Source organism: Zhenhengia sp., from assembly GCF_046966505.1.
Classification (GTDB): domain Bacteria; phylum Bacillota; class Clostridia; order Lachnospirales; family Cellulosilyticaceae; genus Zhenhengia; species Zhenhengia yiwuensis.
This window is the reverse complement of record NZ_JBKVCH010000006.1, coordinates 115,344-173,014: the sequence shown is the minus strand read 5'-3', so window position 1 is coordinate 173,014 and position 57,671 is coordinate 115,344. Positions and strand designations below refer to the sequence as shown.

51 protein-coding genes and 1 other RNA gene (2 of these 52 cut by a window edge) are annotated in these 57,671 nt (G+C 35.2%); 13 read left to right on the top strand and 39 right to left on the bottom strand.

Annotated elements, in window-relative coordinates:
* Both bsh and ACLTBU_RS09010 read left to right on the top strand, forming a co-directional pair.
* On the top strand, positions 1–176 hold the end of the coding sequence (gene bsh / locus ACLTBU_RS09015; protein ID WP_177671622.1) for a choloylglycine hydrolase. 814 nt of this gene lie to the left of the window's left edge; only the last 176 of its 990 coding nucleotides appear in the window; its start codon lies beyond the left edge, outside the window; its stop codon occupies positions 174–176.
* 11 nt (positions 177–187) lie between these two features.
* Positions 188–1,459, top strand: a complete 1,272-nt coding sequence (locus tag ACLTBU_RS09010; RefSeq protein WP_412218608.1) for a conjugated bile salt MFS transporter — start codon at positions 188–190, stop codon at positions 1,457–1,459.
* Between the two features lie 132 nt (positions 1,460–1,591).
* Here the strand turns inward: ACLTBU_RS09010 and ACLTBU_RS09005 are convergent, their stop codons facing one another.
* The 10 genes from ACLTBU_RS09005 to recQ form a co-directional block, all read right to left on the bottom strand.
* Positions 1,592–2,947, bottom strand: a complete 1,356-nt coding sequence (locus tag ACLTBU_RS09005; protein ID WP_412218607.1) for an MATE family efflux transporter — start codon at positions 2,945–2,947, stop codon at positions 1,592–1,594.
* A gap of 208 nt (positions 2,948–3,155) precedes the next feature.
* Positions 3,156–4,190: a PTS sugar transporter subunit IIC gene (locus ACLTBU_RS09000; protein ID WP_412218605.1), complete on the bottom strand. Its 1,035-nt coding sequence runs from the start codon at positions 4,188–4,190 to the stop codon at positions 3,156–3,158.
* Positions 4,191–4,223: 33 nt separating this feature from the next.
* Positions 4,224–5,105 carry an L-serine ammonia-lyase, iron-sulfur-dependent, subunit alpha gene (sdaAA, locus tag ACLTBU_RS08995; RefSeq protein WP_412218603.1) on the bottom strand — a complete coding sequence of 294 codons (882 nt, stop codon included), beginning with the start codon at positions 5,103–5,105 and terminating at the stop codon, positions 4,224–4,226.
* Positions 5,092–5,784: an L-serine ammonia-lyase, iron-sulfur-dependent subunit beta gene (gene sdaAB / locus ACLTBU_RS08990; protein WP_249332599.1), complete on the bottom strand. Its 693-nt coding sequence runs from the start codon at positions 5,782–5,784 to the stop codon at positions 5,092–5,094. Before sdaAB ends, sdaAA begins: the two co-directional genes overlap by 14 nt.
* A 933-nt stretch (positions 5,785–6,717) precedes the next feature.
* The gene (locus ACLTBU_RS08985) at positions 6,718–7,749 is read right to left on the bottom strand and encodes an ATP-binding protein (protein ID WP_412218602.1); all 1,032 of its coding nucleotides are present in this window, start codon (positions 7,747–7,749) and stop codon (positions 6,718–6,720) included.
* A complete protein-coding gene (locus tag ACLTBU_RS08980) occupies positions 7,731–8,447 on the bottom strand; it encodes a helicase HerA domain-containing protein (protein WP_412218601.1) in 717 nt (238 codons plus the stop codon). Before ACLTBU_RS08980 ends, ACLTBU_RS08985 begins: the two co-directional genes overlap by 19 nt.
* A complete protein-coding gene (locus ACLTBU_RS08975) occupies positions 8,422–9,501 on the bottom strand; it encodes an SIR2 family protein (RefSeq protein ID WP_412218600.1) in 1,080 nt (359 codons plus the stop codon). The genes ACLTBU_RS08980 and ACLTBU_RS08975 overlap by 26 nt, the downstream gene beginning before the upstream one ends.
* A 165-nt stretch (positions 9,502–9,666) precedes the next feature.
* Positions 9,667–10,016: a transfer-messenger RNA gene (gene ssrA / locus ACLTBU_RS08970) on the bottom strand.
* 46 nt (positions 10,017–10,062) lie between these two features.
* A complete protein-coding gene (gene smpB / locus ACLTBU_RS08965) occupies positions 10,063–10,533 on the bottom strand; it encodes an SsrA-binding protein SmpB (protein ID WP_412181361.1) in 471 nt (156 codons plus the stop codon).
* Positions 10,534–10,629: 96 nt separating this feature from the next.
* Positions 10,630–12,846, bottom strand: coding sequence for a DNA helicase RecQ (gene recQ, locus ACLTBU_RS08960; protein ID WP_412218598.1), 2,217 nt, complete (start codon positions 12,844–12,846; stop codon positions 10,630–10,632).
* 331 nt (positions 12,847–13,177) lie between these two features.
* Between recQ and ACLTBU_RS08955 the strand changes: the two genes are divergently transcribed.
* A complete protein-coding gene (locus tag ACLTBU_RS08955) occupies positions 13,178–14,539 on the top strand; it encodes an MATE family efflux transporter (protein WP_412181449.1) in 1,362 nt (453 codons plus the stop codon).
* Positions 14,540–14,620: 81 nt separating this feature from the next.
* Here the strand turns inward: ACLTBU_RS08955 and ACLTBU_RS08950 are convergent, their stop codons facing one another.
* Genes ACLTBU_RS08950 through ACLTBU_RS08940 form a run of 3 tightly spaced genes read right to left on the bottom strand, consistent with a single transcriptional unit; the run spans position 14,621 to position 16,219 of the window.
* Positions 14,621–14,842 (bottom strand): hypothetical protein, encoded by a 222-nt coding sequence (locus tag ACLTBU_RS08950; protein WP_177671417.1) that lies wholly within the window; start codon positions 14,840–14,842, stop codon positions 14,621–14,623.
* Between the two features lie 53 nt (positions 14,843–14,895).
* Positions 14,896–15,654 carry a sirohydrochlorin cobaltochelatase gene (locus tag ACLTBU_RS08945; RefSeq protein WP_412218597.1) on the bottom strand — a complete coding sequence of 253 codons (759 nt, stop codon included), beginning with the start codon at positions 15,652–15,654 and terminating at the stop codon, positions 14,896–14,898.
* The gene (locus ACLTBU_RS08940) at positions 15,629–16,219 is read right to left on the bottom strand and encodes a bifunctional precorrin-2 dehydrogenase/sirohydrochlorin ferrochelatase (RefSeq protein ID WP_412218596.1); all 591 of its coding nucleotides are present in this window, start codon (positions 16,217–16,219) and stop codon (positions 15,629–15,631) included. Before ACLTBU_RS08940 ends, ACLTBU_RS08945 begins: the two co-directional genes overlap by 26 nt.
* Positions 16,220–16,400: 181 nt before the next feature.
* Between ACLTBU_RS08940 and ACLTBU_RS08935 the strand changes: the two genes are divergently transcribed.
* The 4 genes from ACLTBU_RS08935 to ACLTBU_RS08920 all read left to right on the top strand — a co-directional run bounded on the left by ACLTBU_RS08935 (position 16,401) and on the right by ACLTBU_RS08920 (position 19,192).
* Positions 16,401–16,874, top strand: coding sequence for an RNA polymerase sigma factor (locus ACLTBU_RS08935; RefSeq protein ID WP_249331504.1), 474 nt, complete (start codon positions 16,401–16,403; stop codon positions 16,872–16,874).
* 4 nt (positions 16,875–16,878) lie between these two features.
* Positions 16,879–17,823 carry an RsiV family protein gene (locus ACLTBU_RS08930; protein WP_412218595.1) on the top strand — a complete coding sequence of 315 codons (945 nt, stop codon included), beginning with the start codon at positions 16,879–16,881 and terminating at the stop codon, positions 17,821–17,823.
* A 106-nt stretch (positions 17,824–17,929) separates the two neighbouring features.
* Complete coding sequence (locus ACLTBU_RS08925) at positions 17,930–18,241, top strand: hypothetical protein (RefSeq protein ID WP_412218594.1); 312 nt, start codon at positions 17,930–17,932, stop codon at positions 18,239–18,241.
* 27 nt (positions 18,242–18,268) lie between these two features.
* Complete coding sequence (locus ACLTBU_RS08920) at positions 18,269–19,192, top strand: polysaccharide deacetylase family protein (protein ID WP_249331500.1); 924 nt, start codon at positions 18,269–18,271, stop codon at positions 19,190–19,192.
* 23 nt (positions 19,193–19,215) lie between these two features.
* Here ACLTBU_RS08920 and ACLTBU_RS08915 read toward each other — a convergent pair whose 3' ends face one another.
* From ACLTBU_RS08915 to ACLTBU_RS08895, 5 genes are all read right to left on the bottom strand, one after another.
* On the bottom strand, positions 19,216–20,610 hold the full coding sequence (locus ACLTBU_RS08915; protein ID WP_412218593.1) for a GDSL-type esterase/lipase family protein: 1,395 nt from the start codon (positions 20,608–20,610) through the stop codon (positions 19,216–19,218).
* Positions 20,611–20,637: 27 nt separating this feature from the next.
* On the bottom strand, positions 20,638–21,108 hold the full coding sequence (locus tag ACLTBU_RS08910; RefSeq protein ID WP_177671425.1) for a hypothetical protein: 471 nt from the start codon (positions 21,106–21,108) through the stop codon (positions 20,638–20,640).
* 89 nt (positions 21,109–21,197) lie between these two features.
* Positions 21,198–22,718, bottom strand: coding sequence for a response regulator (locus ACLTBU_RS08905; protein ID WP_412218592.1), 1,521 nt, complete (start codon positions 22,716–22,718; stop codon positions 21,198–21,200).
* A complete protein-coding gene (locus ACLTBU_RS08900) occupies positions 22,708–24,558 on the bottom strand; it encodes a sensor histidine kinase (protein WP_412218617.1) in 1,851 nt (616 codons plus the stop codon). The genes ACLTBU_RS08905 and ACLTBU_RS08900 overlap by 11 nt, the downstream gene beginning before the upstream one ends.
* A gap of 224 nt (positions 24,559–24,782) precedes the next feature.
* Positions 24,783–26,174: an extracellular solute-binding protein gene (locus ACLTBU_RS08895; RefSeq protein WP_177671428.1), complete on the bottom strand. Its 1,392-nt coding sequence runs from the start codon at positions 26,172–26,174 to the stop codon at positions 24,783–24,785.
* Between the two features lie 295 nt (positions 26,175–26,469).
* Between ACLTBU_RS08895 and ACLTBU_RS08890 the strand changes: the two genes are divergently transcribed.
* The 3 genes from ACLTBU_RS08890 (at position 26,470) to ACLTBU_RS08880 (ending at position 30,093) form a co-directional block, all read left to right on the top strand.
* Entirely contained in the window at positions 26,470–27,369 is a 900-nt protein-coding gene (locus ACLTBU_RS08890) for a carbohydrate ABC transporter permease (protein WP_177671429.1), read from the top strand.
* A gap of 10 nt (positions 27,370–27,379) precedes the next feature.
* Positions 27,380–28,723 (top strand): carbohydrate ABC transporter permease, encoded by a 1,344-nt coding sequence (locus ACLTBU_RS08885; protein ID WP_412218590.1) that lies wholly within the window; start codon positions 27,380–27,382, stop codon positions 28,721–28,723.
* A 110-nt stretch (positions 28,724–28,833) separates the two neighbouring features.
* On the top strand, positions 28,834–30,093 hold the full coding sequence (locus tag ACLTBU_RS08880; protein ID WP_412218588.1) for an RICIN domain-containing protein: 1,260 nt from the start codon (positions 28,834–28,836) through the stop codon (positions 30,091–30,093).
* A 168-nt stretch (positions 30,094–30,261) separates the two neighbouring features.
* Here the strand turns inward: ACLTBU_RS08880 and hemL are convergent, their stop codons facing one another.
* From hemL to ACLTBU_RS08815, 13 genes are all read right to left on the bottom strand, one after another.
* Positions 30,262–31,554 (bottom strand): glutamate-1-semialdehyde 2,1-aminomutase, encoded by a 1,293-nt coding sequence (gene hemL / locus ACLTBU_RS08875; RefSeq protein WP_412218586.1) that lies wholly within the window; start codon positions 31,552–31,554, stop codon positions 30,262–30,264.
* A 138-nt stretch (positions 31,555–31,692) separates the two neighbouring features.
* Entirely contained in the window at positions 31,693–32,649 is a 957-nt protein-coding gene (gene hemB, locus ACLTBU_RS08870; protein WP_412218615.1) for a porphobilinogen synthase, read from the bottom strand.
* Positions 32,650–32,680: 31 nt separating this feature from the next.
* Positions 32,681–34,174 (bottom strand): uroporphyrinogen-III C-methyltransferase, encoded by a 1,494-nt coding sequence (gene cobA / locus ACLTBU_RS08865; RefSeq protein WP_412218585.1) that lies wholly within the window; start codon positions 34,172–34,174, stop codon positions 32,681–32,683.
* Between the two features lie 13 nt (positions 34,175–34,187).
* On the bottom strand, positions 34,188–35,093 hold the full coding sequence (gene hemC / locus ACLTBU_RS08860; RefSeq protein ID WP_177671434.1) for a hydroxymethylbilane synthase: 906 nt from the start codon (positions 35,091–35,093) through the stop codon (positions 34,188–34,190).
* A 419-nt stretch (positions 35,094–35,512) separates the two neighbouring features.
* Entirely contained in the window at positions 35,513–36,745 is a 1,233-nt protein-coding gene (hemA, locus tag ACLTBU_RS08855; RefSeq protein ID WP_177671435.1) for a glutamyl-tRNA reductase, read from the bottom strand.
* A gap of 159 nt (positions 36,746–36,904) precedes the next feature.
* The gene (gene asrC, locus ACLTBU_RS08850) at positions 36,905–37,954 is read right to left on the bottom strand and encodes a sulfite reductase subunit C (protein ID WP_177671436.1); all 1,050 of its coding nucleotides are present in this window, start codon (positions 37,952–37,954) and stop codon (positions 36,905–36,907) included.
* Positions 37,955–37,965: 11 nt separating this feature from the next.
* A complete protein-coding gene (gene asrB / locus ACLTBU_RS08845) occupies positions 37,966–38,760 on the bottom strand; it encodes an anaerobic sulfite reductase subunit AsrB (RefSeq protein WP_177671437.1) in 795 nt (264 codons plus the stop codon).
* A complete protein-coding gene (asrA, locus tag ACLTBU_RS08840) occupies positions 38,753–39,787 on the bottom strand; it encodes an anaerobic sulfite reductase subunit AsrA (protein ID WP_177671541.1) in 1,035 nt (344 codons plus the stop codon). Before asrA ends, asrB begins: the two co-directional genes overlap by 8 nt.
* Before the next feature lie 193 nt (positions 39,788–39,980).
* Positions 39,981–40,874, bottom strand: a complete 894-nt coding sequence (locus ACLTBU_RS08835) for a LysR family transcriptional regulator (protein ID WP_177671438.1) — start codon at positions 40,872–40,874, stop codon at positions 39,981–39,983.
* 331 nt (positions 40,875–41,205) lie between these two features.
* Entirely contained in the window at positions 41,206–42,234 is a 1,029-nt protein-coding gene (mutY, locus tag ACLTBU_RS08830) for an A/G-specific adenine glycosylase (protein WP_412218583.1), read from the bottom strand.
* 45 nt (positions 42,235–42,279) lie between these two features.
* Complete coding sequence (locus ACLTBU_RS08825; protein ID WP_177671440.1) at positions 42,280–42,660, bottom strand: hypothetical protein; 381 nt, start codon at positions 42,658–42,660, stop codon at positions 42,280–42,282.
* A 601-nt stretch (positions 42,661–43,261) separates the two neighbouring features.
* Positions 43,262–44,071: an ECF transporter S component gene (locus ACLTBU_RS08820; protein WP_177671441.1), complete on the bottom strand. Its 810-nt coding sequence runs from the start codon at positions 44,069–44,071 to the stop codon at positions 43,262–43,264.
* Positions 44,072–44,085: 14 nt separating this feature from the next.
* Positions 44,086–44,922, bottom strand: coding sequence for a pyridoxamine kinase (locus tag ACLTBU_RS08815; RefSeq protein ID WP_412218582.1), 837 nt, complete (start codon positions 44,920–44,922; stop codon positions 44,086–44,088).
* Positions 44,923–45,059: 137 nt separating this feature from the next.
* Here ACLTBU_RS08815 and ACLTBU_RS08810 point away from each other — a divergent pair, with 137 nt between their 5' ends.
* Positions 45,060–46,466, top strand: coding sequence for a PLP-dependent aminotransferase family protein (locus ACLTBU_RS08810; protein ID WP_412218581.1), 1,407 nt, complete (start codon positions 45,060–45,062; stop codon positions 46,464–46,466).
* Between the two features lie 9 nt (positions 46,467–46,475).
* On the opposite strand, the gene trxA is transcribed toward ACLTBU_RS08810, so the two are convergent.
* The 8 genes from trxA to ACLTBU_RS08770 all read right to left on the bottom strand — a co-directional run bounded on the left by trxA (position 46,476) and on the right by ACLTBU_RS08770 (position 55,647).
* Entirely contained in the window at positions 46,476–46,787 is a 312-nt protein-coding gene (trxA, locus tag ACLTBU_RS08805; RefSeq protein ID WP_337528013.1) for a thioredoxin, read from the bottom strand.
* 95 nt (positions 46,788–46,882) lie between these two features.
* On the bottom strand, positions 46,883–49,366 hold the full coding sequence (locus ACLTBU_RS08800) for a transglutaminase domain-containing protein (protein ID WP_412218580.1): 2,484 nt from the start codon (positions 49,364–49,366) through the stop codon (positions 46,883–46,885).
* A gap of 17 nt (positions 49,367–49,383) precedes the next feature.
* A complete protein-coding gene (locus ACLTBU_RS08795) occupies positions 49,384–50,133 on the bottom strand; it encodes a copper homeostasis protein CutC (protein ID WP_412218578.1) in 750 nt (249 codons plus the stop codon).
* 16 nt (positions 50,134–50,149) lie between these two features.
* Positions 50,150–51,013 carry a YitT family protein gene (locus ACLTBU_RS08790; RefSeq protein WP_412218577.1) on the bottom strand — a complete coding sequence of 288 codons (864 nt, stop codon included), beginning with the start codon at positions 51,011–51,013 and terminating at the stop codon, positions 50,150–50,152.
* A 74-nt stretch (positions 51,014–51,087) separates the two neighbouring features.
* The gene (locus ACLTBU_RS08785; protein ID WP_412218576.1) at positions 51,088–51,921 is read right to left on the bottom strand and encodes a carbohydrate ABC transporter permease; all 834 of its coding nucleotides are present in this window, start codon (positions 51,919–51,921) and stop codon (positions 51,088–51,090) included.
* Positions 51,922–51,933: 12 nt separating this feature from the next.
* On the bottom strand, positions 51,934–52,818 hold the full coding sequence (locus ACLTBU_RS08780) for a carbohydrate ABC transporter permease (RefSeq protein ID WP_412218575.1): 885 nt from the start codon (positions 52,816–52,818) through the stop codon (positions 51,934–51,936).
* A 20-nt stretch (positions 52,819–52,838) separates the two neighbouring features.
* On the bottom strand, positions 52,839–54,155 hold the full coding sequence (locus ACLTBU_RS08775; protein WP_412218574.1) for an ABC transporter substrate-binding protein: 1,317 nt from the start codon (positions 54,153–54,155) through the stop codon (positions 52,839–52,841).
* Between the two features lie 169 nt (positions 54,156–54,324).
* A complete protein-coding gene (locus tag ACLTBU_RS08770; RefSeq protein WP_412218572.1) occupies positions 54,325–55,647 on the bottom strand; it encodes an alpha-L-fucosidase in 1,323 nt (440 codons plus the stop codon).
* 193 nt (positions 55,648–55,840) lie between these two features.
* On the opposite strand from ACLTBU_RS08770, the gene ACLTBU_RS08765 reads away from it, so the two are divergent.
* On the top strand, positions 55,841–57,583 hold the full coding sequence (locus ACLTBU_RS08765; protein ID WP_412218570.1) for a sensor histidine kinase: 1,743 nt from the start codon (positions 55,841–55,843) through the stop codon (positions 57,581–57,583).
* Positions 57,555–57,671, top strand: the 5' end (the start) of a protein-coding gene (locus ACLTBU_RS08760; RefSeq protein ID WP_412218569.1) for a response regulator transcription factor. The gene runs 1,401 nt beyond the window's last position; the window shows 117 of its 1,518 coding nt (coding positions 1–117); the start codon lies at positions 57,555–57,557; its stop codon lies beyond the right edge, outside the window. The genes ACLTBU_RS08765 and ACLTBU_RS08760 overlap by 29 nt, the downstream gene beginning before the upstream one ends.

Sequence of the window (57,671 nt, the reverse complement as noted above, 5' to 3'; positions counted from 1 at the left end):
AAAATGATATTACGCTTTATACTTCCTGTATGTCTCAGCAAAAAGGAATCTATTATTATACTACCTATAATAATAGTAGAATAAATGCCATTGATATGAATAAGGAAGACTTAGATGGAGATCAGGTTAAAGTCTTTCCATACTTAGATACTCAAGATATCAATTATCAAAACTAAGGAGTTTAACTATGGATCATAATCAGTCTAATATAGCATCACCAAATCGTAATATTAAAAAAGCTTACTTTATTGTATTTATATGTATGATTATGCAAGCAATCCCTTTTGGGGTTGCTCAAAATATACAACCGTTATTCATCCCTTATGTTACTAGTAAATTTGATTTTTCACTCGCTTCCTTCTCTTTAATCTTTACCTTTGGTGCCATTGCCTCTGCAATATGTTCACCTTTTTTAGGTAAGTTATATGGAAAAGTAAATATTAAATTTTTATTTTTAATAGGTGTTATCTTATCCTCTCTTGGATTTATGGGTTTTAGCTTTGCTCGTAAACTTTATCAATTTGATATTTTATCTGCTGTATCTCAAGTCGGATGTATTATGTTTTCAGGATTAGGTGTCCCTTTTATTATTAGCCATTGGTTCCCCAATAACGGTAAAGGTAAAGCCTTAGGTATTGCTTTTTCAGGTGGTTCTATTGGGAATGTATTCTTACAACCTATCACTTCTCACCTACTCGCTGCATCAGGTCCTAGTACGAGCTATATTATATTTGGTCTACTTTCATTAATTGTAGGTATTCCTTTAGTTATATTCTTCATTCGACTACCAAGAGATCAAGAAGTTATTAGCCCAAGTCATACCTCAAATGCTCAAGAAAATACTACGATTAAAGGCTATGAAGGCGCAGGTGCAGAAGCTGTTAGAAAAAATATATATTTTTGGCTATTTTCCATCGGATATGCTATTATTGCTATTCCAATCGCCGCATTAAGTACGCAATATGCCACTTATTTTAAAAGTGCCCTAAATCTACAACCTTCTTTAATAGGAATATTAGGCTCAACCTTTGCTCTATTCTGTTTACTTGGAAATGTAGTGGGAGGCACCCTATTTGATAAATTAGGCTCATTAAAAACAATGGCTATTTCTGCAATACTCATTATTATAGCTATTATATCTTTACTCTTGTCTGCTCATTTTCATTATATATCCTTTTTATTCTCGATCTCATATGGTTTAAATGTTTATTCCTATATGTCTGGACCTGCATTTATGTCTAGTGATGTGTTTGGGAGAAAAGAATCTAGTGTAACCCTTGGTACTATTAGCTTACTATTTGCTTTAGGCTTTGCATTTGGAAGTTCATTATTTGGACTTATTGTTGACCACTTTCAATTTACTGTTGCTTGGATTACCATGTTAATTTGTGTCGTAATAGGCTATGCCCTTTTACTGATTTCAATTATGAAATATAAAAAGCAAACTCTGCACACCTAAAACACCAAACCTAGTGTCCTCATTTCGAAGATTTAATATATTTACCGAACTAAAATAACCCACGAATTTTATTGCCTAAAATTCGTGGGTTATAATCATAAAGGTGAGTTATACCTTGTAATTGTCTCAGTATCAGTTTATAGCGGGCTCTTTAGCCATTTCCCGTTCTACTTTACGCATCTTAATAAAGTAGACAATTATAAGTGGTGTAAAGGCTGCAATCCATGCTGATGGGTCTGCTAAACAGATTCCTGTAAAGCCAATAAATGCTGGTAAAGTATAGGCAACCACTGCACGTGCCACTAACTCAAACACACCTGCCATCATAGGGATAAAGGACTGTCCCATAGCTTGAAGCGCATTTCGGTAAACAAAAATAAGTCCTAAAGGTATAAAGAATATACCCGCATAGTTTAAGACTTGGGTTGAATAGCTAATAACTTCTGAGCTAGGATTTTCAAGGAAAAATCCTACAAGATATTTTCCAAAAAGGAATAGCACACTGCTTGACAGTATACTTGTAGCAATAGATATACATGTTATGGTTCGAACCCCTTCTCGAATACGATGGTATAATCCTGCTCCTAGATTTTGTCCTACAAATGTAGCAGTCGATACCCCATAGGTTACTAAAGGTTGCATCACTAACTGAATGACTTTGGATGCTGCCGTATAAGCTGCCATTACACTTGATCCAAAAATATTAATGGCACTTTGAAGGGTCATAACCCCCATTGCTGTGATTGAAAACTGCAATGCCATAGGAAGGCCAATGTGAAAATGTGTACGGTAGTAACTTGCTGGCACTTTAAAATCTTCTTTTTTAAGTCTTAGAATTTGGAACTTCTTATAACTATAAACAATACATAGTACAGCAGCTAATCCTTGGGCAATATTGGTAGCATAAGCTGCCCCTGCTACTCCCATATTAAAGTTGATAATAAATACTAAGTCTAAAACTATATTCACTATAGAAGCTATAATAAGGAAATATAATGGTGTTTTACTATCCCCTAGTGCACGCAAAATCCCTGCAGACATATTATAAAACGCTTGAGTAAAAATCCCCGCATAGATAATCCCAATATATGTACTGGCATACTGAAATACATTCTCAGGTGTATTCATAAGCTTTAAAAGTGGTGTTTTTAAAATAAGCATCACCATTGTTACCACAAAGGTTACAATTACAGTCAAGGTAATATTACTCGCAATTGCTTTCCTAACACCTTTCTCATCTTTTGCTCCAAACCGTTGAGCAACCATAACAGAGAATCCACTGGTAAGCCCTAATAAAAAACCATTGACCAAAAAGAACATAGATCCTGTCGAGCCTACTGCTGCTAATGCCTCTTCTCCTAAAAATTTCCCTACGATAATGGTATCCACCATACTGTAAAGTTGCTGAAAGATATTTCCAATAAGTAATGGGATTGAAAACCATATAAATAACTTAAAAGGTTTTCCTTGTGTCATATCATTTGTCATATTCATACTCTCCTTACTTTTTTAAACCATCCTTCATTATAGCCCATTCCTTATCTTTTGGCGATATAAATATGCTTTAAATTTTTATGCGAATTTCTTATTAAGCATACCTATTTCATTTCTTTTATTCTAAAATAACGTTGCCAACAAAAAGGAACCTACAGTAAAAGTAAGTTCCTTTTTATGCCAAAACTTATTTGAATTATATTTAAACAGCTTGTGAATCTTCTTCACCTCTAATTTCAGCTGCTGTACGAATTTTATAGTTTTTAAAGATTTTGTAGCCTAGAAAACCACTAAAGATACTTACGATTATACAACCTGTAGCAGCAATTAAAACTTGAACAGGAGGGTTGTAAGCAAACATTACTGCAAATCCAGCGATAGGTGTTGCTGTACCAGGAGTCATATTTGTAAGTCCCATAATTGCAACAATAATACCACTTAGTGCACCACCCATGAAGTTAGTCACATAAACAGGAATAGGATTAGCACTAATTAAGTCTGCTTGTGTTAAAGGTTCGATAGCTACTGCAATTGTATCTTTTTTACTTCCAAACTTCATTTTTTTAAAGAATACGAAGTTTAAGAATGAAGAACCAAATACAGCAAGGGCACCAATTGCCATAGGTACACCTGTAAGGCCTAACATGGCTGTAAGTGCCATTGAACTTAGAGGGGCAGTAGCTACTACAGTGATGATCCCACCAAGGATAATACCCATAAGAATAGGACTAGCAGTAGTAGATGAAAGAAGCACTTGTCCGATATTTAATAAAGTTGCATCTACAATAGGTGACATGATTGTAGCAATTAAACGTGTTAATGGTGCTGCAATAACAATGATTACAATAAGGTCTAAACCAGCAGGGATTTTTTTCTCAAAGAACTTAATCACATATGAAATTAAGTAACCCGCAATGAAACCAGGTAGTATACCGAATCCAGAACAAGTTAAGCCTACTAACACAGCATATGCAGGTGAAACACCAAGCGCTAAAGGTACAAGAATACCAGCAGCTACACCACCTAAGCTACCATTAGCAGCACCTACACCTTGTAGGAAAGTAATATTGAGTACATCTCCAAAGAAAGCTGCATGAAAAGCCTCAACCAAGAAGCTAGCACAAGCCGCATTAGCAAGTGCACCCATTGCTTTCATACCATTTGGTGCTTTGTAACTAAAGAGTGTAAAGAGTCCAAGTACAAGAAGTAAAAGAATCGTTCCGATTAGAATTTGCATAATTTAAGCCTCCACAATGATGTCAAAAGGATTTTAGTTTGAGCCAAATACTTGATTTTTAAGTTTGATACCAGTAGGGGTAATAGCAATACCACCTAAAGCTGTTTCTCTTAATTCTGCAGGTAGAGAAGTACCGACTTTGTACATAGCAGAAAGTGCATCATCAAATGGAATTTTAGAGTCCACGCCAGCCATCACTAAGTCTACTGTAGCAAGCGCACTAATGGCACCAGAGATATTTCTCTTCGCACAAGGAATTTCTACAAGACCTGCTACCGGGTCGCACACAAGACCTAATACATTTTTGAAGATGATAGCAGCCGCATCTAAACTCATTTTAGGTGTCCCCCCCATCATTTCTACAACAGCAGCCACTGCCATAGCAGCACCAGAACCGCATTCTGCTTGGCAACCACCTTCAGCCCCCGAGAAAGTAGCATTCATACCAATAATCATCCCTACAGCGCTTGCAGCGAATAAGCACTGAATCAGCTCTTCATCTGTTTTGTGAAGCTGCTCACCTGCTGTTAGTACTACAGCTGGCAAGATACCACAAGAACCTGCTGTTGGGCAAGCTACTATTTTCCCCATAGAACCATTTACCTCCGCTGAGGAGAGTGCCATAGCCATAGCTTTTACTACACCATCACCCATCAGAGATTTGCCTGATTTTAAATACTGTTCTAAACGATAAGCATCTCCACCAATAAGCCCACTTAAAGAATAAACTTCTTTCTCACGGCCTAAAGTTGCACCTTCTCTCATAGCATCAAGTGTTAATTGCATGTGAGCAAATAAGTCTTCACGCGTTACACCTTTATCTTCAATTTCTCTTGCAATGGCATATTCACTAAGTGAAATATGATGTTCCTTACAGATTTCGATAAGTTCAAGTCCAGATTTAGCAATTCTCATTAGAGTCCCTCCCTGCTTGGTTAATAACAATAACACGATTAATTCCTTCAACTTGCTTGATGCTTTGTATGATGTGATCAGGTACAGCATGATCTACTTCAAAAGTCATGGTAGCACCCATTCCTTTTTGGCTTCTTACAAGCTTCATAAAGGCTATATTAATCTTTTCTTCATAGAATAAAGCAGATATTTTAGCTACTGTTCCCGGAATATCATCATGACAAGTAATAATTGTCGGATATTCGCCTGTAATTTGAACTTTGTTACCATTGATTTCGTTAATTTCAACTAGTCCGCCACCAATAGAAGAGCCCAATACTTCCCATTTTATACCTTCGTTATCAGTGATTAAAAATTTAACCGTATTAGGGTGAACTTGACCTAAATCAGCAGGAACGAAATCTACTTTAATCCCTTGAACCTCTGCTAGTGCTAGTGCATCTTTAAGGCGAGGATCGTCAGGGTTCATGCCTAATATCCCAGCAACAAGTGCTCTATCTGTACCGTGGCCTTTATAGGTTTCTCTAAAAGAACCATGTAAAAGGAAAGTAACTTCTTGAATAGGTTTATTAACTATTGTTTTTACGATCTTCCCAAGTCTAGCTGCTCCTGCTGTGTGTGAGGAGGAGGGACCAATCATAATTGGGCCTAAAACGTCGAAAACTCCAATATTCGCCATATAAAACATCCCTTCTTAGTGAATTATTTTAAATATAGGTGTGTTTGTTAATAATTAGATTATAAAGTAGGGGGTAGGGGTATGTACAGTTTTTACAACCATATTCCATAATTTACATATCACAAGTATACATACTATATAAACTAGCAGGGTTATTTTTGAATAAATTAAACATAATAGACAGATTATGATAGAAATCCGATAAATTTTTATCAGTATCATTGGAGGTTTTGTAAAAAATAAAGGCTAGAACCAAAATCCTAGCCCGAATAACTATTTACTTTAGAAAGTATTATGTTCATCCTATAAGAATATTAACTCAATTAATATCTATTCTAAATATCACCATATTTTTCCACAAAATCCTTATTGACTAAAAATAAGAGGCAAACTTATAGGCCACCTCTATGCAGCTCCCATAAAATTAGGAAGGTCATTAAGCCATATCCACTTAATGAATTTGTATTCCTATGAATAGTAATCTCATTAGCCCAACACAATCATATAGCAGTGCACTAGAGTTCTAATTTAAAATAGGATATTCATGTAGCTTTTATAGATAGTAAATACCAGCGTTGTATTGTTTATCAAATCCGTAGTACCTTAGTGAGCTAGCCATTATGTATGAAGGAAGGTTTCCACAGTAAAGTAATAAGTTTACCTTTTAAAGCCTTATCATAGAAAATTATCTACATAGATTTTTTCACACACCCGAATAAAACAAAAAATCTTGGATATGCAAAAATACATAATCCAAGCTTTTATAAAAAATCATCGTATATAAAGACTCTATTGAAATAATAACAATTGTGCCTCCTGACAATAGAGGTGAATCACATCTCCTAATATTCTCAATATCAGATAATTTCATCTCCATTTTTCGGTATCATTATTACTAAATTATTTTTTGAAATATCCTTGCCTTTATATTCTTCATCCTATTTGATTTTTACTTTGATTTATCATATTATTTATAGCACTATCAATATCATTTTCTGTTTCAGTATTGCTCCATTTGTCCCAAAAAGCAATTGTTCTACTATTAGGTTTATTATTAGGCATCTTAACTCTTATCCTAGTAGGTAACAATACTGCATCCCCCACTACTATAGCTTCTCCTGTATCAAGCAATGGTAAACTTTCAACTAATCCTCCCATACTATCAGGCATCAATTTTTTTACTACCATTTGGTCATCTGAATTAGTTAACCTCATAGAGATAAAATTATTACATTGGCTTAAAATCGTCTTATTAACATCCGAAGGCCTCTGACTTACCACACACAATGTGACTCCATATTTTCTTCCTTCTTTAGCTATCCTTTCAAAAATTTCTAAAGATTTTTTTTCTACGGAATCTGTATTTTCTTTTTTAGGTAAATATAAATGCGCCTCATCACAAATCATTAATATTGGATGTATTTTCTCCTTTTCTCCCCAAAACTGAATTTGAAAAATTATACGTGCTACTAATCCAACAATAATAGGTAGAATATCAGATGGTACTTCTGAAAAATCAATAATCTTTACACCTTTATTAATATTTTCTGCTATTCCTGTACCCATAAGCTTATATGCAAGTGCATTTAAATAACTCTGATGTTTATTTTCTTCATTAGCACTAAATAAAAATCCATATCTTTTATCTTCTATTTTTGCCTTCAATCTAGGAATAAATCTATCAAATTTCCCAAAATAAGGCCCCTGTTTCTCACCTCTTGCACCTGCAACCATCTGCTCATTCAACTCTTCAATTTTACTAATTATGTCTCTTATTTCAAAAGGTATAGGACTATCTATTGTAAAATTCTCTAGTATATCATTAGCACCTATCTCCCTTAAATATTCTCTCTTACATTCTGAAATTAATTTACTAAATACCATAGCTTGATTAGGCGCATTTTGATCTGACCTATCTAGAAATAATGTTAATAACTCTTCATAATTTAATAACCAATATGGCAAAAAATCGTTTCATTACAATCACTTAATAAATCACTAGGTCCTGCAATTTTAAACTGAGCACATTTATTTAAAGTTGCATATTCTCCATGCATATCAAATGTAATAGTATCTGAATTGGGCAATTCCGCTATTTGCTCAATCATTGTTGCTACTGTATATGACTTTCCAGACCCTGTACTCCCTAATAAAGCACAATGTTTTTGAAATAACTTATTTGCATCTAAATAACATATAGCATTTTCTTCCATTGCGTATGTACCTAATTTTAAATTTAAAGTCGATGCACCCTGCGTAGATATCACGCTCATAAAATCTGTTAATAATTCCCCCTCTAAAGCATAACAAGTAGCTTCTATATCAGGAACAGCTAACAATGCTCTTGTAAATACATTTGTTCTTCTTCCCTCCACTTCTCTAAAAGTACCTAATAGCACTAGTTTTATATAGTCTTGTTCATCATTATTTATTTCTATTTCTTCTTCTAGTATCTCTTCAACTTCAGTAGGTGCTTTTCGACTAATCTTTTCAACCATTCCAATTAGCCATTCTCCTGGTCTACCATTAATTATATTAAGGCGCCCAACTCTTGTTTTTCTAATTCTATCTAACGATGTAACTTTTATAATTACTCGTGATGTATCTACCTCTATAACTTTTCCTAATTCATTTTCTTCATCCAATCGTTGAATTATACTCATCTAAATCCCCTTCCCCTATTACAACTTTTGTAAAAATATCTAATTTCCATATTGGCTGATGTATTACTATTTCTTCTTCATTAAAATAACATCTCGTCATATCACCATCCCCTTCTTGTGATACGATAAGTGTATTCTTTGTTCCAACTAATAGTTCCCTAGCTGAACTACTTACTTCTTTTGTAAGCAAAATAACTTTATTGCTCTGATTTCTTATTTTAGGTATTAATAATTCTTCTAGATGCTTATCATTGAATCCGTATCCTATTATTAAATAGCTTTTTCCTTGTCTAATAATCTCATCGGATAAACCAATAATCTCTCTATATGGAGAGTGATGTGTATCTTCATATTTTCTCAATCCAGGCGCCACTACTAATGGACTCAATTGACTGGATTCAGTATATTTATTAAGCGCTATTTTATCAATTCCATCTGTGAACCAATCTATAGATCCATGCAATTTCAGTATATTAACATGTGGAACTATATTACGGGTTGTACGAATTTTTCCCTTTGATCCACCACTTATAAACTGTGGTGAATAAAAAGCATTCTCCTTTGCTAAATTAAATATTTTACAATAGCCGCCGGAAAATCCGGTTGAATACGCTACTCTCGCTATATCGCAGGCATATTCAATTAAACAGTCATAATTGGTAGTAATAATATCTAGCTTTGACACATTTCCTTTAAAAATGAATTCTATTATTTGTGCTAATGGTAGCTCTAAGTTTTTATTTATAATCTCTCCATATACTTTAAAATCTGCTTTCCTAATATAATCTGCAGTGAGTTTAATTATGTAGTTTACACCTGCATTGCTTATATTAGCTCGTTGCATAGCAGTTTCTAGACCTAGTTCTATATTTTTATATACCTCATTCCATTCTTCTTTTAATATTGTTTTTTTCATTTCTTCATTTAAATACTCCCCTAATCCCCACATTCCAGGAATTCCACTAGCGCATGAAGCGCCACTTCCTAACAACATAACAGGAACCTCTCTAATAACTTCTTGAATGAAACAAAATATTTCTTCCTCTTTAGTCATATATTACCCACCTCTTATACTTATTCAAAAAAATCCTTAAACAATACTTGCTATACTGTTTAAGGATTAGTCAATTTATCTCTAGTTTTCCAATTTAAGTAATTTTGCACAAAAACTCCAAAATCCCCAAAATACTCTGACATAAGAGTATTTTGGGGATTTTGTTAATGGAGGTGAGGGGAATCGAACCCCTGTCCGAAAGCCCATAAATCGTGGTCTCTACCATCATAGTCACTGTTTTAACATTCCCTCCATGAACCGCCCAGAGACAGGCTGTTCACTTTGGTAGCTTCATAGATACGGCTAGGGGGCAAAGCTTAGCCCTAGACGTTGCCCGCTAAGTCGGAGTCTCGTTCTAGAGTGCGGGTTGTCTAGAGGAGACTAGCTGCATTAAGCAGCTAATGCAAAATTGTCTTCTGCGTTTAATTTTAAATGCCAGCTTTTAACGTAGACTCCGGCGTTCTACGGATGGCTGCCTCAACCTACGTGACCCCCGTCGAAACCAGTGCACCCCCTTATTAGATAAGGGTACATATCTGGGAGTATAACCGTAAGATTGGCTTAGATGTTTTTAATCTTGAACTCACGCTCGTTTGCACGGCGCATGTCTTTCTTAGCAATGTCCTGACGCTTGTCATGGAGCTTCTTACCACGTGCAAGACCTATTTCTACTTTGACCAAACTTCCTTTGATATATACTTTAAGTGGCACTATTGTCATACCTTTTGTAGAAATCTCACCGACTAGTTTGTTGATTTCTTTTTTGTGAAGGAGGAGTTTGCGTGTACGAAGGGGATCTTTATTAAAGATATTCCCTTTGTCATAAGGATTAATATGCATATTATAAATGAAGGCTTCTCCATCTTTAATACGAATAAAACTTTCCTTAACGGAACCACTGCCTTGGCGGATGGATTTTACTTCTGTTCCAACAAGTACAATGCCTGCTTCAAACGTTTCTTCTATAAAATAATCGTGATAAGCTTTTTTGTTTTGTGCAACAAGCTTATAGGCATTTGGATTTTTCGCCATGACCTTTCCTCTCTTTCTCATTAGTGCATAAGTTATTATATCATATCTACGTTAAGTTTCAACTCTTTCTTCTATTTCCCACAGATAAAGCTACCCTTACTCATGCTCTATATTCGCAGAACCTTCTTTTTTGTATTTTTCAATCACGAGTTTAATAGCTGTATAAGTCACCTCTTCAGGCAAAAGCTCTTTAATCGGTTTTAAAAGTGTAATGCCTACTTGCTGGATAGCTTCTTGAATAAGTCTTTCTTGCTCTTTTGTCATAAACGGTTCAAAATCAATTGTTAAATCTCTCGCCACACAGCTTACAAGATGATTTTCTACCGTAAAGCGTGTCAGCCCCCTCATTTGAGCAATCTCTTCTATACTATGCCCTTCCTGGTAAAGTTCATAAGTTACAAGCACTGTATCTTTTTTATCTACGTGTTTATCTTTATTTTGTACGGATACTTTATTCGGCCCTAATATCTTCTCTTCCTTAGGTACTGTCACTTCTACCATTTTAACTTCTGGCTTTTCAATGTCATGGGCTACTACATACTGGCGAATGACTTCCTCAAAGCGCACACCGTACTTATCATACTTAATCTTACCTACACCTGATATAGCTAACATCTCTACTTCTGAAGTGGGATAATACATACCCATTTCATTTAAAGTCGCATCTGAGAAAATCATAAATGGTGGTACGTGCTGTATGGCAGCAATCTCTCTTCTCACTTCTTTCAGTTCCCCTACAAGCTCATGGTCTATTGGAAGGACTTCCTTCATAAGCTTGGTATCTTCCGTAGCTTTAGACATATTAATACGCATATTAACAGTCTTATAACCTTTCAGCACTTCATAAGCTGAAGGATTTAATCTTAATACTGGGAATTTGTCCCCATCTAAATCAATATATTTCTCTGCTATAAGGAAGGAGATCATCTCTTTAATCGTATCTTTATGGTAATCCTTCATGAGTCCATAAGTAGAAAGGGTATTAAAACCAAACTGCTTCACCTTCTGTGTATTTGCCCCTTTAAGTACTTCGACTACCATTACCATACCAAAGCGCTCCTGCATACGTTTAATACAAGATAAAATCTTCTGCGCTTCTATGGTAATATCCCTTTGCTCTACTTCACTATTACAGTTACCGCAGTGGTCGCAAAGTTTATCTGGATGCTCTCCAAAGTATCTCAGAATATAATTTCTAAGACAGCCTTCTGTATTGCAATAATCTACCATTTGATTCAATTTTTCGTACTCACCTGATAGGTCTACTGTGTCGCTAGCATTTTCAATAAGTAAACGATTCGTCATAATATCCGCCGCAGAATATAAGAGTATACAGTTAGAAGCTACACCATCACGGCCTGCACGACCTGCTTCTTGATAATACCCTTCCATGTTCTTAGGCATATTATAATGAAGGACAAAGCGAATATTAGATTTATCAATCCCCATCCCAAAAGCATTAGTTGCAATCATAATGGTCCTTCTATCATAAAGGAAGTCATCTTGGTACATGGCTCTTTCATGCTCACTCAGCCCTGCATGATACTTAGCTGCGTCTATCCCTTTAGCACGTAACTTATCTACTAAAGCATCTACCGTCTTTCTTGTAGCGCAGTAAATAATACCACTTTCCTCTTTATGTGCATGTAAGTAACGAAGTACCCAGTCAAATTTATGCTTTGGCTTTTCTACTTCGAAGTATAAGTTGGGTCTATCAAAACCTGTAGTAATCGTATAAGGACTGTAAAGCCCAATAAGCTTCTCAATATCTTCTTTAACGCGTGGTGTGGCTGTAGCTGTAAAGGCACATACAACCGGTCTTGTCGGTAAACGCTTAATAAAGTCATCAATATACATATAGCTTGGTCTAAAGTCATGTCCCCACTGACTCACACAGTGTGCCTCATCTACAGCTACCATAGCTACATCTATCTGGTTGCAGAGCTCTATAAAATCATAAGAACTAAGACGCTCTGGAGCTACATAAATAAGCTTATAGCTTCCATCCATAGCTCTTTGAATAACATTTCTATACTCCATGGTACTAAGTGTACTATTAATCAGGCAAGCTGGTATACCTATTTCATTCAGTGCATCTACCTGGTCTTTCATCAGTGAAATGAGTGGAGAAATGACAAGGGTTATCCCCTGCATCACCATAGCGGGTACCTGATAACAAATAGACTTTCCTGCACCTGTAGGCATAATGCCTAATACATCTTGCCCTTTTAGTAAGGCCTCTACAACTTCCTCCTGCCCTTTTCTAAAACTGCTATACCCAAAATATTTTTTTAATATATCTAACGGCCCCATATTACCTCCTATTGCCTTTCACGAAAAAGGGCTGCCGCCAAAAATGATCGCCTTTAAGATAATCCTTTTGGGACAGTCCCTTCCTTTATTCTGTCTCCTTTTATTATACCCTAATTTGAATAAACTTTAAACTTAATGTAAGGGTGGAGATTTACATATAAATTCAGACTTTTTTGTAGGTTGTTTTCAGACATTTTATTTAGTCATTATGCGCATAAACTTGTATCCCCTTCTAGTCTTAATTGGTATATAAAAAGTCTAGTCAATGAGCTCAAAAAAGTTTAAAATGGAAGACATGCTTATTAAATTTTAAATAGGGGGAACTGATTTTATGAAAGAGACAACTTCAAGCTCAGAAAAGCTCGGTACTATGCCTATTGGCAAGTTACTTGCAACCATGTCTATACCTGTCATCTTCTCCATGCTGGTACAATCACTTTATAATGTTGTAGACAGTATATTTGTATCTCAAATCGGTGAAGATGCACTGACAGCTGTTTCACTTGCTTTCCCACTTCAAATGCTCATTATTGCTTTTGCATTAGGGGTAGGGGTAGGTGTTAACTCACTTATTGCACGTAAACTTGGCGAAGGAAATAAAGATGCTGCTTCTCAAACAGCAAGTACAGGTATTTTCTTAGCGATTATTAATGCTATTTTATTCTTACTCATGGGGTTATTCTTTACAAAATTCTTTATGCAAATGTTCTCTAACGATGCGACTATCGTTGACATGGGAACTTCTTATTTAAGTATTGTACTGATTTTCTCATTTGGTGTATTTGTTGAGATTGCTTGTTCTAGAATACTTCAAGCTACAGGAAATATGATTATTCCTATGATTTCTCAGCTTATTGGGGCAATTACAAATATTATTTTAGACCCAATTTTAATCTTTGGTCTATTAGGCCTACCTGCTATGGGCATTAAAGGTGCTGCTGTTGCTACAGTTATTGGGCAGATTTTCTCTATGATCTTCTCACTAACTATGTTTAAGATTAAAACACATGATGTGCATATTCAAATTCGCGGCTTTAGACCTCAAATGAGCACAGTCATTGATATTTATAAAGTAGGTTTACCGACCATTGTTATGAATGCAATAGGTTCTGTTACAACAACCTTCTTAAATGCTATTCTTATTACTTTCTCATCTACTGCTGTTGCGATTTTTGGAATTTACTTCAAACTCCAATCCTTCGTATTCATGCCAGTATTTGGACTTACACAAGGTGCTATGCCTATCATGGGTTACAACTTTGGAGCGAATAACCAAAAACGCTTCAAACATGCTTTCCTTTTAGCAACCCTTACTTCCTTTGTCATTATGACACTGGGAACACTTTTATTCTGGTTCTTCCCTGCAGAACTTCTTAGCTTATTCAATGGAACACCAGAACTCATTTCTATGGGTATTTACGTACTTCGTGTACTAAGCTTATGCTTTATCCCAGCCTCATTTGGTATTATGATTTCAACTATGTTCCAAGCTATCGGACACGGCTTCAAATCCTTGGTGATGTCACTGCTTCGTCAGCTCATTATCATTATCCCTTCAGCTTGGCTCTTTGCACAATTATTTGGCCTTGATGGCATATGGTTCTGCTACCCACTTGCAGAAGCTATTTGCTGTATCATCTTTATACCACTGGCCTTTATTGTTATCAAAAAAGCTTTCCCTGAAGAAGCTTAAAAAGGAGAGATGTACTGTCTAGACAGTTACATCTCTCCTTTTTATCTTTTAAACCCTATCCAAGCTAAGTGCACTACTCTTCTATACTCGTGGTGTTGTTCTTAAATTCTCATAAGCATTATAAATCTGCATAAGCTCTTCTTCATTAAACTTCTTAGCTAAGTATCTGCCTTGTTCAATACGTTTAAGAGATTTTTCTACTTGTTCTTCAAAAACATCGATTTCTCTAGTCCCTCTTCCTCGTGATACATCTATTCTTCTTCTAATGCTCATAATATCTTTAATTAATGCTTCTTTATTCATGTCATTCTCCTTCGTCTAGTCTTCATTTCGTTTTAATCTTATAAAAAACCCTTTTATTTGTAAAGTCTCATAGCATTTCCAATATGCTGAATATAAATCTGACTTGTACTTTTATAGCTTCCTAATCCTCTTTGAATCACTTCTAGGTCATAGCCGAGTTTAGTCAAACCACTTTTCCAAGATGTTTCTTCATCACTTAAAACATCCTTTAAAATATGATTACCTGCCACAAGCATAAAAGGAATAAGGGTAACTTTGCCTTTTTCTAAAGGTAAAGTATAAATCTTATCTCTATCTTCTAAAGTCGTTACACAAGCTTTAAGACCTGTTTCATCTAGTACTTCCTGCAATATATGGTAAGAAGTATGGGCCTCATGCGTGGAGCCATGTCCTAATACTAAAAGCTGTGTCTCCATCTGACTATACTCCCTTGCAAGTTCCTGTACTAATGCTTTATAGTCCTCTCTTTGAGAAAGAAGTGCTTTACCTACTTGAACTTGTATATCTTTTTCATAGCTTTTAGCAAGCTCTATAAGCTTATCATACTCTATACCTTCTATTAAAAAGAGGGGCTGTATGATGACTTGCTTATAACCTAACTCTTTCAGTTTTTCCATAAGCTCCTTGGGTGATGGTAATACTAAACCTTGCTCTTCTTTTAATTTTTTTCTTAAAAAATCTGATGAAAAAGTTTCATAGATATCCCATTCTTTAAAGGCTTCTTTGATAGCTTCTATACAAGGGTCAATGCTTTCCTTCTTCTGAGCAAGGTGGCTTGTCCCAAAGCTAATCATTAAAATGGCTTTTTTCATATGCTTCAAGCTCCTGTGGTTCTAGTGTAATAATATGTTTCAAAATACGTTTTTTCTCTACTTCATCTGTGACTTTTTCAAGAACACAATTACGTATACGCCCTAGCCTAGCAATATACTCCCCATAATGTGCGTCGTATTTATCTTCTAATTCACGTCTAATTTTAGCTGCAAGGGAAGGACTTGCCCCACCTGTTGAAATAGAAATAGTTAAGTCCCCTCTTTTAAGTGTAGATGGCACAATAAAACTGGATAAAGGCTTGTTATCGACTACATTGCATAGGATATGTCCTCTCTTACAAAATTGACCAATCTGCTCATTTACTTCGTAGTCATCTGTAGCAGCTACTACAATAAAGCTTCCTGCACAATCACCTTCTTCATAGCATTTATAAATTCTATGAACCTTATGCCCTAAAGTTTTAAACTCCTCTATAAAGGAAGGTGCAATCACATGAATCTCACAATCTTCTTCTATAAAAGAAGAAACCTTTCTAAAAGCGACCTCACCGCCACCTACAACAGTTACCTTTTTCCCCTCTAAATCTAATAATGCACTATACACCTTTTATCCTCCTTCACGGCCTATATACTTCTATTCTAGCACTTTTTTTACTTGTATTCACTTAATCCTACTTATTTGTCTTATGAATTTCTTTTTAAGTATTGAAACTTTTGGCATACTAATAAGGTCTAATCAGTGTGACACTTAAACATAAAACTCTATGATCATAGAAGGTAAGAGTATGGAACCAGAAATTATTAACTACATTTTACAGAATAAAGAAAAGCATTATCGCTTGGCCTATAGCTATGTCAAGAATAAAGAGGACGCTCTAGATATTGTTCAAGATTCTATTGTTAAAGCACTTAAATACCAACATAACTTAAAAGATATAGCCTATCTTAATACATGGTTTTATAAAATTATTATTAATACAGCTAAGACTCATCTTCAAAAACAAAAGCGCTACTTCACTACGGATGAAAGCCTATTAGAAGACTATACACCTCCCATTTATGATGAGTATAGACACTTTGAACTTGAGCAGGCTCTTAGTCAGCTCTCTTATAAAGAAAAAACGATTATTTTACTTAGGTACTTCAATCAATTTGAATTAAAGGAAGTCGCTGATATAACAGACCAAAATCTTAGTACTGTTAAATCGACTCTTTATCGTAGTCTCAAAAAATTGAAACTTCTATTAGAAAAGGATTAGAGATATGAAAACAAATCAAAATAACAATTCCTATAAAGAAATTGAAGAACAAATTGTGCAGTATTCTGAGCATATTGACATTCCAGAAGAACTTGATTTCGTCGTTAAACGTGCTATTAAAGAAGGTAAAGCTGCTTCAAAGCAAAAACACTTTAACTTTAATAAATGGAGTAAAAAAGTTGCTGCTGTCGCAAGTATTGCTGTTGCAAGTTTCGTAGGGATGACCAATCTTAGCCCTACCTTTGCAAAATCTATGAGTGATGTACCTATTCTGGGTGCCCTTATAAAGGTTATAAGCTTTACCCAATTCAACTATCATAAAGAGACTTCTGACGCAACGATCGAAACGCCTATTATCGAAGGACTTCAAGACAAAACGCTTGAAGAAGTTATCAATAACCGCTACCTAGAAGAAAACAAAAAACTCTTTGAACAATTTAAAGCTGAAGTTACTGATCTTGAATCTTCTGGGGAAAGTGCTCATCTGGGCATAGATAGTGGCTTTAAAATCAAAACTAATAATGACCAAATTTTATCTATTGGTCGCTACGTTGTTAATACTGCAGCTTCATCTTCTACAACTATTACCTACGACACACTTGATAAGCAAAATGAAATTATTATCACACTTCCTAGCCTCTTTAAAGATAACAGCTATATAGAAGTCATTAGTGAAAACATTAAAACACAAATGCTTGAACGTATAGCAGCCGATCCCACTCAACACTACTGGGTAGAGGGCGCTCCAAATACAGACGATGATTCATTTTCTATAGACACCTTTAAGTGCATTGATGCTAATCAGGCTTTCTATATTTCAGATGCTGGCAAGCTTATAATCTCTTTTAATAAATATGATATTGCACCTGGCTATATGGGTATCCAAGAATTTGAGATTCCAACAGAAATTTTACAAGATATTCTCGTAAGCAATTACTATATTAAGTAAAAATCTAAGGAAGTATTGCATGCTAAATTTTTACAATACTTCCTATATTTTAATAGACTTACTAAGTTGCTAGCGTTTAGTCGTGCACCAAGAAAGGATTTAGATGATGCAAAAACATAGTTATTCAAAGAAAAAGAAAAAGCTAAGAAAAAAAAGACTCAGAAAAATAGCCATTACTCTCTTTGGTCTATCCTCTATAGCCTTTGCCCTTGTTGGAGGAAAAACTTATTGGCTTAACGCAAAGGTTCATGCTACCCAAAAAGCTTTAACCCATATTACCCAGGAGAAAACTGAACTTAAACAGCAAGTTGAAGCACTTGATGCAGAGATTAAACATTTAAAAACAGAATCTGAAAAACTACAGACGGTTTTATGGCGCTTTGATCCTGTTATCATTCCAGAAAGCATGAAAAATTAATTTTATAGAAAGATTGGTTGAAAATAAATGGCAAAAAAAAATAGTAGAACAGGCATTATCCTATTATTTACCCTACTCTCTATTGGCCTATTAGGCAGTACAGGTTGGTTAATGACTCAAGCCAGGGGACAAAATGATATTCTTAAAAGCGTACAAGAACAACTTAAAATTGCGCAAGCTGCAAAAGCTAATTTAGAACTTCAAGTACAGGACTTAAGGACTAAAAATAAGCAATTAACAGCTCAAATTCAAGAGCTTAATAAATCACTTCAAGAAATGAAAGATAAAATGCCTGAAATCTCGGATTCATTACAATCAGAAGAAAACAAAAAAATAGCTTATTTAACCTTTGATGATGGTCCAAGTGCTAACACCATTCCAATTCTAGATTTCTTAAAAGCAAATCATATTAAAGCAACCTTCTTTGTATTAAAAAAAGAAGGTTATGATGATATTTATAAACGTATTGTAGATGAAGGACATACTATCGCACTCCACTCTAGCACTCATGATTATGCACAAATCTATCAAAATGTAGATACCTTTATGAATGATATGAATACCCTCTCTGAACATATAAAAAAACTTACAGGTGTAGAAACTAAAATTATGCGCTTCCCTGGTGGCTCGAATAATAGGGTAAGCCACCGCTATGGTGGAAGTGATGTTATGTCTAAAATCATCCCTACTGTAGAAGAAGCCGGGCTTGTGTATTATGATTGGAACGTGGATTCACAAGACGCTGCAAAAGGTGTACAAGATACACAAGTTATTATTAACTCTGTACTTAGTCAAGCTAAATATAATAATAATGCAGTCATCTTAATGCATGATGCTGCAGCCAAAACAACAACTGTAAAAGCACTTCCTTCTATCGTAGAAGGTCTTAAAGAACAAGGTTTTGTATTTGAAGCTTTAACAACTGAATCAGAACCTGTAAAATTTAATTAAGATAAAAGAAAAAGGCCTAGCCTCTATGATGAGAGGTTAAGCCTTTTCTTTTTTCCATCTAATTCAATTTTATAAGCAAGTTGCATTATTTCACTTGTTTCTTGTGAAATTCCTAGCCTTCTTACAGCCATATGGAACATATTAAGCTGCCCTACTGCACCTGGATGAATACTCGATTCATCTCCTTTAGCAATCCAGCCTCCTCGTTTAATAAGTTCTGGATTTTCATTCCCAGCTTGCCTCCACTGGTTATAGTGGTGTATAAGGATTAACTGCTCTTCCTTCGCACATTCCTCTATAACCTTAATATAAGGAATAAGCCTCCTACCTCTTTCTCCTGGTGCATCCATACAAGGATTTGGTGCCCGTAAAATAGGAATAGCACCTACTGCTTTTACATCCTCAATAATCTTTTTAAGGTTATGTTTATAATCCTCAATACTTACATCACTTACACAGTCATTGGTTCCAAACATAATGATAACGATGTCTGCAACCTCTTTATAAGTTTCAAAGCGTGCTTTATGATTTTGAAGCTGATCTTTTGTCGTTGCACCTGATACAGCTGTATTAATAAAGACATCTTTACTTCTTCCCATTTCACCCTTTATGTACTTTTCTAAAAGCTGTGGAAAGCTGTCATAACCATGTGTATGAAGTGCCCCATGTGTAATGCTATCCCCTAAGAATAGCCATCTTAAAGCTTTCTCCTTATCATTCTCTACTAATGCTTTAACATCTTTCGCATAAGGGTCTTCTTCTACCTTTTCCCATACTGCATCAGGAGCTGAACATTCCGTTACTGTTTCACCTAATACAAAAGGTGTAAAATCACCTATCGTTGCTTCTGAAAGCTGCTTTGCAATCTCTAAATGCCCATCAGCATCTAACTGCCCATTCATGTAGCTTAAACCTTTTTCTATACATAGATGAAAATGGTCAATACATACAATTTTCTCTTCCTCCTTAGAAAGTGCTATCATAACTTGTTCATAAGCTTCTGCCTGTTTATAGTCCTCTTTTTCCTTAGGAGGTACTGGTGTCTGAAGAACGAGTAGGGCATGCATCGCTTTAACCTTCTTAAAGAATGCTTTAAGGTTTTTCTCAAAAGCTTCAAGACCTTCTATACCCTTTTCATATTCTTCCTTACCTACAAATAAAGCAACTGCCCTAGGCTGATAAACTCCTACTAAATTATAAAAATCCTCATTGATTTCTTCTAAAGTTTGCCCCGCCCTACCTGTATTAATGGTGTAGCGCTCTCTTGTTCCGACATACTCATTATTTCTTTTTTCCCACCTAATGTGTTCTTCAAAATGACCTATAAAGTTTCTTGCACCTTTCGTTTGGTGCCATCCACCTTCTGCATTACTACCACCTGTAAAAATCCACGTGTTGCCACTTTCTAGATTAAACATTATACTATAACCTCTCTCATTTTATTATTAAAAGCCTAATGAATTTAAGTTTCCTTCACTAATTTTAAACCTTAAATTAATTTGAGCCCTATTCATGGCTACTAGTTTAATTCTATTTCTGCCTTTTTTTATTTGTAAAACTACATTTTCTAACTCCTCAGTCTTCACTCTATCTTTATTTTCTACAATAATATGTGGCTGATCATTGGGATCAATATAAACAAGTTTTGCCTTCCCTTGACTTACAGATAAGCAATAAGAAACTTCAACCTCCATATCTTCTGCCGCCTCATAGTCCCATAAGGTGTCCATCCCCTCAAATTCTAGCTGACCCGTATAAACTTGTCCCTCTATACTCTGTTCTTCTTTATGGAGGCTATAGGAATCTCCCTCATTCGTAATCTTATCATCCTGCATATAGATGTCACCCATCTTACTTGAAGAACAACCTGTACATAAAAAGGTAATAATAGCAATACATCCTATTATATTTCTCATCCCCATTCCTCCTAGCCTTTTATTTTTATTATATCACAAATTCAGAAAAGTCGTCTTCTTTCCATACCTATTTACCTTTCCTATCTTTATCATAACTTTTCTCTATATTCACTTGGTGTCATACCAGTAAACTGTTTAAATACCTTGCTAAAATATCTGGGATTATCATAACCGACCATAAGACTAATATCTACTACTTTATTATCTGTATTTACTAACAATTCCTTTACTTTCTCCATTCTTACTTCTGTTAGATATTCTATAAAATTTTTACCTGTTTTCTCTTTAAAAAAGCGGCTTAAATAATTAGGATGTAGGTAAAACTGCTCAGCAAGCATATTTAAGGTAATATTCTCCCCATAGTGTGTAAGAATAAACAATTGTATCTCTTTTATTACCCCCTTGCCCAACTGCTGTTCATCAGCCTCATTCAATTGGTTCACCAAATTCTTTATATGATCTATCATGCATACGATTGTTGCTTCAAAATCATTACTAAGTAATATCTCCCTCAATGTCTGATTCAGTTGTCTATGTAAATCTACATTTTTTATTTTCAGGCCTTGATGAAAACTATTTAATTCAATTAAATATTGAATACAGATTGTTTGAAACTGCATAATGGTAAATCCCTGATTCCAGATAAGTCTAAGGTCATTCTCAAGTTTCTTTGGAGCATCATTTCTCTTCTCCGGGTTTGTAAGCATACACATCACTCTTGAAATGACATCCTGTACCTCTGGTGTATTCTGTGAAAATAAGGGCTCTATATTTTTATAGCAAACTAAACCTCTTCTCTCACCAGCTTTTTGATAATTCAGTGCACGTTCAGCTTCTTGATATGCTTCTCTTAAATTTTCAATACCATTTTTCGTTTTACTTACTCCACAAATCCACTCTCTGTTCATACTGCAAATCTGTGTTATCATATTGATAAAATTTTCAACTTCTGACTCCTCTTTGTATGGAATAATTGCAAAAACTCCATATACATGACTATCTAATATGTAGGCTCCCGGAACTATCTGCCCAATCTCCAAACGCATTTCCTGCTTTTTTTCTTTTATTTCCTGTTCTGAAAATGCTCTATCCAACAATCCTAGTGCAATTCCATACCAGCGCTTGAATACGGGAAGCTCATATTTCTCCTGTTCTACTTTTGCATATCCCTTTGCCGCCGACAACAATAAGGCTTCCACGCGGTTTGCACGAATCTCTTGCTCTTTTTTTTCCTCCATAAACATCACTTTTAGACGTTTTAACAATTCTTCTATCTCTTTTAAATTCACAGGTTTATTTAAATAATCAACTGCTCCATATCTCATCGCTTCTCTTGCATATGAAAACTCACTAAAACCACTTAGTATGATAGATTTTATATTTGGAAATCTCTTCTGTATCATTTGTAGCAAATCCAACCCTGTTTTTCCCGGCATACGAATATCCATAAAAACCACATCAATAGTAAGCTGATTTAGTAAAACCATTGCATCATCTACATTGTAAGCTGTACCTACCACTTCAAAATCATGTTCCTGCCATTTTACGAACTGTGCCATCCCCCTACACACAATTTCTTCATCATCTACAATCAATACTTTATATGCCATTTTTCGTAGCTCCTCCCCATACCTTTTCCATATCTTCCGATTGCCTTCTTACTGGAAGTTCTATCTGTATGTTTGTCCCCTCTCCGCATTGACTGTTTATCTTAATGCCATAATCATCTCCATAAAACAGGCGTATTCTCCGATTTACGTTACCTAATCCAATACTGTCTTCTCCTGAAGTTGGCTGGTCAATTACTGTTTCAAGCTGCTGCTTTTCATCCTGTGTCATACCTTTCCCATTATCTTCTACTTGAATTAAAAGTACATCCTCCTGAATAATCGCACTAATTTCAATCTTATACCCTTTGCTTGCATCTCCAAATGCATGTATGACTGCATTTTCCATAATAGGTTGTAACATAAACTGTGGGATATATATTGCTTCCGTATCTATTCTTATATCTTTTTTTAGCAGTATTTTGTCGTTATGCCTAAAATTAATGACATCGAGATAGATCTGTGCATGCTCAATGCCTTCCTTCAAGGTAATGGTCTTGCCCCCCGCTCTCATCCCCATTCTGCAAAGCTGGCTAAACTTTTCAATCATCTGGGTAACTGTACTTTCACCATTGGCTTCATACATCGCCTCCCATCTAATAATGTCTAACGTATTGTATAAAAAATGGGGATTAATCTGCATCAAAAGAGCATCCAATTTAGCATTCTTCCAATTTAGCAAAATTTCCTGCCTTCTTATTTCAGAAATGTAAACCTGCTCGATCAATTGATTTGTTTTGTCTGCCATCTCATTAAATTTGTCTCCTAAAATGGCTATCTCATCATTCCCTGAGTTATGATAACGCTCCTCCCACCTCCCATTTCCAGCCTTCTGCATAATGTTCACCAATCCTCCAATGGGATCGGATATGCTTTTAGTAACATAATAGGAGATAATCAAGCAAGCAATCACAGTTCCTAGTAATACTACAATACAGAGATTTCTGGTCTGATAAGTCCCTTTCAGTAGAACCTCCATATCTACAATATGTGCTGCAAAAATCTTGGTATTATCAATGGCATCATATGCCAACACCACCTGACTCCCACCGATTTCTTTCTGAATAACTCCCTTGCCTTGTTGTTGCATGCTCTTAAAAAGCTCATCATCTTTTGGAAAAGATGGTGCCGAAATACTAGGATTAAACCACATCAATACCCCTTCCTCACCAATCAGAAATGTATTGCCGCTCTCATAATACCCATACCCTTCCAAAGCATCTGAAAAAGCATTTAAATCAATATTAAGTACTAAAACGCCAAGAAACTCCCTATTAATTGGAGAATATATACCTACACATAAAGTCATAATATTAGCAAGCCCATAGATACTCTGCTCATTTTTATAAAATGTAGCAGTCTGTTTAGATGTATCAAACCAAACAGGGTATCCTTTTTTTTCTTGAGGCACTTTATAAAAATCAGATTTGTAAAATTCATCTAAGTCCCTAATTGACCCTCCCCTTCGGTAACCATTAGGTTCAGTCATGTAATACTGTTGCTCTGGTGAGACAAATTGTATATTTACGATATACTTTTGGGCACTCTTTATGCCATATAACTTACTTTCGATAGAACTAGAATTCTTCTCATAAAGCTCTTGAGATGCAGCTCTTTTATCATTTCTAAGCATTCTGTTCTCTTTTAATGCTGTAATGATTTTGGGATCATCATAAAAAGTCAATGCAATTTCTTCATATTCTTGCAAAATGTCTTCTATTTTCATTGAAACATTCTGTGCAAGTACTGAAATATACTGGTTTGTATTTTTTTTTATTTCAAAGTAGTACTTATAAAAGCTAAAAAAAGTTAAAAAAACAGTAGCAGTTATTAAGAGTAACATGAATGCTAAATTTAGTCTGCGAAATATTGATACTTTTCTAAGCAAACTTATAACTTTATCATTCCACTTTTCCTTTACATTGATAGTACCATGCCATAGATTCATTGATATCCCATGTTCCCCCAGTCTCTATCATTTGTTTATGACTTTATTGTATCATAAAATGCAAAAAACAAGAAGTATGGGAATATTCTCACACACTTCTTGTTTTTGTATTTATTATGCTATTTTTTATGTGCCTCATTAAATGACTCAAGTACCTCTTTTTCACAAAGAGCTTGTGCCTCACTAAATTCTTTTTCTGGATCGGCATTAGGATTCACTAAAATTTTCTGAACAGCACGATCTACATAAGAACCAAAATCTGCCTTTCCGTAAAACTCCAAACGTCCAACAGATTTTGCAGCATCTAGAACTTCTTTATATTCTTCTGGGAACTCATAGAAGTCTGTCACACTGATATCATCTCGTGGTATGATAACAGGGTTTGGAGCACCTTTTGTTGCAAGATTTTCAAAGTAAGATGAATGATATGCTTTACTACTATAGAAGCTGATATACTCCCATGCTGCATCTTTTTTCGCCTGATCAGTCTTTGCATTAATAACAAAAGTGTCACCTGCAATTGCTATTGTCTGATCACCTGAAGGCCCAGCTGGTGGTAAGCATAAGCCAATATCATCTGGATCAATACCATTTGCAATTGCTTCTGATACCCAATCACCAGCAAATGGCATCATACCTATTTTCCCAAGACCAAAGTTTGTTACCAGATCACTAAATTTCAAAGTCAAATCACTCTGTAATACACCCTCACTGCGTAACTTCTGATAGTATTTTGCAGCTTGTATAACAGCTGGATCTGTAAAAGTAAGTTCTACCGTTCCATCTTCTTTTTCTTGCGTCAAATCTCCGCCTGCCTGCCATACATAGTATTGGAAAAACCATTCTGTCCATTCTGCTGCTAAAGTTGCATAACCAGTAATCTGATTATCTGGATTATTAATTAATTTTGCAGCTTCTAGTGCCTCATCCCAAGTCTTTGGTGGCTCACTTATACCTGCCTCTTCAAATAACGCTTTATTATAACCAAATAACATAGGTGATACTGAGCTTGGTACACCATAAATATTTCCATCAACAGTAAACATATCTACATATTCTTGCGTATAATTTTCCCATTCATCCCAGTTTTCTACGTAGCGGTTAAGTGGCTCCAAAATATTAGATGCCATATAAGAATTCATCATAGTAAATGAAACTCTAATTAAATCAGGTGCATTTCCTGCCGCTACTGCCTGATAAAATTCATTTCCTGGATCCCCTTCCTTAACCACCTTGTTTAAAGTAATCCAAGGATGTTCTTCTAAAAACTGCTTCTCCATATCTGTAGACCAGTCATCTGCATTACGACTTGTAACCCATAATGTTAACTCTACTGGCTCATGTTCCTGTTTCTCTGAGTCTACTACTTCTTCTGGATTATTCTGTTCTGTAGTATTTTGTTCTGTAGGAATAGTAGGGTCTACAGTTTCAGCTCCACCATTTCCACATCCTGCTAATAAACTTGTAGTCATGCACAAACTTAATACTGTTGCCAATACTTTTCTTTTCATCTTTGCCCTCCTCATTATTCAAAATAGCTCTGCTCTCCATGTTGAATTAAGCCTATTTCTTAAGATATATTTATTATATTAGATAATTCATTTTTTTATAATAAATTAAAATTAACAATTTTGTGTTAAAATATCATATTTTTTAACACCCATATTTTAAATTTTGATATAAGTTAATTTTTTTAACTTATATGTATATTTTTATTATTTTTCAAAAATATAATTCTCCTTATACTAAAGGTAGTATCAATTTCATATTGAATTATCATTTTGTGAATATAGGAGGTTCTTTCTTATGAAGCAAGACATATTTAAAATAAGCTCATCCAGTCCCACACTTAGACGACGTCTAGCTCCTTGGTGTATTCTGGCTGTACCAATGGCTTGTACTATATGGTTAAAGTATTATCCAATTTTTAATGCTTTTTATATTTCTCTCTTTAAATATGATCCCATTAATCCACCTGGGAAATTTGTAGGTCTGGAAAATTATATCGGTATGTTCCAGATGCAGTATTATTGGGAAGCATGGAAAAATTCCTTTGTTTTCTTGGCGTTACAGCTTTCCATGTGTTTTTTCATTCCTCTCATACAAGCACTCTTATTAAATGAACTCATAAAGTTACAGAAGTGTCTGACAACCTTATACATACTTCCTGCATTAATTCCTACTTCTGTTAACGTAATTATATGGAAATGGATTTGGCACCCAGAATACGGTATCGCTAATCAAATTCTAAACTTCTTTGGCTGCCAGCCACAAGCATGGTTAAGTGATCCCAACCTAGTAAAATTCTGTATTATCTTCCCCGGCGTTCTTGGTGGGGGGCTTACAGTCCTACTTTACTTATCCGCTATTCAGGGAATTTCCAGCGATATTCTAGAATCAGCTGCTTTAGATGGATGTACTGGTTTTAGTAAGATCATCCACATTATTCTTCCAAATATCTCCTTTATGATTTCTATTCAGGCAATTATGTGTGTCATTACTACTATGCAGTTCTTAGATGCACCATACATGTATGCTTCTGGCGGTCCAAGTGGTGCCTCTACTACTCAAGGAATTTTTATCTTTAATGCATTTAACCAAGATTTGAATTACGGAAGAGGTTCTGCAGCCTCTATTATTCTTTTACTGGTAATTGGGATTCTTACTCTAATACAAATGCATTTTGAAAAAACTGAAAAAGAATAGGAGCATAATGATGAATAAGAATAAAATAAAATATGATTTCTCAGAACGCCTTCTAAAATTCTGTGCTGTTTTCTTCTCCCTCTTGTTTGCTGCCTTGATGTTGTATCCTTTAATTTTTGCATTTTCAAGCTCTATGAAAGATAATGCTAAAATCTATGATATTCCACCGAAACTTCTACCAGATGCTGCTAATAGTATTTCTGTAGTCCTTGATTATTCTGACTTGAATTTCATGAATGAGGAAGAGATGAGGGATGTGATGATGCAGGATAATATATCAACCATGTTTGGTATTAATTATAAGCTTGCAGACAGCTCCATTATGGAAATTCATGTATATGGGACATATAAGGGCAAAACCGTCTTCCATTCCAGGGCACACCAGATGAAACTACAAATGGAGCGTGACTACGGTATCTACGCAAGTTCTGCAATAAAAAGTAATGTACTTCTTCATGGAGATCGATACAAACGTGCCTGTGAATCCATTGGCTATACATTTGATACAAATGGCCTCCCCCTCTCAGTACCTACTGGGCTTGAAAATAACTTTTTTAACGATGTTTCCCATATCCTTTCAGAAAAATATCCTCTAAATGGATCTTTAGTGAGTGTGGGGAATAAAATAAAAAATATCCTTAACCTGGAAAGCTTTAAATATTATCTCCAAATGCCATCTTATATTTATCCAGAAAGTGAACATATTGCAAAATATGGATTTATGACATTCGTAATAAATAGTATCATCGTCATTGGTTTTGCTATGATAGCACAAGTAATACTTTGTTCTATCTGTGCTTTTGTCATTAGCCGCCTTCTTTCTAGAAAAGCAGGAAACTTTGTTCTCCTATTCTTTATGGGTGCAATGATGATTCCCTTTGCAAGTATCATGCTTCCACAATTAATCATGTATCAAAAAATGGGTGCTTATAACAACTATACTGCTTTGTTGCTACCATTCCTGTACCCTTACGGATTCTATGTATATCTCTATAAAGGCTTTTTTGATAAGATACCATCTAGCTACTTTGAAGCTGCATCACTAGATGGTGCTTCAAACCTATATCTCTATACAAAGATCTGTATGCCACTATCAAAGCCTATTATTTCACTCATTGCACTACAAACTTTTATCGGTAACTGGAACGATTTCTTCTGGGCATGGATGGTTACAGAAGATCAAAATTTGTGGACCTTAAATGTTGCACTTTATAACATCTCTAATAATATGGGTACCAAACAAAATGCCTTGATGGGATTATCTATCGTAACCATTACACCTGTTATCCTATTGTCTATCCTATTTTCCAGACAACTCAAACAAAGTATTATTGCCTCTGGTGTAAAAGAATAAAATCTCTGATTTCCTCCTTCTCTTTTACACCAATCAAGCGAGGGATATTGTGTTACAAGGTTTCCATAGCATGTTAAAAATAATATTTTTTAAATAAAAGGAGGATTTTTATGATAATTACAAGAAGACAGAGGCATCTTATTGGGAAGTGTACTACAATTTTAACCAGTATTGGTATACTCCTTAGTTGTCCAGTATTTACACTAACAACTACAGCTAAACCTGTTGAAGAAAGCCATTGGACTTTATTAGAAACCTCATCGGATGAGTTTGAAGGAACAGAACTGGATACTTCTAAATGGACTAATGGAATCTGGTACGATACTAGTTCTGATCTTGCATTTAATTCGGAAAATGTATCTGTTTCCGCCGGCAATCTCGTTTTAACTGCTAAAAAGGAAAACTATAATGGCAAAGCCTATACCATTGGCTCTGTTGAATCAAAGTTTGATGTACCAGGAACAGACAGCTATGTAGAAGTACGTGCAAAAGTATTAGACAGTAAGGCAAATGTTCTTAGTGCCATCTGGCTTCAATCCTCACCCTTAACTTCTGCTTTAAATCCAAATCCAGAGATTGATATTATGGAAACCTTTAATTTTTCAAAAATGACCAGCACCATTCACATTTGGAAACAAAGTCCAAATATTCATTTACAACTTGGAAAAAATAATTGGAATACTGGCGTATCTGATATCAGTAAGGATTACCATACCTATGGCTTGGAACGCAGAAATGGAAAAATGCGCTTTTACTTTGATAGGCAGCTGGTCTGGGAAAAAACATCCTCCTACGATTCCTTTGTGGAACTATCCCGTCATATGGTACTTAGCTTGGAAGGCCATCTTGGCGCTCCTGCTCAGGCCTATCTACCTAGCGAGTTTCTTGTAGATTACGTAAGAACATACTATTACAGCGACTTTTCTGGAATTCCTGATAATGGGACATACAAAATTGTAAATAGGCATAGTGGTAAAGTATTAAATGTCCCTGAAAATTCTCTTAATGATGCAACACAGCTTACACAATCTACTTACAGTGGTGGTGACAACGAAAAATGGAATTTAACAAAAAATCCTGATAATACTTACTTTATTCAAAATGTATTAAGTAACAAATGTGTAGATCTAACCGCTGATTCTGGAGTAACCTCCAATGGAACTTCCATTACGCAATATACCTATCACGGAAGTTCCAATCAACGTTGGTATCTTGTTCCAACAGATAATGGCTATTTTCGTATTATATCTGCACTAAGCGGCAAAGCTCTATGTGTTAAAGATGCCTCCACAGCAGATAACGCTAAGATTATCCAATGGACTTATGAAAATGATGATACAAATGATGAATGGATATTTATAACTCCTTAAAATGAATAACACTTACTATCTGTACTAATCTTTTATAAAATGTCCGAGGCTCATCCTATTCGTTTTCCATACCTGCTATAACTATCTTATAATCCTTAGATACCATGATGAAAAGAGTTTCAAATTATAAAAGCGCCTACTGTAATCAAAGTAGACGCTTTTATATTCTTATTGATGTGCTATTCGAAGAGCTTTCCCCATTGCTTCTAATGCTTTATCTAAATCTTCTTTTGTATGTGCTGTACTTAAGAACATAGCCTCAAACTGAGCTGGTCCAATAAGCACACCTTCTTCAAGAAGTGCCTTAAAATATTTATTGAAACGTTCTATATCACAAGTCATAGCATCTTGGTAATTACGTACTACCTGATCTGTAAAGAACAGACATACAAGTGAACCCGCTCTTGCTACATGGTAGTTAAGTTCAAGTTCTTTAAGATGTGCTTTAATACCTGTTTCAAGGTAAATTGCTTTTTCTTCCAATTCCTTGTAAATTTGTGGGTTATCACGCAGTACTTCTAGCTGCTTTTTACCAATATACATAGCAAGTGGGTTACCTGACAATGTACCTGCTTGGTAGACTGGTCCTACTGGAGAAACCATATCCATAATTTCTTTTCTACCTGCATAGGCCCCTACTGGAAGCCCACCACCGATAATTTTACCAAAGCATACCATATCTGGCTCAATATCAAAGTACTCACGACTACTGCCATAAGCAATTCTAAATCCTGTAATAACTTCATCAAATATTAATACAGTACCATATTTTTTAGTGATTTCACGAAGTGCAAGTAAGAAGTCCTTCTTGGCTGGTACAACACCCATGTTCCCACCGATAGGTTCTACAATAACTGCTGCAATTTCTTCTCCTTGTGTTTTAAAGATTTCTTCTAAAGCTTCTATGTCATTATAAGGTGTAACAAGTGTATGCTTTACAACATCTGCTGGCACACCTGGACTTGTAGGTACGCCATATGTGATAGTACCTGAGCCTGATTTTACAAGTAATGCATCTGAATGACCATGATAGCAACCTTCAAATTTAAGAATCTTGTTTCTACCTGTATAGCCTCTAGCTACACGTAGTGCACTCATGGTTGCCTCTGTACCAGAGTTTACCATACGCACTTGATCTACACCTTTATAAGCCTCTACAATAAGTTTAGCCATCTCAACTTCTATTTGTGTAGGCACCCCGTAGCTGGTTCCCTTTGCAATCATTTCTGAGATGCCCTCGGTAATCCTTTCATTGCTATGACCTAAAATCAGCGGCCCCCATGAACATATAAAGTCAATATACTCATTACCATCCACATCCCAAATATGACTACCATGAGCTCTATCAATAAAGATAGGATCTATCCCAACAGATTTAAATGCACGAACAGGGCTATTTACCCCACCCGGTATATACTTAACAGCTTCCTCATAAATCGCCTGTGAACGCTTATGTTCCATAATCATATCCTCCGCAATACCTAATTTTTTTCATTTATCTTACATTATACTCTCCACTTTCCCTATTTTCATTTCTAGAGAAAATTTTTACCTCTATTCACACTCTAATAAGATTCAATCAACCCTACACCTATCTCTTTAAATCCACTTGCAAAGTTCCTTCGCAAAATAAGTAATAATAATATCCGCTCCTGCTCTCTTAATAGAAAGCACACTTTCATAAATAGCCTTCTCATCTAAAAGACCATTTTCAACAGCCATTTTAACCATAGCATATTCACCGCTTACATTGTAGGCAGCAATTGGTGCATTAAAGTTATCTTTTACACGTCTTATAATATCTAAATAAGAAAGTGCTGGTTTCACCATGACAATATCTGCACCTTCCTCAAGGTCAAGTTCTACTTCTCTTAACGCTTCATCTGTATTGGCAATATCCATCTGGTAAGTTTTACGGTCTCCAAAAGCTGGTGTTGAATGTGCTGCTGCTCTAAATGGACCATAGAAGTTGGATGCATATTTTGCACTATACGCCATAATAGGCACATTCATAAAACCATTTTCATCAAGAGCTGTACGAATAGCCGCTACTCTACCATCCATCATATCAGATGGCGCTACCATATCAGCACCTGCTTTTGCATGACTTACAGCAATACGTGCTAAGTATGTAAGTGTCACATCATTTTGAACATATCCTTCTTTATTTAAAATACCGCAATGTCCATGATCTGTATATTGACACATACATACATCTGTAATCACGTACATATCTGGTGCAATTTCTTTTACTTTACGAATAGCTTCTTGTACAATACCTGTTTCACTATAAGCTTCTTTACCAAAAGCATCTTTCTCATTTGGTATCCCAAATAAAATCACATATTGAATACCCAGGTTAACAAGTTCTTTAATTTCTTCTTCTAAACGGTCTAAAGAAAAATGAAAAATTCCTTTTAAAGATGAGATTTCTTCTTTGATATTTTCTCCCTCTACAACAAAGAGTGGATATACAAGATTTCTTCTTTCAAGTGTTGTTTCTCTTACCATTTCACGCATCGCTAAATTATGACGTAATCTTCTTGGTCTTTTAATCATCTTAGAGGCCCTCTTTCTCTTTAATTTATTATTCACATAAACAGTTAATTAATCCTTCAACAGTAAATGGATGAGCTTCTTTATAAACTGTAAGTCCTAAATCCCTCATGGCCTTACTTGTAATCTCACCTATAGAAATGCACTTTATAGCTTTTACCTTTTCCTTATCTTCTTCATCTAAAAGCGCCATAAGGTTTTTAGCTGTAGAAGAACTTGTAAAGGTAATCCTATCTACTCTTTCACTATTTAAGAGCTGTTTTAAACGCACTTTTGAGCTTTCATTAAGTACTGTATCATAAAGCAATAAAGTTTCAACTTCACAAATTTCATTAATTTTTGTATAAAGTACATCACGTGCTAAGTTCCCTTGTGCTATAAGTACTTTATCTTCTTTTGTCAGCTTATCTTCAAGAAGCTCTGCAATGCTTTCTTGTGTAAAACGCTCTGGCATAAAGTCTGGCCTAATCCCATAAGTTGCAAGGCTTTTAGCTGTTGCACTACCTACCGCTACTACTTTAGCCTCTCCAAGACTTCTGGCATCTTTCCCTAGTGCGTAAAGTCTTTCGAAGAATAAACTTACTGCATTTTGACTACCAAATACAATATAGCTATAGTCTTTTAAAGTTTGAAGCTTCGCATCAATTTCCTCACCTTGTCTTGGCTGAATTTCAATCGTTGGAACCTCAAATACATTAGCACCAAGTTCAATGAGTTTTGCTTTTAAGTCACTGCTTTGGGTACGTGAACGTGTCACCATAATATTTTGTCCAAATAATGGGCGATTTTCAAAGAAGTTAAGTTTCTCACGAAGTCTTACCACCTCACCTACTACAATAAGACTTGGTGAAGTAAGACCAGCCTTTTTCACTTCTTCTTCAAGCGTCACAAGTGTACCTGTCGCTACTTTTTGATTGGGTCTTGTTGCCCAGTTAATAACCGCTGCTGGCGTATTAGGATTCATACCTTCTGTCATCAGGTTGGTACAAATTTTATGAAGGTTGCTAAGTCCCATAAGGAATACAATCGTGCCATTCATTGCAGCAAGAGCATTCCAGTTAATCGTATCATTTGTCTCATCCTTAAGATGTCCTGTTACAACGTGAAAAGAAGGTGTATAGTCTCTATGTGTAATAGGAATCCCTGCATAGCAAAGCCCTCCAATAGCTGAAGTAATACCTGGCACCACTTCAAAGGCAATATTTCTTTCAAGTAAGTATTCTCCTTCCTCACCACCACGTCCAAATACATATGGGTCTCCCCCTTTAAGACGTGTTACAACTTTACCCTCTTTAGCTTTTATAGCTAACACTTCATTGATCTCGTCTTGTGTCATTGTATGATTACTAGAAGCCTTCCCTACATAAATAAGCTCTGCATCTGGTCTAGCTAATTCTAAATACTGTGGGTTCGCCAGTCTATCATAGACAATAACCTCTGCCTCTTTAATACAGTCTAATGCTTTTAATGTTAATAATTTATAATCGCCAGGGCCCGCCCCTACTAAATAAACTTTTCCACTCATGCGTCTGCTCCTTTTATGCCTGTAATTTTTCTAAAATAACTTTAGCGGCTTCATAACCTAAGTTTCTTGCTTCTTCCACAGTTGTACATGCTCTATAAAGTATTTCTTTTACCATTTTAACACCTTCTTCATCTCCTAAAAGGCATGTAAGTTTCATACGCTCTTCTTCAAGCTCAGCATAAGCTCCAATAGGTAAATGACAGCTACCTTCTACACCATCTAAGAAAGCACGTTCTGCTTCAATCTGCATTTGACTTAATCTATCCTCTATTGGTCTAATAAGATCATAGATTTTCTCATCATTTTCACGAATCTCAATAGCTAATGCACCTTGTGCTGGCGCTGGAAGGACTATTTCTACTGGAATATAGTAACCTATCTCTTCTTCTCTTCCAATACGCTTAATGCCTGCTGCAGCCAGTACAACCCCATCTAAGTTTTCTGTCTCAATCTTACTAATACGTGTATCAATGTTTCCACGAATTGGCACAATGTTTAAGTCAGGTCTTGCATTTAAAAGCTGATATTTACGTCTCTTACTGCCAGTCCCAATGGTTGCTCCTTGTGGCAATTCTTCTAAAGACTTAATAGGATGTTTAAGAACGAGTACGTCTCTTGCATCCTCTCTAACCGGTGTATAAGTAAAAGCAAGCCCTGGGCATACTTCACTTGGCATATCCTTCATACTATGGATTGCAAGGTCAATTTCCCCATCTAAAAGCTGCTGTTCTATTTCTTTTACAAAAAGGCCCTTATCTCCAATTTTATCAAGGGGCACATTTTGAATTAAATCACCCTTTGTTTTAATAATTTTAATCTCAAACTCTACCTCTGGATTACAACCTCTAAGCTGATTTACAACCCATTCAGTTTGAGTAAGCGCAAGCTTACTTCCTCTCGTACCCACAACAACTTTCATATTCTTCACCGTCCTCTTTAAGCTCATCTTATATGTTATTTATTTCTCATCTTACTCTATTACGCTGTTTTATATTCACTCTATTCCTATAGATTGACACTTATTACTTATAACCTCCATACTTACATCTACACTAGATTATCTACTTAATGCAACCAAGCTTTCATGAGGGCAATTTTATTTTACTCCCTCCTGAAGATTATGGAATGCGTAGATAGAGAAGATGGCGCTTCTGTAACCTACCTTTGGCGCTTTCAGCTAAGAAATTCACGTAGCTATAGCTGAGATGTTCTTAGGCTTACTGTTTGAGCGTTAGCGAGTTTAAGCCGTTATCTCTGTTATAGCAAGTAGAATTTCTCTGAAATCAGAAACCAGTAGGTGGAAGAAGCACCATCGAACCGTCTACGCTCCCACACCCCCTACAATTCAAAAAGCTCCTCAAGTACCTTCCTATAGGCCTCTTGCTTCCCTTCATCATCCATTTCTTTAAGTGCCTTAACAGGCTCTCTAATAAGACGCTTTAAGGAAGCCATCATCATTTTATCAATAATCTTATATTCCCTAGGCGTAAGCTCTAGTTTATTTTGTATATAATGCATGCTGTCTTCATGAATCTCTTGACATTTAGCATTTAAAGACCTAATAGTAGGGTCTACTTTAGTCATTTTAAGCCAAGTCATAAACTCCACTACTGAGGAATCTGTCATGCTCTTTGCTTCTTTTGCAAGTTCTTCACGTTTAGCACTATTTTTATCTGATATATCTTGCAGATCGTCTACATCAAATAGCTCTACATGCCCTAGTTTACCTACTGTACTTTCTACATCACGTGGCATAGCTATATCTAATATTACAAGAGGCTTGTGAAGTTGTGGCATCTGGTCTTTCATAAGTACAAGATGCGGGGATGCCGTTGATGTAATAACTACATCAACCTCTTCTAAAAGCTCATAGCGTTTATCAAACCCTACTGGTATACCACATTCTAGATCTGCTGCTAAATCACTCGCCTTACAAAAAGTACGGTTTGCAATATAGACAATGCTAGGTTCTTCTAATGCCAAGTATTTAAGAGCCAGTTTACTCATCTTCCCAGCACCTAAAACTAAAATTTTCTTTCCTTTTAAGGTACCCACTTGCTCTTTTAAAAACTTAATGCCAATATAGCTAATGGATAGAGGATATTCAGATATTTTAAGTTGGCTTCTAATCAGTTTTCCACAAGTTACAGCTTCTCTAAAAAGCTTATTAAGTACCTTACCACTTGCACCAATTTCCATAGAAAAAGTATGTGCATCTCTTACTTGTCCCAAAATCTGATCTTCACCTAATACTATAGATTTAAGTCCAGCTGCTACTTCAAATACATGAACAGCTGCCACATCTCCTGTATTCACATATAAATATTTTTCAGCTTCATCCCCTAAAATAGTTGTAAGTAAACGAATCACTTCTTCTTTAGCCTTATCAATATGGTTTGCTGCTACATAAATTTCACTGCGATTACATGTAGATAAAATAATACACTCTAAGGGTTCCTTCTCAAGAAGTGCGTCTATAATTTCTATTTTCTTTGAATCTGAAAAACTTACTTTTTCCCTAATATGAACTGGTGCTGTATCATGACTCAGTCCAATTACTGCAATATCCATTCTCCCACCTCTATATTCTGCCTGTAAACTTATGCACTCTTATTATACTATAATCTTTATCAATTAAAAATACTACCAAACATGTGCTTTTATTAAAAAAGCAGGGTACTATAGACTCCCCTATAATACCCTGCCCCTTATATCTCTATATGCTAAATCTTAGTGACGTCCGTCTTGGCTACCAGGACCTGCACTATTGTGTTTTGCAATTGGTTTAACGTTGATATTAGCACGTTTTTCATCTTCTTGCCAGTAGATACGTTCTGCAATTTGTGCTTCTGGATTAAGTTCAACACCTTCAAGGATAAGTTCTTTGAATTTGATGTATCCAGCTCTATCGATTAAGTGTCCACCATGAAGGTAAACTGGTTTGTAATCAAGTGCCCATGCAGAGAATTTTGGCCAGTTTCTGAAGATAGCAAGGACTACATCTTCTGTTACCCAGTTAGCAAACATTTTACCCATACGAGGATATTGCTTACCTGTACGTCCACCGATCATAATTCTGTAGAATTTCTTCTCATTACGTGTCCATGCACTTGTAGGACAAGCAAGTACACACTCACCACAACCTACACAGCAACATGTATCTTTTTCAATTTTACCATTTACAAGTGAAAGCACTCTTGTTGCATGGTGGCTACAAGCTTCAACACAAGCGCCACATCCGATACAACGATCTCTATCGTATTCCATTTTTGCAATACCGATTACACCAAAGTCATTGAAGTGAGCTTTAGCACAGTCATTTGGACAACCAGCAACAGTTGTTTTGATGTGGTAGTGGCTTGGGAATACTTCTTTTTCGATTTTTTTAGCAAGTTCGTGTGTATTTACGTTAGCTTTGATACAGTGTGAGTTACCGATACAAGCCATAATGTTACGCGCACCGATTGTTGGGTAACCTTTACCGCATGTTTCCATTTCAACATCACATTCAACTACTTCTACTTCTTTGATGTAGTTATTAATGTATTCGTTTACTGCTGGAATATTTTCGTATTTGATACCTGGGATGTTAAGAGTATGTCTCATCCCAATGTGGAATGTACCATCTCCCCAAGTTTCAGCGATATGTTGTACAGAAGTTAAGTGTTTTGCATCAATGATTGATCCAGGAACACGTAATTGTAACATAAATTCTCCCGCTACTTTAGATTGACGGAAACAATTTATTCTGGTTGCTTTTACATCAATATCATGATTCATTGTGTGGCCTCCTAGTCAATTAATTTTTTCGCTTGTGTATAGTTGAATACTGGTCCTTCAAGACATACGTATGTCTCGTCGATACGGCAGTGTCCGCATTTACCGATTGCACATGACATTTTTCTTTCGAATGAAACCCAGATTTTTTCTTCTGGAATACCTTGTTTCACACATTCAAGTCCTGCAAAGTGCATCATGATTGGAGGCCCAACGATTACTACTTCGTAGTTATCTCCAAAATCTTTGAATGGGATTTCTTCGATGAATTTAGTTACAAGACCTGTTCTAAATCCTTCTTTTTCATCTCTATCTAATGTATAGATAGTGTTGAATTTTTCTTCCCAAACTTTAAGTGTATCTTTGAAAAGAATGCCGTTTTCATCTTTGAAACCTGCGATGATATTTACGCTTTGTGCAAAACCTTCTTCATTTGCAAATTTGTTGATCATACTTTTAACTGGAGCAACCCCTGTACCACCAGCGATGATTACAACATTTTTACCTTTAAATTGGTCTACTGGCCAACCTTTACCGTATGCACCACGAATGAATAATTGGTCACCAGCTTCAAGTTTGAATACTTCATCTGTTACTTTACCAACTGCACGAATTGTAAAATCCATCCAACCATCGCCGTAATCACTTACAGAGATTGGACACTCACCAATTTTAGGAATTGATAATTGACAGAATTGACCGTGTTCAACTTTAAGGTCACCTGTTGCTACTTTGATTGTAAATTCTGTTTGTGTTTCTTGTTTGAACTCAAGAATCTGACAAGCTACTGGCATTAATTCATTATGCATTGCACTCACCTCCGCAGATTTCTTTTACAGCTTTATTTACTTTTTCGATTGTCGCTGTGAATGAAATGAATTCTGGACATCTTTCTGTACATCTACCACAACCTACACACATATGACCTTGGCCAAAACGTTCGTTGTAATCATGGATTTTGTGAAGTGTTTTATATCTATAACGATCAGCAGTTGTTTTTCTAAAGTCATGACCGCCAGCCATTTCATCAAATCCTGCAACTTGACAAGAAGCAGCTGTTCTTCTTCTTTCACCTACTGAACCATTTTCATTGTAAGAAATATCTGTTGTTGTGAAACATGTACATGTGCTACATGCGATTGTACAGCTACCACAGCTTACACAACGTTTGTTAAATTCTTTCCACATATCATGTTCTTTAAGTTTGTTAAGAACATCTTTGTTAGGAATAACTGGAATTGTTACTTTTGTTTCATTTTCTTCAATGAATTTAACTGTGTACTCAGCTTCTTCTTTACCTTCAAAGAAAGGTGCGAATTTATCATCTTTCACATTGAAAAGAACTTGTCCGTCTTCGAAACGAGCAGCTAATCCATAGTTATCTGTTTTGTTTGTTCCCATTGAACAGCAGAAGCATGTATCTTCGCTAGAAGTACATTCCATCATTACGTAGTTTACTTTATCTCTCATACGTTTGTAGAAAGTATCTTCAAAACCGTTTTCTAAGAAAATTTTATCTTGGTTCATTTGTGCATTGATATCACAAGGTCTAGCAAAGATTAAAACTTTTTTATCATGAACTTTAGCTTCACGATATTCATCTTCTGTGAAGTAGAATAAAGTTTGAGTGATTGGTGAAACCACTTCTTTTGCTGGGTAGTCAGATTTTTCGTCAAATACGATTTCTTCTACATTTTTGATCTCAGCGTAACGGATAATATCTGTATCTGAGTAACGTCCTGCTTTTGGAAATCTTTTTGGTGCATAAATTTTGTACTCTTTTCTTAATTCATTAAAGAGACTATTAACTGTTTCAAAGCTTAATTTATAGCCCATCTTCTTGTCCTCCATTCGCATATTCCCCCCGCTACATATTTAACGGAGTGCTGTACACTTATTATATGACAATTTATTAACAATGCCTATACTTCGTTATCATTTTACAATTTAACATTCTGATACTAACCATTAAGATTTCTAATAGGTCGCTAAAAATAAAAAAGTGCTGCTCGTCTTTAAGCAACACTTCTTAATTTGTTCTATTCACTTTATAGTCCTTGAGCATATTTATGAAAGTAAGAATATCTAAGTCTACTTCTTTATCCTTCGGCAGTATATAAGAATACTTACGCTTAGGCAATAATTCCAACGGTAAAATATTAAGCTCTTTATCAAATGCTGCATGACTTACAACACATTCAGAAATAATGGTAATACCTATACCATTTTTAACAGCTTCTTTTACAGCATAGTTGCTATTAAATACAATAACATTTTTAGGGGTAATATTATGCATATTGAGAAACAACTTTAAGTACTCCTGCGTACCAGACCCTTCCTCACGGCTGATCCAAATCTGATTATTCAAATCATCTATACTTACGTCCATAGTAGCTAATGGTGATTTATTGCTTACTGCAACAACCATCCTATCCTGGTAGAAATACTCTCTATCAAAATCATAATAAGGGTCAATCCCTTCTATAAGACCAACCTGTATCTCACCTTCATTCATCATATCACAGATATGTGCTGTATTTTCTATAAACACTTCAAGTTGTATATCCGGATACTTGTTTGAAAAATCCCCTATAATTTGTGGTAAAAAATAATCTCCTATCGTTTTACTTGCACCTACTAAAATTTTCTTTTTAGCCTTATCATCTATTTGAAGAAGCTCACCTTTTAATAAATCAATTTGTGCGATAAGATCTTGTCCTTTTTCATAAAGAAATTCTCCCTGTTTAGTAATGAGCACCTCTTTACTTTTACTTGATCGTGTAATGAGGGTTGTATCAAAATATTGTTCTAGTCTTTTAATATGCAGGCTTACTGTTGGTTGAGATAAATTAACCTTTTTTGCAGCTTTCGTAAAATTACGATACTTTACAACCTGTATAAATGTTTTAAGTTCTTCTAACACATTCTTCCCTCCTTCACTTCATTACGTTTATGTCCATAATTATACCATATTTCATCCGTAATTTCTACTTAAGTACACTGATTTTACCCCATGAAAAAGGTGAGAATTAGACTGAAAATCTAATCCTCACCTTTTTAATTCAATACATGTATTGATTGTTTTTGTAGAATCAAAGAATTTCATATAAATCTACTCTTATCTATAAAAGCCTACTGCCTTTACTAGACTCTTGAATAGTTTTTACTTCCTTCTTTGATTCCGTGAAATGGAAATATCATATAATTGATATACTTGTATTATACTACATTTTTTCAAAATTTCTACCCATAAATCAAATATTTTCTTGTAACTTACGTAAAACCTTTTTAAATGCTGTGGCAATAGCATAGTTCTTCAGTCCTTCTGGTACTATAAACACACCTTCTCCTTGTAAAATCTCCTCAAATATTTTTGCATTTTGTGTAGTATACTCTATTACGATAGGCGTCATAAGCCATCTACGATGTGTGAAAACATGTTGAACCTGCTCTAATACTTCAAAAGTGACAAGTTCTGATTTCATTTTTTCCCAAACTGCATCTGTTATCAGCGGCACTCCCCATAGTTTTGCAAGAAGCCCCTCTTCTGGTCTTTTTTCTAGATAAATTTTATCTCCTTGCTTAAGAATAAGAGCTTTATAAAAATCCGGTTCAGCTTTTGTTTTACTACTCTTAATAGGATACTCTATTTGTACGCCTTCTTCATAAGCCATACAAATTGGCTTCATAGGACAACTTTCACACTTTGGATTTTTAGGTGTACAAATAAGTGCGCCTAATTCCATAAGGGCCTGATTAAAGTTACGTGCATCTTCCGGCATAAGTACCATCACTTTTTCTTCGAAAATCTTCCTCGTTTTAGGAATAGCGATATCATCTTCTATTAAGAACTGTCTAGAAAGTACACGCATTACATTTCCGTCTACGGCAGGATAAGGTAAATTAAAGGCTATACTTAACACTGCTCCCATTGTGTAAGGTCCTATGCCAGGTATATTTTTAACTAATTTAGGGTCTGTTGGAAATATTCCATTATACTGCTCCGATACAACCTTTGCTCCTTTATGCAGGTTATCTGCTCGTCTGTAGTAGCCTAAGCCCTGCCAATAAGTATAGACCTCTTCTTGGGTTGCCATAGCTAAATCATGTACCGTTGGAAAACGTTCCATAAAGCGCTCATAGTAAGGTCTTACTGTATCAACCTGTGTCTGCTGCAGCATTACTTCTGATACCCATATACTATAAGCATCACTTCTCTCTCGCCAAGGCATTTGTCTTTTATTCTTGTCAAACCATTCTAGTAAGTATGTTGTATATTTCACGTATTTTTCCTCTCTACTTGACTTATTATTTATCTATTTTTCATTCTAATTGCTTACTGCAAAGTTATAGGCTATTTCAACAAATTTCACATCCTCTATTTCAAGTTTTTCTAGATGTGGTTTACAACCTCTTAATATGTCTTTTGCAGCTTTTAATATTTTTTCATGAGCAAAATCTTCTAATTTGATACAGTCTTCTAAAAGATAAACTGGTCCATCTATACTGATTTCTTCATAAGCTTCTACATAAAACTTCATGCCTTCATAACGCTCATACTCTTCTTGATACATAGCAATTAAATAGAGAAATGCAACCTGCCTTCTCTTTTGCTCATCTTGAATTTCATGAACAGAAAGTTCTCCCTCACTTTGCGTAATCAGCTCATTGAAAGCCTCTTCATGTATCTTATTTTTAAATTGATTCATTAATTTTATCCCCTTTATACAGACTCCATTTCTTCTATCTTATCTATTTATAAAATCGTTAGCAAGTGGATTATATTTCATTTAGTTATTTATACAAAACTTACTTTTTGCATAAATAATATGACGCATTTTCTACCCTTGTCCGTATATATAGAGTATAAGAGCAAAATAAATCCTAGGCTATTCTGCTTTTATATATGGAAAATTGAGATCTTGTGAGTCCCCCCTTCTCATAGGCCTTTAAATTTTCCTAACCTCTTATGAACAAAGTGGTGGCAACTTATCATAATGAGTTATGTTTTATACTGTACATCTTTATGCTACATAGAATAAACGATAACTTATACCAGTGAACCCTAAGGTACTTCCTTTATTTAGAGACAAACTCCGGGTACTTGCAGTGATAAATGCAACGGTATCCCTTTCACCTATAGTTCCCTGACACTGTACTCTATTACGAGGCTTCCTTACAGGCACACTCTAAAAGCTTAACTTTATTCTAGTAGCACCCTGTACATTTTGCCACAAACAAAAAGCAAGCTTAAAGTTCGTCATTTAAGGGGGGACGACTTTCGGCTTGCTTTTTTTGTATTAATTTCCTTTAAAATTTAAAGTTTGATTTTGCTACTACTTTAGAAAGTGGAATATAAAGTAAAAGAGCAATCACAATAGAAATGGTACCATTGATAATGGTAGAAGGTAAACTAATAAGTGCACTTATAACTGCTGGTACAAATGCACTTCCTACAATAAGAAGTGAACCTACTGCAAATAAAAATTCTCCTACTAAGTTAAATGCAATACCACATACAGCACCTAAAATAGCATATTGTAATTTAATAGATACTTTTTTAATAAAGAAACACGTTACAGCAAGACTAATACCTAGTACTAATGAAAAAATATAAAGTACAGGAATAACAACTAATGTATCTTTAAGTCCCTCTGTATTTGCTGCTGCCTGCTGAAGATAAGGAATAGTAATCTCATAGCCATATACTGTTGAGGCTATAAAAAGACCAACGCCTAATACAATAAATGCACCTGCTGCAAGGGCAATCCATTTAAAAGGTGATTTGGCTTCTTTATCATTACCTTTTCCTGCAACTACTCCTGTCACAAACCCTATACCAAATTTGAGAATAATGGTTTTAGGTGCACTAGTAGCCCATCCATTAAGTATATCAAAAAGCCCCATACCAATAGAACCTGATAAACCACCTATTGTACCACTAAAGAGCAGTGCTGCTAAAATAACAAACATATTGCCAAAGTGAATAAATGGTTTTCCTACTGGTGATGGAATAGGAATTTTAAAGAGCATGAGTGCAATATAGCAAATTGCACTAAATAACCCAATAATGACTAATGCCTGTAAACTTAATTTACTCTTACTTTGTTTTTTCTCCATCTTAAAATCCTCCCTTAAAAATCTAATAATTGTTCTAATAAAATCCCTTCTCTTGTATCTGTTTTAGCTTCATAAGTTACTTTTACCCCATAAGTTACAAAAGAAGTGGCACTCTTGGCTGAATCTGCTAAACTTTCTCCCTTTAAAAGTTCTCCAATCAATCTACTTGCAAAGCAATCCCCTGTACCTGGATAACTACTTGGTAATTCTTCATAAGGAATCATGCAGTAACTATCTTCTTCCCGGTCATAAGTCATATTGATTTTCTGTCCATTTTCATAAGGAATCCCTTTAAGTACTACTTGAGAAGGTCCTAAATCTGAAATAGCTTTTATCATTTCTTTAGCATCTTGCTCCTTAATCGCATCTGTACTATATACGCGATCTAGTAGAAAATTGGCTTCTGTCCAGTTTGGTGTCACCACATGAGCACATGATACTAAATGCCTCATTTTCTTCTGCATCGTTTCATTATAAGTCTTATAAAGTTGGCCATGGTCTCCCATAACAGGATCTACCACTATAAGTGTCCCCTCTCCATCTCCAAATGCATCAAAAAAATAAAGCACTTCATTAATTTGTTTTTCATTGCTTAAAAAACCACTATAAATACAATCAAACTTTAAATCTAATGTCTTCCAATGTTCAATATAGCCATGCATCATCCCTGTTAAATCTTCAAAAACTGGTTTACCAAATCCTCCCGTATGTGTACTGAAAACAGCTGTAGGAACTGGACATACCTGTACACCCATATGGGATAAAATCGGAATGATTACACTTAATGAACATCTACCAAAACTAGCTAAATCTTGAATGGCCACAACCTTTGATATTTTGTTATTCATCATTTACATCTTCCTCGTTTGTCTCTATAATAAGGTTAATAGGATATATTGTATCGAAACAATACGTCTTTATGTATGGTAATATTGTGCCATATAGACAAAACCATCGTCAATATTTCTAAGAAAAAGGAGGAGACAACTTGAACTTTGTATCCATACAGTTAGATTCATCATCTAATGAACCCTTATATCTACAACTCTTTTCAAAGATTAAAGAAGCTATCTTATCAGATGAGCTTATTATAGGATATAGACTGCCAGCTATCCGCAGACTGGCAAAAGACCTTTCCGTCAATAATGTAACTGTTATTAATGCTTATAAACAACTAGAATCTTCCGGCTATGTTACTTCCAAAAAAGGAAGTGGCTTTTACGTTACTAAACCTAATACCCCTGAAATCAGCCTGATGACACTCCCTCCTACCACTATAAAAGAGAACTGTATTAACTTTTCAAGTGCTTCACCTCATCCAGCTATCTTTCCTACAGATTCTTTTAAATACTGCCTAGACGAAGTAATTGACCGTGATAAAGGCTTTGCTTTTGGCTATCAAGAAGCCAATGGTTTTATGCCTCTTAGAGAAATACTTGCCGAGTATTTAGAAAAGACTCATCACATTCACACTTCACCTTCTCATATTCAAATTGTATCAGGCGCTCAACAGGGTATTGATATTATTGCTAAAAGCTGCCTAAATGCAGGCGATTATGTCGTGACAGAAACACCTACCTATAATGGTGCAACAGATGCCTTTAAATCCCGCAGTAGCCGTATTGTTACAGTTGAACTTACCCCCTTTGGCATTGATCTCATAGAATTTGAGAAGAAGGTCAATGTCTGTAAGCCTAAACTTGTGTATGTTATGACTAAATTTCAAAATCCTACTACGCTTTGTTATGCCCCACATACATTAAAGCAACTCCTAATTCTAGCTGAAAAATATAACTTTTATCTGGTTGAGGATGATTCGACTTCCGAATTAAGCTATACAGATAGGGCACCTTATAGCCTAAAAGCTTTTGATACTCAGGACCGTGTCATCTATATTAAGAGCTTTTCTAAGCTACTTATGCCAGGCCTACGTATAGGTTTTCTCGTTATTCCAGATGCCCTCTTAGACCGTTTTACAAAAACAAAGCAAATGACAGATATTGCTTCCTCAGGGCTTATCCATCGTAGTCTTGACCTATTCTTTAGAACTCATAAATGGGAAGAGCACCTAAGTTATATGAAAGCTATTTACAGTGGTAAATATGAGCTTATGCTTAGTCAACTTGAAAACCTTAAAGCTCTTGGTGTAACTTTTAATATTCCTAATGGTGGCTTATGCTTCTGGCTTAAATTACCTAAAGGTTTATCGGCTTACAAACTTTATGAACGCTGCCTTGAAAGTGGCCTACTTATTCTGCCAAGTACACTTTTTTATTCTACAATGCACAAAGAAAGAGACCATTATATTCGTCTTAGCTTTGCGCCTTGTGATGCTAAAGAAATTGTAGAGGGTATCGCTATTTTAGAAAAGTGCATCAAAAAAGGACTGTCCTAGACAGTCCTTTTATACTCCCATCATTTGTTTTAATCGCATTTTATCTCTTAGCCCTACTTGCTGCTCGACAACTCTTCCATTTTTCACAACAGCTAACATTGGAATGCTTTGTACTCTAAACATTTTAGAGAGCTCCACTTCTTCACTTACATTAACCTTGCAGACTTTAGCAACTCCTTCTAAATCATTTGCCAGCTCCTCAACAATCGGCCCTTGCATTCTACAAGGCCCGCACCAAGGCGCCCAGAAATCTAAAAGTACAGGTACCTTTGATTCTAACACCTCTTTATTAAAATTGCTGTTCGTAATTTGGATAGACATAAATAGAACCTCCTCTTATCAATTGATTTTTATCAACTTCTATAATTCTATTATATGTCTTTAATTTTTAAAGTTTAGTAACTTAGTCACACTTCTTAGCTACCAAAAATGCGTAATAACATGTCTGCTGTACCTACATTATATCCACTTGTAGCATAGATACCTTTGTTATTCTCATCTGTTACGATGATTAATGGAAGCTTATCAGGATCTACATACATTCTACGTGCCAAAGTATTGATATTTTCTTCAAAACTATCGTAGTAAATAGAGATATTTTCTAAAGCATTTAAGACTTTTCTGAGTGTAGGGTCTTCTAGTGCTGTTTGATCCCTCATAACAAATATAATCTGTCGTTCTATAGTCTTAAATAATTCTTTTTTCTCATAGATTTCATTAAGAATATGTTCTGTAGGCTCCTTACTTTCTTCTATCCATATCCATAAGTGCTTAGCATATTGGCTGAGCTCTAAGCCCTTTATCACTTTCTTATTCTGATCTTTAAGTTCAAAGTCTGGTAAAGCAATGTGCTCAAGCATATCACTTAGCTTAGCTTCCTTGAGCTCAAGCTGCACTGTCTTACTTTCACCCGCTTTAAGTCCTATGTACATTACCTTTGCAAAGATATTGCCATTTGGCAAACGATTAGAAGTGATAAGACGGTATACACCTGGTTCTAAGTTTAAAGCTAACTCTCCATCTTCCCATTGTAACTGGCTTAAATTCAGTGATTGATACTGCCCTTTATGTAATTTCGCAATAGACCAGTTCTGGAAATAGGTCCAAGTCTCTTCCCTACTCCTTAATATACATATACTATTTTTAAGGGCTTCTGTCTCTATAGCTTCAAATGTTCCATTAGTATAGTACTCTACTTTACCATCTATAGTATGAAGTCTTGCTGGAATACCTAGTGTTCTACAAATAGCTACAAATAGAATTTTTTTAGATACTTCACTCCCTCGTTTAATTTGCAAGCACCCTACTGGCGTAGTAATAAGATTGGGATATTCTCTCGTATCATCTGTTTCAATAGTTTCTTCTATATGTTGCCATATGTATTTAGGATTTTGCACCATTTTAGCCTTCTCTTCTTGGCTATAATAGCTATGAATAAATTGGCGATAGGCTGTAAGTGGTTCAAGTGCCACTCTTGGACTTAAAACATACTGTATAAAAATAGGCTCCTCATAACACTTTGCATAAGGAACTGCATAATTTAAATGCTCTATAAGCACTTCTCCTTTGCAGTCTCTATAATCTTTTTGAGTTAATACGCCTAGTAGTTTGTCTTTCCATACCTCTGCTTCTTTTTTAACTTCTGCTAACTTAAAGTATACAATTTCTTCTGCGTTACCTCTGGCTATATCTAATACCTCATCTTTATTTTGAAAGCTTGCTACTTTCTCCAACCTTTTTTGAGTTGCTTCACTGCATCTGTTTTTACCCTTAAATTTCTGAGAATATGTAGGCTGCTGGGTATGAATAGACGCATCTAATGGTGCAATGACTTCAAGCTCTATCCATTCATCTCTTATGACACTCTGACTTAAATCAATGTTAATACAATCTACATCTTTTGTATTAATTAAAATATCTGCAGACTGTTCCTCTTTGCTTACATGTAGGTGCAAGCTCCCAAGCCCTGTTATTAAACTTGCTTCTCCTACCTCGTTGGTCCATACAGATGCTACAGGATAGAACTCTGCATAATTAAGCACCTCAAAATCCACCCTAGCATGAGATACAGCCTTCCCCTTATGATCTACTACTTTCACAGTTAATTTTTTTGTAAGCGCATAGCGCTGAAGCTGATTAAGAAGTGTAGCCATACCTTTATGCTCTATTTCTTCTTCATCAGTAGGTGCTATAAAGTCAAACCACCTGGAGTGAATCAACATAGCACGTGATGAAGCACTTGTAAACCATCCTTTATTCAATATTTCTTCTGGCTCACAGGCACCTAGGAAATACCACTCCCCTTCACACCAAACCTCTACCCATGCATGATTATCATCACAGTGAGACCATCTTGGCGCATAGACTTGTCTAGCTGGAATGCCTACACTACGAAGTGCTGAAACAGTAAATGTAGATTCTTCCCCACATCTTCCATAAGCAGATTTATAAACAGTTAATGGTGCTACTGTCCTTTCATCTGTAGACTGATAAGTTGCTTCTTCACTACACCAGTAATTAACCTCTAGTATACTTTCCTGAGTACTTTTTCCCACTACCCTATCTTTTAATTGATTATAAAAGAAGCTACGACATGGCATGATTTCTTCTTCATTAATACGGTGGTGAAGGACATAGTTTAAAAAGATATCTTCTGGTATATGCCAAGCATCTCTTTCCCATAAATATAAAGCATGTTTAGCATAATCTAAAAATACCTCAAAACTATAGCAAGCCATATCACTTAAAGGCATAGTGGTATATAAAAACTTCATAGCTAAGCCTTCATCTTCACTACAGCTTTTTAATCCTTCTAAAATCTCTACTTTTTTGTCTCCTAAAAGTGGGATAAGTTCCTCAAATCTTTCTTCTATTTGAAAAGCTCTCTTAGCTGAAAACATAACATTCTCCCCCTATCCTAATTTAAACTTTCTAGTGTATTTTTAGCTTCCTCAATAAGCTTACTACTTGTTTGCCAAATCTCATACTCACTAAGGGACTTAAGTCCCATATTAACGCCTTCTTTTCTAAAGATCATTTCACTATCTTTTGTCATTTTACCTGACATATGATAAGAAGTAGCATCTGTATGTATATACATCTGCTTAATAACTTTAGCACTAACGCCTGCCCCTACTAAGATATCTATCTGCCCCTGACTTTGTTTAACCAAATCACCTATTAAGTCTTTACCATCTAAACAGTGATTACACTGACCTGAAGTTAGGATAGTATTTATGCCCATTCTTTTAGCTGTTTCTAAAGCTTCATAAGGATCCCTGCATACATCAAAGGCTCGATGTAATGTAATAGATGCACCATCTGCTACATCAATAAGTTGTTGCATACGCTCTTCATCTAAGGTGCCATCTTTGTTTAGCATACCTATCACTATACCTTCTGCACCTAATAAACGGAAAAACTTTGCTTCTTCTATCATTTGTCTAAATTCATACTCTGAATAATAGAAATCTCCAAACCTTGGACGTATTAAGACATGAATAGGAATATGAATAAGCTTTCTTATTTCTTTAAATAAAAAAGGACTAGGTGTAGTCCCACCTATTATAAGATGGTCACAAAGCTCTAAACGATTAGCGCCGCCTTTTGCAGCTTCTAATGCAGACTCTACAGAACCTACACAAGCTTCTAAAATATATTTTTCCATAAGTCTACTTCCTTTCTTATACAACATGTTTAAAGCCCTTTCCTTCTACTTTACAGGCTTCTGTTATAATAATCAGTGATTGGTCATCTACTTCTTTAATCGTTTTCTCCATGCTTATGCAATCATTTTTAGTCGCCGCACATAAGATGATACGCTGATTTCTACTAGAGTATCCACCTTCACCTTTTAAGATAGTAATACCTTTTTGAGACTCTACTAATGCTTTTCTTACCTTATCTGTGCATTCTGAAATGACAATCATAAGATTTTTAGCAGCAGCCTGATCCAGTATCTTATCCATAAAAATACCTGATATATATACTGTTACAACAGCATATAAAAGACTTTCTATATTTTTATAGATAATCCCTGATGCCATAACTACAACTATATTTAAAAATGAAATAAGCCCTCCTACGGGAAATCTTGGTCTCAACTTCTGAACAATAAGACCTAGTAATGAAATCCCACCTGTATTCGATGCTCCTAAATGAACTAAGGCAAGCCCTACCCCCATGAGTACACCACCAAACATGGAAGCTAAAAGTGGATCTCCTTGATAAACTGGAATATGCACAACTAGATAATCTGTTACAATAGATAATAAGGCTGTAGTAGCCAATGTTTTAAGTACAAAAGCTTTTGGAAAATACTTTTTCATAATAATCCATATTAAAAGGGGTACATTAAATAAAAATACGAAGGTTCCTATTGGGAAGCCGCATATGTAGTTAATCAAAATAGCAATACCACTTGCCCCACCTGGTGCAATATTATGTGGAGCTGCAAAACAGTTAATACCTATAGCATAGGTAATTGTTCCTAATATATTGAGTATAACAAGAAAAAGAATTTTTTGAAATTTAATTTTTTGACTCATTTTTTCACCTTACTCTCATTATATAAAAGAATACCTCCTGCCCTTTTTATAAGGTACAAGAGGCATCTTATTTTTTATTCTTTTACAGCGCCAGCTGCAAGTCCACTTTCTACTTTTTCTTGGAATAGTAAGTAGATAACCAGTGGTATAAATACTGTAATGGCAATAGCAGCCATTAAAGGCCCATATTGTGAACCTCTTTCACCATTAAAGTTTAAAAGTCCTAGTGAAATAGGTTTTAATTTCTTATCATTGATAAAGAGTAATGGGAAGAGTACATTATTCCATGCACTTAAGAAGTTAAAAATTGAAATAGTAGAGATAGCTGGTATAGTAAGTGGCAATGCAACATGTCTATAGATTTGGAAGTAGTTAGCACCATCTATAATCGCTGCCTCTTCTAGTGATTGATTAATCCCCCTCATAAAGTTGGTCAATACCATAACACTAAACGGAATGGAGAAACCAACATACAGCAGTACCAGTACAAATAGGTTATTCTTCAAATTAAATGTTCCTATCATATAGGTAATAGGTACAAGAATGGTATGCATTGGAATCATCATACCAATCATAAAGAAAATCATAATAAACTTGTTCATCTTAAAGTTAAATCTAGCAATGATGAACGCAGCCATAGATGCTACAATACCTAAAATAACAACAGTTGCTACAGAAATAAATACACTGTTCAAGAAGTATTGGCTCATATTAGCTTCTTTCCAAGCAATGATATAGTTTTCAAAGCGATAAGTTTCTGGCAATGCAAATGGACTTGCAAAGATTTCACGATTGTCTTTTAAGGAAGAAATCAAAGTGAAAAGTAAGGGCGTTACAAACATTGCTGCCATAGCGATTAAAAAGATATATTGTATCACAGTACCTAAGTTCCATCTTATCTTTTTCATGATCTTTCCTCCTTAATAATCCTTTTTCCTTGAACTGATAAATTCACTGCACATTGTACCTGCCAAGCAAATTACTAGGATAATAATACCGATTGCACTACCTGTTCCATAGTGATCGTATTTAAATGCTTCTTGATACATTAAAGTTGTAGGTAAGTTGGTTAGACCATTTGGTCCACCTTCTGTCATAACAAATACTAAATCAAAGACTTTAATCGTACCGATAATATCCATTAAGATACACATACGGATAATAGGCTTTAAAAGTGGTACGGTGATATAGAAGAATTTAGTCACTGGGTTAACACCATCAATAGCTGCTGCTTCATATACATCATCAGAGATAGTAGAAAGCCCCGCTAATAAAATAACCATATAGTAACCTACGCCAGCCCAAATATTAACAAAGATAATAGTATTCATAGCTGTTGCTTGTTCAACTAACCATGGTGTAACTAAATTACTAAGTCCAATCGCTTCTAATAAAGTGTTTAAAGAACCATTTGGCATAAAGATGAAATACCATAGAAGACCTACTGCAGTAAGTGGAAATACAGTTGGTACAAAGTAAATAGCTTTAAAGAAACGTCCACCTTTTTTAGCACTATAAATTCCTACTGCCATTAAAAGTGCTATAGGTGTATGGAAAAGAACACTGAAAATAACCATCTTGGCCATATTTTTTAAAGATAATAAGAAGTTTGGATCTTTAAAAATGGCAATAAAGTTATCAAGGCCTACAAATTCTATAGCAGAGCCTGCAATTCCGTTCCACTCTGAAACTGAAAAGTACAGGGCGCCAAATAAAGGTATAATTTGAAATACTGTATAGATGAGTAATGCCGGAAGAATAAAAAGTACTATAAATAGTTTTGTCTTATTGTCACGTATCTTCATAGCGTTTTTTCTCCTTTTAATTACTGAGCTTTATCAACCTCTGCTTGAATTTCTTGTGCTGCCTGCTCTGGTGTAGCACCAGTAAACATACTTACAAGAGAATTTCTAGTACGATCTTGCATAGATGCAATTGGGTCGAAATCAAAAATATCTACTGCAATACCTGTTGATCTTGAACCTAGTTCTACAATATCAGCAAAAAGTGGATTAACTTTAGAAGTATCAATATCTAAATCTGTTCTTGGAAGAAGCTGTGAAGTTTCATTTGCAAAACGTTCTGCTGTTTCTTTACTTGTAAGCATTTTTACAAGCTCTAATGTAAGCTTTAATTCTTCACCTTCTAATTTACCGCTAATCATATATGGAGAAATGACTTGCATATCTTCATCTTTAAACTCTGGTTTTTCTTCAAAGTAAGGGAATTTAGCTACTTTAATATTTTCAGCTTCTGGGCATTCTTCTGGATTTGTAAGGCCTGGGATATTCCATGGACCAGTAATAAACATAGCTGCTTTTCCGCTTTGGAAATCTGATTTTACAATATCATCACTAATCCCCGCTACACCATCTGGAAATGCACCTAAATCATAAAGTTCTTTCACAAAACCTAATGTTTCTACAACTTCTGGATCTGTCCAGCTTACTTCTCTTGTTCCTAATTTCTTAGCAATATCTGTTCCTAACCATCTATAGGCAATAATATTATGTAAGTGTCCTACCATATAAGAAGTTTTAGCACCTAATGCTATTGGTGTATAACCTTTATCTTTGATTTTAACAACAGCATCTGTTAATTCATTCCATGTCTCTGGGAATTCATCAATACCAGCTTCTTTAAAGATTCTTTCATTATAATAAACGCCAATTAATCCTGATTCACATGGTATACCATAAATACCTTCTTTACCTGGTACGCGGTAGTAATCTAAAGCGCCTTCTGTAAAGCCACCGCCCCATTCACTATCTTCTGTAAGATAAGGCTCAACATTTAAGATATACCCTTCATCAATATATTTTCCTAAATTAGCTACACCTTGAATACGAAAGATGTTAGCCATTGTTCCTGATGAAATATCTGTTTTTAAGATATTATTATAAGAAGAGTCATCCCCCTGTGAATCATCAATAATTTCAACTTCTGGATGTTTTGCTTTGAACTCTTCTATAACCTCATTATAGATAGCAACTTGTGGTGAAGTTCCTACCATTCGTGTTAAAAGACGAATCTGAATTTTTCCTGAATCTTTGGCGCTTTGTGCTGTACCACTTGTACTGCATCCCACAAATGTAGTTGCTGCTGTTGCACATGCTAATAATAATGCTATACCTTTCTTCATATCGCTTCCCCCTAGTGTCTATATTTTTAATTTTTTATTTAATTTAATATTATATTATAAATATATTATCCAATTAAACATGGTTATTTTATTTATTTTTGTACATTTTATATATAATGTTTTTTCAACACAAAAGGCAGTGCTTATATACACATGCACTGCCTTTTATTTAATGTGTTTCTTTTAATGTAATCTCTACAACTGTATCACGTTCATCTGGCAATGGATAACAATCACTTGCATGATTATCAAAGAAGAAGAATGCATTTTCTGTATACTCTTTTAAGTTCCAGAAAAATGTCTCTATAACTTCTGTTTTATCTTTTAATAAGCGCATCTTCTCTACTTTCCCTGCCATATCTGGAAGGCATATAGCACCTACTTGTTCCTCCATAACGTGTGCATAGAGTTTGTTACCCTTTTGTGTAAATCTTCCCCATTCTGGTTTGTCAAAATCAGAAAGTCCACAGCCATAGATACTGTCTCCATTTTCATGCATCCATTCGCCTACTTCCTCTAGAATCTGCACAGATTCTAGAGGAATTCTACCTGTTGCATCTGGACCTACATTTAGAATAAGGTTACCATTTTTACTTACACATTCTACAAGTGTACGAATAACCATTTTAGCTGATTTATAATGTTTATCGTGTGCATGATATCCCCAGTGATTATTGAGCGTAATACATGCTTCCCAAGGAATTGGATTCCCCCCCTCATCACAGATACCTTTAGGTGGTATCATCTGCTCTGGTGAAGCAAAATCTCCTGAATATGGTGTTGGATTCAATGTACGAATAGAACCTGCATTTTCTGCACTGCCCTCTAATCTATTATCGATAATAATGTGAGGCTGAATGCTTCTTACCATTTCAATAAGTTTAGATGCTTTCCACTTCTCACAGTTCATTGGTCCATATGAGAAATCAAACCACATTAAATCTAAATGTCCATAATTCGTAAGAAGTTCATGTACTTGGTTATGCATATATTCAAGATAGTTATCAAAATCGTGTTTCATATCCTTGAAGGCTTCATTGTCTCTCATTGGATGGAACTGATCATTATAGTGTGGGAAATCTGGATGACGCCAATCAATAATTGAAAAATAAAGTCCTACTTTAATATCTTCTGCACGAAAGGCTTCTAAAAACTCAGCTACTAAGTCACGTTTACAAGCTGTATTGGTAGATTTAAAATCTGTGTATTTTGAATCATATAGACAGAATCCATCATGATGCTTTGCTGTTAAAATGGCATATTTCATCCCTGCCTTTTTAGCTAACCTTGCCCATTCTCTTGGATTATAATCTTGTGGATCAAACTCATCAAAAAACTTATCATACTCTTCCTTAGGCATACGTTCATTACTTCTTACCCATTCACCCCGAGCTGGGATAGCATAAAGCCCCCAGTGAATAAACATACCAAATCTAGCCTCTTGATACCATTTAGTACGCTTAGTTCTTGCTTGTACAATTTTATTTTCCATCGTATATCCCCCTTATGTCTTTATTGTCACCCATTATAGCATATAGATTTTTTTTTTCTACAGATTTACCTAAACCTGTCTGCATTTATGACATTTATCTAGATTTTTTACAAATAACAATATATTTCTAAAAATTTATTTTTGTAGTATAATACTTTTACACAAAATTATTAATTCATCCTAAGAGGTAATTATGCAAAATTTTAAATTCCTTTCTATCCGTAATAAATTTTTCTATGCCATGTTCTTAAGCTCTGGTTTAATTATTACCATTGTCTGCATTGTAACTAATATTGTATTTGTTAATTCTTTTATAGACGAACAAAAATCTTCCTCTTGCAAAGAACTGGAATATATCTCTAAGCAGCTGGAGTTTTTCATTACATCTACAGAGAATTATTCTAGGACTATTATTACAGCACCTGTTGTTCAGGAAACAGCACATAAATATAAACAAAATCAAAATATTTATACCGATACTTCCTTTATTCAAGTAAAGGATGAACTCAATCATATTATTCAGTCTACCCCCTATATCCATTCCGTTTCACTTTATGGATTTAATGGTGATTTTCTCACTTCTACCTTCTATGGTAATTCAGCTGATAATATCCTTACACGGGGTACTTTTCCTGAAAAAAAGTGGTTCTCAACACTAAAGCCTTTAAAAACAGATGCTCATACATTTGTAAATACCTTTTCCTGTATCCGTCCTTTTTATAGTTATTCAACAGGTGAGCATTTAGGGTATTTAGAAATCGCCATACTAGAGTCCTCTATTGCTCAAGTATATGCCAACTCTATTTCAGAGCATGATCAGATTTTTATTACGGATACCCAGGGGTATATTAGAAGTACTACAAGTCCTCTAACTATTGGTGAGCCTTATCCTTTATTTGAATCTATCTCTAACCTAGATGTCCCCTTCTCCTATACTCATCATGGAGATACTATTTTGTTTACTAAGTACTTTCCTATGTTAGATTGGTATATTATCAATGAAGTGTCTACTGAATCGTTCTTTAACCCTATTTATAGTATTTTATGGATTTGTATTAGCATTGGACTTCTATGCATCATGCTCTATGTACCATTAGCTAGGCTACTTTCACGTACCATTACCTCACCCCTTCAAAAACTTATTGCCCATACTCAAAAAATTAAAGAGGGTAGATGGATACCACTTCAAGATGTGGAGGGAGATGAAGATGTTACCTCTCTTCTAAAGGCATTTAACAGCATGGTAGAGAGCCAAGAAAAAATGAAAAATAAGTTACTTTATACCCAGCGCGCTAAAGATAAACTTGCACTTGATTTACTTCAAGAGCAAATTAACCCACACTTTTTATATAACACTCTTGATAATATTTGTTCGCTTGCAGAGATAGGCGAATCCGATACACTCATTCATGTTGTTATGAATCTTTCTAAATTTTATAGACGTGCTTTAAGCAATGGCAAGGTTTTTATTACTATTAAAGAAGAATTAGAACTCACAGAAGCTTACTTACACATTTTACAAATACGTTATTTTAATAAATTTGATTTTAATATAACTTGTAAGTCTGAGCTATTAGGTTATAACTGTCTTAAACTTCTTCTACAGCCTATTGTAGAAAATAGTATTTATCATGGTGTTAAGGAACTAAGTTATAAAGGTTTATTAAAAATCCATGTTTTCGAAGAAAATGGCGCTATTCTTTTAACAGTAAGAGATAATGGTATAGGTATAGATGAAGTCAAAATCCATGAGCTCTTTTGTAATCAAGCCAATCACTTTGGCATTAAGAACATCCACCAAAGAATACAGCTTCACTACGGACAAGACTATGGCCTAACTATTGCCAATCACCCTGATGGTGGGTGTATCACGACTATTAGAATCGCCAAAAAGGGAGGTACTATCCATGAAACTAAATGTAGTAATAGCAGATGATGAGTATTTTATTAGACAGCGTCTTATTAAAATCATCGACTGGAAAGGATTAAACTTTAACTTTATAGGAGAGGCCCAAGACGGTCTA

What these genes read in the sequence shown, in the direction of transcription:
- ACLTBU_RS09010 (WP_412218608.1), top strand. Translation starts at nt 188, where the DNA reads ATGGATCATAATCAGTCTAATATAGCATCACCAAATCGTAATATTAAA.
- ACLTBU_RS09005 (WP_412218607.1), bottom strand. Translation starts at nt 2,947, where the DNA reads ATGACAAATGATATGACACAAGGAAAACCTTTTAAGTTATTTATATGG.
- ACLTBU_RS09000 (WP_412218605.1), bottom strand. Translation starts at nt 4,190, where the DNA reads ATGCAAATTCTAATCGGAACGATTCTTTTACTTCTTGTACTTGGACTC.
- sdaAA (WP_412218603.1), bottom strand. Translation starts at nt 5,105, where the DNA reads ATGAGAATTGCTAAATCTGGACTTGAACTTATCGAAATCTGTAAGGAA.
- sdaAB (WP_249332599.1), bottom strand. Translation starts at nt 5,784, where the DNA reads ATGGCGAATATTGGAGTTTTCGACGTTTTAGGCCCAATTATGATTGGT.
- ACLTBU_RS08980 (WP_412218601.1), bottom strand. Translation starts at nt 8,447, where the DNA reads ATGAGTATAATTCAACGATTGGATGAAGAAAATGAATTAGGAAAAGTT.
- ACLTBU_RS08975 (WP_412218600.1), bottom strand. Translation starts at nt 9,501, where the DNA reads ATGACTAAAGAGGAAGAAATATTTTGTTTCATTCAAGAAGTTATTAGA.
- smpB (WP_412181361.1), bottom strand. Translation starts at nt 10,533, where the DNA reads ATGGCGAAAAATCCAAATGCCTATAAGCTTGTTGCACAAAACAAAAAA.
- recQ (WP_412218598.1), bottom strand. Translation starts at nt 12,846, where the DNA reads ATGGGGCCGTTAGATATATTAAAAAAATATTTTGGGTATAGCAGTTTT.
- ACLTBU_RS08955 (WP_412181449.1), top strand. Translation starts at nt 13,178, where the DNA reads ATGAAAGAGACAACTTCAAGCTCAGAAAAGCTCGGTACTATGCCTATT.
- ACLTBU_RS08950 (WP_177671417.1), bottom strand. Translation starts at nt 14,842, where the DNA reads ATGAATAAAGAAGCATTAATTAAAGATATTATGAGCATTAGAAGAAGA.
- ACLTBU_RS08945 (WP_412218597.1), bottom strand. Translation starts at nt 15,654, where the DNA reads ATGAAAAAAGCCATTTTAATGATTAGCTTTGGGACAAGCCACCTTGCT.
- ACLTBU_RS08935 (WP_249331504.1), top strand. Translation starts at nt 16,401, where the DNA reads ATGGAACCAGAAATTATTAACTACATTTTACAGAATAAAGAAAAGCAT.
- ACLTBU_RS08930 (WP_412218595.1), top strand. Translation starts at nt 16,879, where the DNA reads ATGAAAACAAATCAAAATAACAATTCCTATAAAGAAATTGAAGAACAA.
- ACLTBU_RS08925 (WP_412218594.1), top strand. Translation starts at nt 17,930, where the DNA reads ATGCAAAAACATAGTTATTCAAAGAAAAAGAAAAAGCTAAGAAAAAAA.
- ACLTBU_RS08920 (WP_249331500.1), top strand. Translation starts at nt 18,269, where the DNA reads ATGGCAAAAAAAAATAGTAGAACAGGCATTATCCTATTATTTACCCTA.
- ACLTBU_RS08915 (WP_412218593.1), bottom strand. Translation starts at nt 20,610, where the DNA reads ATGTTTAATCTAGAAAGTGGCAACACGTGGATTTTTACAGGTGGTAGT.
- ACLTBU_RS08910 (WP_177671425.1), bottom strand. Translation starts at nt 21,108, where the DNA reads ATGAGAAATATAATAGGATGTATTGCTATTATTACCTTTTTATGTACA.
- ACLTBU_RS08905 (WP_412218592.1), bottom strand. Translation starts at nt 22,718, where the DNA reads ATGGCATATAAAGTATTGATTGTAGATGATGAAGAAATTGTGTGTAGG.
- ACLTBU_RS08900 (WP_412218617.1), bottom strand. Translation starts at nt 24,558, where the DNA reads ATGTTACTCTTAATAACTGCTACTGTTTTTTTAACTTTTTTTAGCTTT.
- ACLTBU_RS08895 (WP_177671428.1), bottom strand. Translation starts at nt 26,174, where the DNA reads ATGAAAAGAAAAGTATTGGCAACAGTATTAAGTTTGTGCATGACTACA.
- ACLTBU_RS08890 (WP_177671429.1), top strand. Translation starts at nt 26,470, where the DNA reads ATGAAGCAAGACATATTTAAAATAAGCTCATCCAGTCCCACACTTAGA.
- ACLTBU_RS08885 (WP_412218590.1), top strand. Translation starts at nt 27,380, where the DNA reads ATGAATAAGAATAAAATAAAATATGATTTCTCAGAACGCCTTCTAAAA.
- ACLTBU_RS08880 (WP_412218588.1), top strand. Translation starts at nt 28,834, where the DNA reads ATGATAATTACAAGAAGACAGAGGCATCTTATTGGGAAGTGTACTACA.
- hemL (WP_412218586.1), bottom strand. Translation starts at nt 31,554, where the DNA reads ATGGAACATAAGCGTTCACAGGCGATTTATGAGGAAGCTGTTAAGTAT.
- cobA (WP_412218585.1), bottom strand. Translation starts at nt 34,174, where the DNA reads ATGAGTGGAAAAGTTTATTTAGTAGGGGCGGGCCCTGGCGATTATAAA.
- hemC (WP_177671434.1), bottom strand. Translation starts at nt 35,093, where the DNA reads ATGAAAGTTGTTGTGGGTACGAGAGGAAGTAAGCTTGCGCTTACTCAA.
- hemA (WP_177671435.1), bottom strand. Translation starts at nt 36,745, where the DNA reads ATGGATATTGCAGTAATTGGACTGAGTCATGATACAGCACCAGTTCAT.
- asrC (WP_177671436.1), bottom strand. Translation starts at nt 37,954, where the DNA reads ATGAATCATGATATTGATGTAAAAGCAACCAGAATAAATTGTTTCCGT.
- asrB (WP_177671437.1), bottom strand. Translation starts at nt 38,760, where the DNA reads ATGCATAATGAATTAATGCCAGTAGCTTGTCAGATTCTTGAGTTCAAA.
- asrA (WP_177671541.1), bottom strand. Translation starts at nt 39,787, where the DNA reads ATGGGCTATAAATTAAGCTTTGAAACAGTTAATAGTCTCTTTAATGAA.
- ACLTBU_RS08825 (WP_177671440.1), bottom strand. Translation starts at nt 42,660, where the DNA reads ATGAATCAATTTAAAAATAAGATACATGAAGAGGCTTTCAATGAGCTG.
- ACLTBU_RS08820 (WP_177671441.1), bottom strand. Translation starts at nt 44,071, where the DNA reads ATGGAGAAAAAACAAAGTAAGAGTAAATTAAGTTTACAGGCATTAGTC.
- ACLTBU_RS08815 (WP_412218582.1), bottom strand. Translation starts at nt 44,922, where the DNA reads ATGATGAATAACAAAATATCAAAGGTTGTGGCCATTCAAGATTTAGCT.
- trxA (WP_337528013.1), bottom strand. Translation starts at nt 46,787, where the DNA reads ATGTCTATCCAAATTACGAACAGCAATTTTAATAAAGAGGTGTTAGAA.
- ACLTBU_RS08800 (WP_412218580.1), bottom strand. Translation starts at nt 49,366, where the DNA reads ATGTTTTCAGCTAAGAGAGCTTTTCAAATAGAAGAAAGATTTGAGGAA.
- ACLTBU_RS08795 (WP_412218578.1), bottom strand. Translation starts at nt 50,133, where the DNA reads ATGGAAAAATATATTTTAGAAGCTTGTGTAGGTTCTGTAGAGTCTGCA.
- ACLTBU_RS08790 (WP_412218577.1), bottom strand. Translation starts at nt 51,013, where the DNA reads ATGAGTCAAAAAATTAAATTTCAAAAAATTCTTTTTCTTGTTATACTC.
- ACLTBU_RS08785 (WP_412218576.1), bottom strand. Translation starts at nt 51,921, where the DNA reads ATGAAAAAGATAAGATGGAACTTAGGTACTGTGATACAATATATCTTT.
- ACLTBU_RS08780 (WP_412218575.1), bottom strand. Translation starts at nt 52,818, where the DNA reads ATGAAGATACGTGACAATAAGACAAAACTATTTATAGTACTTTTTATT.
- ACLTBU_RS08775 (WP_412218574.1), bottom strand. Translation starts at nt 54,155, where the DNA reads ATGAAGAAAGGTATAGCATTATTATTAGCATGTGCAACAGCAGCAACT.
- ACLTBU_RS08770 (WP_412218572.1), bottom strand. Translation starts at nt 55,647, where the DNA reads ATGGAAAATAAAATTGTACAAGCAAGAACTAAGCGTACTAAATGGTAT.
- ACLTBU_RS08765 (WP_412218570.1), top strand. Translation starts at nt 55,841, where the DNA reads ATGCAAAATTTTAAATTCCTTTCTATCCGTAATAAATTTTTCTATGCC.